Below are 57671 nucleotides of genomic sequence, written 5' to 3'. Positions count from 1 at the left end.
ATGACTTCGGAGGCATTCCCAGCCGCCATCGTGGCATTCACAGCACCGATGATCGCCAGCTCATCGGCCCCGGCATTGCTGTGCAGGCGCAGGCTGTCGTCTCCAGTGCCTCCCACGTAAGTCAGCGCACCGATGTTACCACCCGAGGTCGGTTGGACATAAAGTTGATTGTTACCAGCCCCTGCGGTCACCTTCAGCAGGCCGACCACCTTCACATCAGTGGAGGTGAACTCGATGGCATCATTGCCCTTGCCTGCGGTGAAGGTGGCGCCGCCATTGATCACCGCCTGACCCGACGTCGTGACGTAGAAAGCATTGTTGCCATCTCCCAGCGTCACATTTGTGACGCCCAAGAAAACATCACTTCCCCCAAGCATCACGACATCATCTCCGCTGCCGCCCGTGTAGGTAAAGGCACCCGTCCTCAGGGTGCCGAGATCAGACGTGGAAATACTATTCGCGCCCCCCCCAGCGGCAAAATTCAGTCCCCCATGGAGGAACAAAGAGCCCTTCATCGATAGCGCGGATAGACCATTGCCCGCAGTCAGCTTGGTCAACCCGGCGACCGTCACAGAGTCTCCCAGCCCCCCACCCAGAAAGATCAGCGAATTACCGCTGCCGACGCTGATGGTCAGGGAGCCCTGGATCAAGACATCCATCCCTTGGACCCCCACAAAAGCCCCCTCAGACGCCGAATTCAGGCCCGTGATCTTCACATTGCCAGACACCTTGGAGCCTGTGCCCAGCTCGCCCTCCAGAACTCCCGTGCCCATATCAATGTTGACGTTTTTGCCAGCATTCAGACTTTTCAGCAAAAAGCCATCCATGCCCGTGCCGCCTTTGATGTTCAGGTCACCGCTGAGCGTCAGGTCTTCTGAGAAAACGATGTCTGTCCCAGCCCCGCCATCAAAAGTAGCGCTCTCACCGATCAACACTTGGTTCAGCGTCAGCTTGTCATCGCCATCGCCGCCCAAGAGGGAAAAGCTTCCCGAGACCGCCGCCATCACGAACGAGATCTCATCATTCCCGCCCCCCAGGTTTCCTTTGACCGAGGTGGGCGCTTGGATCGTCGTTGCGAAGCCCTGGCTGACGCCATTCACTTTGATCTCCGTATCCGCAGCCCCCACGTTGTCAGAGACCGCCCAGCCATAATCTCCCGTCAGGCTAAACAAGAGCTCATTCGCCCCGCCATCCCCCGTGATCGTCAGCACGCCATTCGCCAGCGTGAGATTCACCACTCCCGCAGGAGCGATCTTGGATTCCAGAACTTCGAGCACCGAGGAATGAGAGGGATGAACAACAGCTTGTTTCATAGCGCCTCCGTCCTACCACAAACTGCACTCCAGGAAAAGCCCGCAGTTGTTTTGTGAAAGGGGTCGCCCCGCTGCGTGGCTTTTATCTCCCGAGAAACTGATCCCGCCCGAGGGCCAGGGCTTCGATCTTCCGGTCGGCGATGCTGCGCTTCAGCATCCAGAAGCCGCAGTCGGGGTGGATGAACTGCACGCGGCCGCTGCCGAGGACTTTTTCGGCGCTTTCGATCCGGCGGGCGATCTCGTCGGCGGACTCGATGTGGTTGACCTTGATGTCCACGACGCCGAGGCCGACGCCGATCCTGGGGTCGAGGTCGCGCAGGGCATCGAGATCTGAGCCGGGGCGGTGGGCGAGCTCGAGCACGAGGTGATCGGCACGCAGGCTGTTCAGGAAGGTGATGAGCGCGGCCCATTCGCCGCGCTGGATGCTCTGGCCGCCGTAGTTGCCGAAGCAGAAGTGGACGGCTTTTTTCACCTTCACGGCATCGAGCACGTGGTTGATGGCGCGGGCGGCGAGGGGGGCATCGGCGGGATTGCCGGGGATGTTGGCTTCATCCACCTGCACGCAGTCGCAGCGCAGGTCCGCAGCCTGCGCCGCGAGGGCATCGGCCACGGCCAGGGTGAGGGCCTCGAAGTCGTGGTAGTGCTCGTCCAGCAGGGTGCGGGCGAGCATGTAGGGACTGGTGAGGGTGAACTTGAAGGCGCCGCCGGAGACGCGTGCGGCACGGGTGCAGTCTTCGGGGAGATTCAGCACGCCCTCGGTGATGGCGCTGCGGACGATGGCGGCGGGTTTGGCGCGGAAGCCCATCTCCTGCTTGGCGCGGAACTTCGCGGAGTCCTCCCGCCCGACGCGGGCATCGCAGCCGCCGAGCTTGTGGACGAAGTATTCGATCATGCCGTTCGTGTCCGGGTGGTTCACATCGAAGCGATACAGTTCGCCATCGGTCGGCAGGTCGATCCCGGCCTGACGCTGGGTGTCAAAGACGACGCGGGTGGCATCAATCACGGCCTGCTCGCTGGGCAGCGCCGCCAGCCAGTCAGGCACAGGGTAGGAACCGACGGTGGTGGTGAGGATGGAGGGCTGGGACATGGGCGCAGCCTAAACAGACGATGTCCTGACTGGCGAGCCGCGGCTCTGATTGTCCAAAGCCGGGCCGGTTTGCTCCAAGGCGCACCTTTGACAATCCACCTGCGCCCGCCAACCTGAGGGCCATGTCTGACGCCCCACTGCTCCGCACTCCGCTGTATGAAAATCACCTCGCCCTCGGGGCGAAGATGGTGCCCTTCGCGGGCTGGGAGATGCCGGTGCAATACACGGGCATCGTGCCGGAGCATCAGGCCGTGCGGAAGGCCGCGGGCGTCTTTGACATCTCCCACATGGGGCAATTCATCGTCAGTGGTGAAGGCGCGCTGGCTTTCCTGAATCGCGCGCTGACGAATGATGTCGCGAAGCTGGAACTCGGCCAGGGGCAGTACTCGCTGATGCTGAATGAGGCAGGCGGAGTGATCGACGACCTCATCCTCTACCGCACGAGCTCGCGTGAGTTTTTCCTCGTGGTGAATGCCTCGAAGATCGACGAAGACTGGGCGCATCTGCGCAGCCTGCTCACGCCTGAAGAGGAAGTGCAGATGGCGAACCTGAGCGAATGCACAGCGGGCATCGCCATCCAGGGGCCGAAGAGTCGCGCGGTGTTTGAGAAGGTCTTCGGCGAAGCGGCTCCTTTCCCACCGCACAACAGCATCTTTGTCTCCGCCGATGAAGAGGGCTTCATGTGGCTCTGCGGCACGGGTTACACAGGCGAGGAGGGCTTTGAGTTCTTCCTGCCTGCCAAGAACGGCCCGGCTTTCTTCGACAAGCTCGTCGCTGCGGCTCGTGAGGAAGGTGGCGCTGTCTGTGGACTCGGCTCACGCGATACGCTGCGCCTCGAAATGGGCTACCCGCTGAATGGCAACGACCTCGCGCCAGACAAGACGCCGCTCCAGGCAGGCCTCGGTTTCTTCGTGGCGATGGAGAAGCCCGAGTTCATCGGCAAAGCCGCGCTCGCCGCTCAAAAAGCCGCCGGTTTGCCGAGCAAGCTCGCCGCTTTCAAAATGATCGGTACCGCTCCACTACCGCGCCCGCATTATCCCATCGCCGTTGGCGGGGAGATCGTCAGTGAAGTCGCCAGCGGCACCCAATCCCCCAGCCTCAGCACGGGCATCGGCATGGCCTATCTGCCGACAGCTGCCGCAAAGATCGGCACGCAAATCGAGATCGAGATCCGCGGCCGGAAGTTCCCCGCCGAGGTGGTGAAGAAGCCATTTTATCGAAAGGAAGCATGATCTCTGTGACTGGTTTCGCACCTTGCGAAAGCGGTCTTCAGACGCGATGTATCAGACCCCATGCAAGAAGCCAAAAACACCGCCCGCTCACTGGTCCGTCTGGGTTACGACGGCAAGGTGTACAAGACTTTCCGTGGGCACATGGCGAAGGAGCGCTTTGATCACGAACTGCGCGTGCTGAAGTATCTGGAGAAGCAGGGCTGCAACTTCGTGCCGCGCGTCATCGAAGCAGATGAGGCCACGCTGCATCTCGTGACGACGAACTGCGGCAAGCGTGTGGAGCATCTCGGCGAAGACAAGCTGCGCCAGATCTACGCGGAGCTGGAGCAGTATGGCGTGCGCCATGAAGACCCCTACACGCGCAATGTGACCTACGATGCGAGGCTGGGCCGCTTCTGCCTGATCGACTTCGAGTTCGCCACGATCCTAGATCAGCCCGACCTCGGGCCACCGCCACCTGATCCAGATCCGTTGAACATGGGGCCGCGCGGGTGGTAAACGCCTGTGGCAGGAAAAGATAAGAGGTCCAATTTTCAGGTGATTACCTTCCCCGTTGCCATTCTTTCTTGGCCTCGTTCAGGAGTGAGCTAGGAAAATCAAGTTGGCGTATAACTAGGTCACATGGTATTCGGGCGGACTCATTTCTTATGACTTCCCCCCTGAATGCATCCCCCCAGAAATGCCTGGTTTTGTCGGTGCTGATCCTGGGCGTAATCTGTTCCCAGGTATTCGCTGCTTCCGATCAGGTAAGCTGGCGGAGTGTGAACACCGGGGCTGATTGGGCTCCCCCTCTGCAGCCCAAGTTTTTCATCAATGCCGTGGTCATGAGGGATGCGGACTCATTTTATGTGGGTGGGCGCTTCAGCAGTATTGGTGACATCACGACGCCCAATGTCGCGCTCTGGGATGGGGAAAGATGGCAGACACTGGGGGCAGGATTGGCCAGCACACCCGGGATTGTGGACACACTCGCGGTTCACCAAGGGGAGCTTTATGCCACAGGGAGCTTCACGCTTGATGGCAAATATGAGACAGCCGCAAAGTCGAATGGGAGCGTTTGGAGCGCGGTTCGGATTCACGAAGGTCCAATGGCAAAGCTTGTTCAGCTCTACTCCTATGAAAATGTGCTTTATGGCATGGCGAGCCAGACCGGCCTTAACACACAGATGATGATGCTAGAAGGTGGCGATGAATGGTCGCCGGTTGGAAGCGTCACCGGGAGCAGTCACTCCAGAATCCTGGCCATGTCAGAGGACCGGATTCTCATCAACAGGCTGGGCTGGGCGCTGAGCGTCTATCGCAAACAGCCGCTCGGATACTGGCAGGAGTCCCTCGCTCATGAAGCTACTTACATCCAGTCAGCGGCCATTCCAGATGCCTCGCCCTCTCTTTGGTCACCCACAGCTTTCGGGAGTGGCTCATACATGTGTGTGCAGGTTGCGGACCGATGGTACAGACTTGCCGGGCAGACTTCGGACATCCACCAAGTTGGCCAGGAGATTTACAGTTTCGGCTCGCTGCGGCTCGGAACCTACGAGTTCGAGAATCGTATTTTCCGCTGGTCGGGGCGGAGATTTTATCCGTTGTCATGGACTCCAGACGCTGCTGTGAAGCACATGACCGGAAGTGATAAGATGCTAGTGATGGCGGGTAATTTTGGCTCGGTGGATGGAGTGGCCTCACCCGGCATCATCGTGGGCACCTGGCAGCCGGAGACTCCGCCAGAGGCAGAGATCACCCGCCAGCCGACCTCGCACAGCGTCAAGACCGGACACCCCATCTGCCTGGCTGTCACAGCTTCCGGGAAAAGCCTGACTTATCAATGGTATGAGCTGGTGGGCGAGAATCAAAAACAGCTCATTCCAGGCGCCACGGGGCCTGAGTGCGAGGTGCCCGGATCAGCAGACGCCGCATCACGGTCATTCCAGGTGCGCATCACACATGAGGGAGGCATGCTCGATAGTGACGTGGCCGTGGTCCAGGTCACCTCGGAGGAAGGGGCACCTGAGGAGACGGTGCCGCCGCAGTCAGGCATTGTGCTTTCAGGACAGGACTGGGTTTTTGCGCCCAAGGTATCGGCCAGTCCTCTGGCGACCTTTGGCTGGTCGAGAAACGGCGTCGCACTCAGTTCCAAACAAGCGGCCCTAACCTTGAAGGCCGTGGCGTTCGATGGTGGCGGGGTGTTTCGCGCGAATGTATCCAATCCCGAAGGTTCCGTGGACCTCTCACCCGCCTATCTGGCCGTGGTGGTGGCACCGCCTGCCCTGGTGCGGGTGCTGGCTGGAAATGACGCGCTTCTACGCACAGTGGCCAAGGTTCCTCAAGACTGCTCCCTGAGCTACCAATGGCTGGTGGACGGGGAAGAGATACCGGGTGCCACCCAGTTTGAGTTGAAGCTCGAGTCCGTGATCATCCCTGACAATGGCGACTACACCTGCCGACTGACTTTGCAGAGTCCCGCTGGAAAACATACCCGCACCACGAATGTGACCCGTCTGCTGGTCACCCAGTCCCCGGTCGTGGAGGCAGTGTCGAATCAGGACCACTATGTTTTGTCGCCTGTGTCGCTTCAACTGGCCGCCTTCAGCCTGGAAACCGTTCGCTACACGGCCACGGGGCTGCCGCCAGGTCTGAAACTGGACCCCGCCAGCGGAAAAATCAGCGGCCTGCCCACGACACCACGACTCCTCAAAGGTGTGCCCATCCCTTACAAGGTGAAGGTCACGGCAAGCAACGCTGCCGGAGCGGCGGTGACCGAGTTTGACTGGCTTGTCCGTCCGCTGGATGCCATCAACGTGGGCACCTTTTATTCCGTCTTAGGTCCTCAGGCGACTATGAATTCCTACGAAGGAAAGCCGCCCTTGGAGCATGAGCTCGGCACCTCCGTCAGCCTCACCGCCACGGCCCTGGGCCGCTGCACAGGCTGGATCATACTCGCTGGTCAAAAGCTGACCTTTAGCGGCAGCATTGGTGGGAATTCCGAGCCTTACAGTGTACTTCACCACTGCAAATTCACGGTCCGCCGCAAGGCACCTCTGAGTGATGTGATTGTCCGTACGATGGTGGCCGGGGAAGGTTCGGGCTGGATGTGTCACGTATTTCTGGATGGCAAGGAATCCTGGGAGCAGATGATCCGCCCAACCGGCCTGCCGCCAGCCACGCCCGCAGGCCGGTATAATGTGCGTCTAAGCAAGCTGGACCCTGGCTCGCCATCACCTCCGCTGCGGATGGGAGACGGCTACGCCTCGTTGCAAGTGGCGCGCTCAGGCAGTATCACCTGGACCGGCAAACTCCCGGATGGCACCAGCTTCACTGGGGCCGGTTGGCATGGTGATGCTGGCGACGGCCTGAGCCGTGTCATGGTGCAGGTCTATACTCACAGGAACCGAGGCAGTTTTCTCACTGGCGGAGATTGCTTTATTGAAGGTGATCGCCTCTCCGGCACCACGATGTTTTACAAGGCTGAGACTCCGGGTGTGCGTGCCCTTCCCGCAGAAACACGGGCACCTATGCGCATGGAAGGCGGTCTCTTGCTCGCTAACGCCTACATGGGTTCTTTGGATTACGATTTCACTCCGGGTCCTATCCCGGTGATCATCCGAGGCTCGGAGCATTTCTATTTCAGTGTGGATCTCACACAAGACCCGCTGATGGGGCTGGTTTCGGAGCGCTTCAGATTCAAGTCAGGAGCGGCGAAGGCCCTCGATGATAATCTTCAAGCCATTCGCGTGACACTCAATCGCACCTCCGGTCTGGCCACCGGGGATTTTGTGTTGCGGGGAGAGACGGTGAAGACGGACCGAAAAGCTGCCTTTTCGGCGCTCATGGTCCCACTCAGCAATACCCCGCGTCGATGCACGGCCTACGGTTACCTCCTCCTCCCAGAGCTGCCGGATGCCGTCGGCGAAACCTTGCAGAACACGCCGCTTCATTCGGGGAACGTGCGGATGGATTAGTTAGGCTGCTCGAGGCCTGGTAAAAAGCACCCCTGCAGAACATGGATGCTACAACTGCTGACAATTTTCATCTCAAGCAAGTCCCCGGCCTGTGAATCCTGCCATTCCGTGTGGGCCACGTATTTCCCAACGAAGGCAATGACCTGATCAAGCGGAATCACTACTGACCCACACTCGAGTTTGTGGAAAGCAGTCTGACTTCCCGTTCCGGCAGCATGTAGAAACATGAGCTGCTCATTCATGATCTGGGCAATTTGAAGCGAACATCATTGCCTCGCGGCCCGTATTGCCGTTAGGTTTTTGTTTTTCCTTTGATGCGCCTGCTTCCAACCACATGCGCAGCGATCTTTCTGGGATTGCTGTCTTCGTTGCCGGCCCAGAACGAGTCGCGGCTCGTCTGGCAGCCGGTGCAGGAGTATTTCATTCATGCCCAGCCCGGGCGGCAGCCCATGCCGGTGGCTGGCAAGCGGCGGCTGAATTCCTTCACGGCCTACACGCATCTGGGCACGGACTTTGGCTTCATGGGGCCGGCGGAACATGACATCGAGTGGGAAAAGGATGAAGTCTGCGTGCATCTCGGGCAGGAGCCGGAGGCGTGGTCGGGCATGTGGCACAGTCTGGCGGGTCTGGCGCGTGAGTCACAGAAGTCGCTGAATTTCAACGCGGCATGGCCGACGCTCGTGAGTGCTGCACATCAGCCGAGGATCGCGAGCATGCGTGTGGATGCCCGTGGCAACGGACGTCTCAAGCTGGAGATCAAATCCGACCGGCAGGAGCTGCTATGGTCGTCCTTGATTGAGTTGGAGGCATCCACGCCACGCCCTGTGACTTTGGCGATCTCGCCCCTGGCCTGCACGAAGGCGAAACTCATCACCTGGATCGCGGAGCCTGGATCGGAAATCTGCGTCGATGCCCTGCATCTCGGCGTGGAGACAGCCGCAGTGCCCTTCGAGGAATATGTGGTCGCCGCCTCGTATGCCAAGCTGGCGCGTTGCTACGATGAGAGCTCCGGTTTCGTCAAAGATCGTGCGCATCTTGAGGACGGCGCCTTCGAGTCGCTCGCATCCACGGGGCTTTTTGCTCTCGCCACAGCGGCGGTTTCACAGCCGCCTTTGCAGATCGTGACGCCAGAGCAGGCACAGAAGACGCTGCGGCAGATTCATGCGGCGGTGAAGGCGCTGGACCGGCCCTCGGGCGTGCTGCCACACTTTGTGCGCCGCGGTGCCACAGGTTACATGATCCATCCCGGCACCGAGTACAGTACGGTGGACACGGCTTTGTATTACCACAGCCTACTGCTCGGCTCCGAGATGCTCGCGGATGCGGATCTGAAGGCGGAGATCATTTCCGCGGTGGATCAAATCGACTTCGCGAAGCTGCGGCTGCCAGACGGTGAGATCACCCATGGTCTGAAGGAAGATGGCCGCACCCTGCTGCCACATGGCTGGCGTGACTGGGGCGGTGAAACGGCGCTCGTGATGATGCTGCAAAACATCGTCGATGAAAACGCGCCGCGCCGGAAGATGGAGCGTCCCGGCCAAGCCTGGCAGGGCTCGGGCTTCATCACGGAGATGCAAAGCCTCTTTTACCCTGACTTCGACAGTGATGAGCCCGATGCCGTGGATGGCGTGCGCTGGAAAACAGCCCGTCAGCGAATGCTGCAAACGCAGAAGGACTACATCGCGCGCACCTGGCCTCACACACTCGCCGCCAAACTCGGCATCTATGGTCTGTCCGCAGGTGAGGGTTTGTATGGCGACTCCTATTACGTTGGCGGCACTGACTTGCCCGATCAGGCGGTGATTCACCCGCACTATGTCCTCATGTCTGCCGCGCTCGCGGACTCGACGGAGACTTACTCACTGCTGCGCCGGATGGAGAAGGCGGGCCTTTTCACTCCCTGGGGCATGGTGGAGACAGCATCCGTCACGGGGAAAAGTTATCTCGCGATGAATGGCTCCCTCAATGCCGGATTCGAGACCCTGGGTGCCTATCATTTGTTGGCCAAACACCGCCATCTGCCGAATGCCATCTATGGTGCGAGCCGCCAGTCCCAGGAACTTCGCCGTGCGGCGCAGCTTTTCTACCCAAGGGTTCAAGGCAGCGTGCCCGTAAATTCGAGCGCCGCTTCGGAATGAGGATGAACGCGCAAAATCGGCGCGAATCTTGCCTCAAAGTCTTTCTGTTCACGGGATTGGAACCCTGTTACCTCTTCATTCCCACTTTCAGTCCAGCTCCCACTCAAACATGAAACTCAAGCTCAACCTCGACGATTTCCGCGTGCCTGATGGCAGACCGTTCCGCATCGCCAAAGCGAAGACGAAGGTGAAGAAGCTCTACACGGATGATGCGCACTACGAGGAGTTGATCGAGCAGTTCCGCGTGGAGATCGATGACCTCCAGCAGAAGATGTATGCGCAGGACCGGCAGGGACTTCTTTTGATCTTTCAGGCCATGGATGCGGCTGGCAAGGACAGCACCATCAAGCATGTGATGAGTGGTGTGAACACGCAGGGGGTCGAAAGCCATGCTTTCAAACGGCCCACCGATGATGAACTCGACCACGACTTCCTCTGGCGCACCACGCGAGTGATGCCGCCACGCGGAAGGATCGGCATTTTCAACCGCAGCTACTATGAGGAGGTGCTGGTCTGCCGGGTGCATCCCGAGATCGTCACGAAGATCCAACGCCTGCCTGCGAAGACGACGAAGAATATCGACAAGCTCTTCAAGGATCGTCTCAAGGACATCCGCAACTTCGAGGAGTACTCCGACCGCAACGGCATCCGCATCGTGAAGTTCTTCCTGCATGTCTCGAAGGAAGAGCAGAAGAAGCGCTTTCTGGCGCGCATCGATACGCCGAGCAAAAACTGGAAGTTCGAAGAGGGCGATGTGAAGGAGCGCGGCTACTGGAAAGAGTATCAGGAAGCCTATGAAGACGCCATCCGCGCCACCGGAACCGACGACTGCCCTTGGTATGTCGTTCCAGCCGATGACAAAAAGAACATGCGACTCATCGTCAGTGCCGCCGTGCTCGCCGAGATGCAGACCATGAAACTGAAGTATCCCGAGCTGCCTAGTGAGCAGATCACTGAGCTTCAGGCCGCAAAGAAGCTGCTGCTGGCAGAGTAGCCGGTGTTTTCTTCCCTTGCCACCTTCGGGGCGCGCCATAGACTCCGCGCCCACCCCCATGGAGGACGACATCCCCAAAGACATCCCAGAAGACATCGTGAAGGAAGCCTCAGGCGGCATCCCGACACGTAAAACGCTGATCGAGCGATTGGACAATTGGTCCGACTGGTCGAGCTGGGATGAGTTTTACCGCACCTACTCAGGTTTCGTCTTCCATGTGGCCCGCAAGTCAGGGCTTAGCGACGATGAAGCCAACGATGTCGTGCAAGAGACCTTCATCGGCGTAGCGAAGAACCTCCAAAAGAAGAAGTTCGACACCAGCCTGGGCTCCTTCAAATCCTTCCTCCTGAATCAGGCGCGCTGGCGCATCCTGGATCAGTTCCGCCGCCGCAAGAAGCAGCAGAGCCGCGAAGCCAACCTCTATGCCGACGAGACGGACGAGCGTCGTACCGCTCCCATCGACCGCTGCGCCGACCCAAATGGTATGGCGCTGGAAAAACTCTGGGACAAGGAGTGGCAGGACAAGGTGATGGACATCGCCCTGCGCCGTGTGCGTGCGCTTGTCTCGCCACGTCAGTTCCAGATCTTCTCCTGTTATGTCCTCAAAGGCTGGAGCCCGGAACGGGTGAAAAAAGAGCTCGGCGTCAATGCTGCGCAGGTCTATCTGGCGAAGCATCGCGTGGGGCGCATCCTTAAGCGTGAAGCCGCCAGACTTTCGGAAGAAGATCAATGAACAAGAGCTGACGGGCGATGACCAGGGCAGACTAACCATAACACAATAGTTACGACACATTTCATGTTGCGCTGTCATCCGTAGCCGCCACCTTCTACCCCGTTTCCCGCCCTCAATACAAACCAGATATGCGCCGCCGATCCAATCCCCTTTCCGAACGTAACATCAAACGCATCGACACTCGCCCTGACGCTGCCAAGCAGACTCACGGCTTCCAAGTTTGCATCTCCCGCGATGGCGGTCTGCACACGAAGCATTTCTCAGACAGCCTGTTCGGCGGCATCAAAGGTTCCATCAAAGCTGCTCGTGCTTATCGCGACACGATGCTCGCAGACATGCCTCCCCTGGAGGCCAGCCGCATCGCCCACACGACGAACAAAAAGAACAAGAGCGGTCACGTCGGCATTTCCTACCGCAAATACAAGACCTCGAAAGGCAAGCTCACCCGCTTGATCGCTGTCTCCGTTCGTGCCGAGAAGGGCAGGACTGTTTCGAAGGTTTACCGCTACACGAAGGAAACTCATGACGCCATCCTCAAGGAGGCCATCGCCTTCCGTGAGAAAATGCTCATGGATCGTCTGAAGCGCGAAGGTGGCGTGGCTGGCATTCTGAAGGCCGCAGCCAAATTGCCGCCCGTGGAAAAAGCTGCCCCTTCGAAGAAAAAGAAGGCTGTCGCATCCCGAAAAGCAGCCCCAGTGAAGAGGGCCTCCGCCGCCAAAAAACTTCCCCCAGCAAAGAAGAAGGCAGCTCCAGCCAAAAAGACGGTGAAAAAAGCCGCCAAAAAAGGCCGCAAGTAATTCTCTTTAACAGACTGTCATCCATCCCGCCCGACGAAAGTCAGGCGGGATTTTTTTATGGTTGGTGCCGACTGTCCGCCGGGACTGCATGAATCCATGACGCCATCAATTACCCAGAAAGCCATCGATCGCCCGCTTAAATCTGTTGGGCTGCTCTTCGGTTTGCGGTGTGTAGCGCCCGCCAGCTGGTGAACGGCCAAAGTTGCGGCTGCCGGAACTGCCGGAATTTATGGGGGCTGGCATAGTCCAGGCGAGATTGTCAGGCTCAGTGGAAAGCTGGAGCGCGGCCAGTGTGGGTACATCAAGCAATCCTGTGGGGCGCAGGCCGCTCTTGGCTTGGAAGAGCTGGATCGCGTTGTGGGTGCCTTTCCCTTCTTTGCCATCGACGGTGGAGGTGTAGAGGCTCTTCTCCTTGAGCAAGGTCTGCGCACGGAAAAGCAGGTAGCGTTTGCCTGTGGCGGAGTAGTTCGTGAACGGCACGGTGGGAAACATCTGCTCCACCGTCCAGAAGCCCGTCGGCGGATCGGCAACGATGGGCTGAAGATGAATCTGGCTGGCGATGTCCAGTGGTGGCACATAGCCAGGAGGCAAAGGCACACCGGTCGTGGGACCAGGTGGCGGCACGACTGCTGCTGTGGCACTCGGCACTGCAGCAAGCATGGCCGGAGGTGCAGCCGTGGGTATCGGCACGATGGCCGCAGCAGAGCCGAACGCTGGCGGGATCGTTGAAGCCGGGGATGCGGCAGTGACCACCGTGCCTGCGGATGCAGCGGGCATGGCTGGCGAAGGCGAAGGAGCCGCAGGAGATGGTTTGATCGTCGGCGCTGGTGGCGTGCTCGCAACCACTGGAGCAGGTGCGGGCATGGCCGGGGTCGGGGTGGACACCACTGGTTTCGGCGCAGGGGTTGGTTCGGCCGGCTTCGGTGTTTCCGCAGACTTGGTTTGAGCCACTTCGGGCTCTTTCTTCGGTGTTGGCTCGGGTGCCTTGGGTTCTTTGGCTGGGGCTGGCTTTGCCTTCTCCTCTGTCGATGAGGGCTTCTGAACGATGACTGGAGGCACCTCCGCAGGCTTGTCTTTTAAAAAGAAAGCGGCACCACCACCCAGCACCACCACGGCAGCGGCGGCTGCGGCCCAGGGCATCGAACTCTTTTCCGCTTTGGCCGCGGGGGAGGAGCGCTGAGTGTTGGCAAAAGTCATCGAGCGTGAGGTTCCCGTGCTGGCTTTCAGGCCGAGCATCTCCGCGAGCATACCTGCGCAGGTCGGGCGCTGATGCGGGTCTTTGTTCAGACATGCGGCGATGGCATCCTCCCACAGTTTCGGGAGTTCTTCCTTGGCCTGCACCTCCAGTTCCTTGCGGCGCTCGGCCACCGTGGGCGGGATCTTCGAGTTGATCTGCATGGGCAGATCACCGCGATAAAAGGGCGGCTTGCCGGTGAAGAGTTCGTAAAGCGTCGCACCGAGCGAATACACGTCATCCGTCGGCAGTGGGCGTTCGCCCATCGCTTGCTGCGGACTCATGTAGGGCAGCGTGCCGCTGGCACCCGAGTTTGCCACCGAGAGCCGGCTCATCGTGTCCGAAAGGCTGCGCGCGATGCCGAAGTCGGCAATCTTTGCCACCGCATCCTTCGTGGTGATCATGATGTTTGCGGGCTTCAGGTCGCGATGCACGACCTTCCGCTGGAAGTGCGCATAATCGAGGGCATCACACACGCCGACCAGCCACTTGGAAACTTCCTCCGTGGTGAAAACGCCGCCCTCGGTGCCGAGACGCACTTCGGACAAAGTCTTGCCATCGACAAACTCCATCGAGATCGCCGCTGCGTCTTCATCATCCACGAAGTCATAGATGCGCACGATATGCGGGTGGGAGAGTTCCAGGCCCCGCCGCGTCTCGGTCTTGAGTTCCTTCACTGCCGCTGGATCGAGACCGATCAGGCTCGGCAGGAATTTCAGCGCCACCGGACGTTCCAGCTTCAAATCATCCGCCAGCCACACCACCCCCATGCCACCGCGACCGAGCACGCGGTCGAGCTTGTAGCGGTTAAAGATCGTCATACCCGAGCCAGGCATCTTCACCACGATGGTGCGGTCCATGTAGTCTTCAGCACCGGAGCCCGTAGTCATGGTATTGAAGGCAGCTGCTGCCGATGGCAGGTCAGGTATGGTTGGTAGAGATGATGGAGAGTTTGGTTCCATTCGTGGGCCGGGAGATGAGGTAGCCATTCTAAGTGACCACTGTGACACTGTCCACCCGGCAAAACGCTCGACGTGGGGGCAAAAGACTCATGAAAGCCGCCGCCCTGCCAGTGTGTAGTTGAAGCATGACTTTCTCTCAAGGCCTCAAACGGCTCCTCACCCTCTTCCTCCTCGCCAGCCCCGCTTTGGCCAAGGACGAAGGCCCCAAGCCTATCCCCTGGTCCTTCGCCCCGCTTCGCCGCCTCGACCCACCTGCGGTGAAAGATACCTCCTGGCCTCGCACCCGGATCGACCACTACATCCTCGCCAAGCTCGAGGCCGCCGGGCTCAAACCCGCCCCTCAGGCCGATGCCCGCACCCTCAGCCGCCGACTCGCCTTTGACCTCACCGGGCTTCCACCGCAGAGCCAATCTCAAAACTCCGACCCCAAATCTCAAATCGCCACCTTCCTCGCCTCCCCCAACTACGGCGAGCGCTGGGCACGCCACTGGCTCGATCTCGCCCGCTACACCGACATCACCCCCGACTGGCTCGACTCCACGAAGTTCGCCTATCTCTACCGCGACTGGGTCGTCCAGGCCTTCAATGACGACATGCCGTACGACCGCTTCGTCGTCCGCCAGCTCGCCACTGATTCCCTCCCCGAGGCCAGCCCGCGTGACTTCGTCGCCATGGGCTTCATCGGCCTCAGCCCCACCTATTTTAAAGAACTCCAGCTCCCGCCCGACATCATCCGCACCACCGTCGCCGATGAATGGGAAGAGCATGTCGATGCCATCGGCCGCACCTTCCTCGGCCTCACGCTCGCCTGCGCCCGCTGCCACGACCACAAATCTGACCCCATCACCGCGCAGGACTACTACGCCCTCGCCGGCGTCTTTGCCTCCGTGAAGCAGACCGAGCTGCCCACCATGGACACGCAGTTCTGGAAGCCCGTGGAAAAAGCCCGCGCCGAAGTCGCCGCCCTGGAAAAGCAGATCGCCGAGCTGAAAAAGAAGAAGCCCAAGGACCTCGCCGAACAAACCAAAGCCCTCCAGGCCAAGATCGACGCCCTCAAGACCTCCACGCCGCACTACGCCATGCCCATGGCCAATGCCGTCGTCGATGCCGCGCTCTACGTCGTCGAAGCCGACACCAAAAAAGGCACCAAGCTCGACTACAAAATGGGCATGGCCCGCGATCTCGAACTCATGAAGCGCGGCAACCCCAACGACATCGGCGATGCCGTCCCCCGCCGCTTCCTCTCCGCCTTTCCGTCAAAGAGTGGCCGACCGCGCCAGTTCAGCACCGGCAGCGGTCGTTTGGAGCTCGCCCAGGCCATCGTCGAGGACGCCGCCCCGCTCACCGCCCGCGTCATCGTCAACCGCGTCTGGAAGCACCACTTCGGACGTGGCCTTGTGGATACTCCGAGCGAGTTCGGCAACCTCGGCGAAGCCCCCACCCATCCCGAGTTGCTCGATGACCTCGCGGGCCGCTTCATCGAAAACGGCTGGTCCTTAAAGTGGCTCCACCGCGAGATCCTGAACTCCGCCACCTGGCAGCAAAGCAGCCTCGCCGCCGAGAGCGAACGCCGCGACCCCGACAACAAACTCTACGCCCGCATGATCCGCCGTCGCCTCGACTGGGAATCCTGGCGCGATGCCGTCCTCACCGCCACCGGCGAGCTCGACCTCCGATCCGGCGGCCCCGCCGCCTCCATCAGCGATGCCAAAAACCTCCGCCGCTCCCTCTACGGAGCCTCCGACCGCCAGGACATGGACCCCATGCTCCGCATCCACGACGTCCCCGATCCTGGCGCCCACAACCCCTGGCGCACCGAGACCATCACCCCGCTCCAGGGCCTCTTCGCGTTAAACTCCCCCTTCATGCAAACCCGCGCCGACACCCTCGGGAAGTGGATTCAGTCCCAAGGTGAAAACCGCGTCCCCCTCACCTACGCCCGCCTCTTCCAGCGTCTCCCCACCGAGCACGAACTTCAAGCCGCCCACCGCTTCCTCACCGGCCGCGAATCCGACCCCGCCACCTGGTCCCAATACGCTCAAGTCCTCCTCGCCGCGAACGAGGTCATGTTTGTGGATTGAACCCGAGTCACCGAGGCATTCCTGCCCGAGGAACTTCGACATTCGAGTTGAGGACGAGGCCGGCATACCGGGCAGGGTCCATCCACATCGTGCAGGGCTTGCCCTGCGAACTCAGCCTTGCCCAAACTGCCAGACCGTGGCTTATCTCCCGCCCCCTCGTTCCCCTGCCCCTCGCCAGGAGGACTTACGCACCTTGGCCCCCGCCCCTCTCCGCTTGTGAATATCCGCCGCCTCTCTGTCGATGTCCTCGAATCCTGGCAAAAAAGCCCCCGGTTCGCCATCGACCTCCTTGATGACAAAGTCCGCCAGGCCGCCCTCTCCGGGCCGAACGCAGCCTTCCTCCACGACATCGTCCTCACCACCCTGCGACACTTGAATCTGCTCGATCATTGGATCGAGCAGTTGACCAACGGCAAGCACCTCGACCACCGCACCCGCTGGATCCTCCGCGTCGGCCTCATCCAGCTCCTCCTCCTTGGAGTCCCCTCACACGCTGCTGTCAATGAAACCGTCGCCGCTGCCGGACGTGCTGCCGCCTTGGTCAATGCCGTCCTCCGCCGCGCCGGACGCGAGCATGACAAGCTCCTCGCCCAGCGCCCAACCTTGCCGCTCGCGGTCGCCTATTCCCATCCCGAGTTCCTCATCCGCCGCTGGATCAAGATCATGGGCAAAGACAAGGCCGAAGCCCTCTGCCAGTGGAACCAGAGCCTCGCCCCCACCTTCGTACGCATCAATCGCCTCCACGACGGAGCCGACGAGCGCCTCGCCAAGCTGCCCGGCCTCACCCCGCATAACGAAGAAGACTTCTTCCAGTGTGAAAACACCCCTCGCGAAGCCTTGAAACAAGGCCTCTGCTACGCCCAGGACCCGAGCACCGCCATGGCTCCGCGAATGCTGGCCCCACTGCCCGGCGAAACCGTGCTCGATGCCTGCGCCGCCCCCGGTGGCAAGACCGCCATCCTCGCCCAGCTCATGTGTGGCGAGGGCAAGCTCTTCGCCTGCGACAGTTCCGCCACCCGCCTCTCCCGCCTCCGGGAAAACCTCACCCGCCTGCACGCACACATCGCCCAGGTTCATCAGCACGACTTCCTCTCCGACAGTCCACCACCTTTCGGTTCCCTGCTCTTCGACCGCATCCTGCTCGATGTCCCCTGCTCAAACACCGGCGTCATGCGCCGCCGCATCGACGTCCGCTGGCGGCTCAGCGAGGATGAGTTTGCCCCTCTCGCCCAAACTCAGCGCGCCATCGTCGAGTCCGCCCTTCGTTACCTCAAGCCCGGTGGCACCCTCGTTTACAGCACCTGCAGCATCGACCCCGAGGAAAATCAGCAACTCGTCAAAGCCGTGCTCGCCGCTCATCCCGAGCTCGAACTCGCCGAAAGCCGCCTCCTCTTCCCCCCGAAAGACCTCACCGATGGAGCCTATGCCGCGCGGCTCGTCCGCAAGGCCTGACCTAAAAACCGAACCGTTCATGATCTGGGGAAGCTTTGATGCCTGCCTCGTGACATGATCCGCAACACCGGGTGCCTCCGCTGGGGTGGTTTTTTCCTTTGCAAGGCTCCCGGCTTCCCCCTATAACCTCGCCCTCCGCGCCGGGCATGGCTGGTGCGGACCGTCTTCTTTTTCACAATCCCTCCAAAACATCCTTCGTCATGGGCCAGATCTACAACAACATCGTCGAAACCGTGGGCCGCACTCCGCTGGTGAAACTGAACAAAGTCACCGCCGGGCTGAATGCCACCATCGCCCTCAAGTGCGAGTTCTTTAACCCCCTCGGCAGCGTCAAAGACCGTATCGGCCTGGCCATGATCGAGGACGCCGAAGCTCGTGGCATCCTGACCAAGGACACCCTCATCGTCGAACCCACCAGCGGGAACACCGGCATCGCGCTCGCCTTTGTGGCCGCCGCCAAGGGCTACAAACTCGTCCTCACCATGCCTGAGACCATGTCCACCGAGCGCCGCACATTGCTCGCCCTGCTGGGCGCGGACCTCGTGCTCACTCCTGGAGCCCAGGGCATGAAAGGTGCCATCGCCAAGGCGGAAGAGATTTTGAAGAGCACCCCGAACGCGTGGATGCCGCAGCAATTTGAAAACCCGGCCAACCCAGCCATCCACATGAAAACCACCGCCGAGGAAATCTGGGCGGACACCGATGGCAAAGTGGACATCCTCGTCGCCGCAGTCGGCACAGGCGGCACCATCACCGGCTGCTGCGAAGTGCTGAAGCCCCGCAAGCCCAGCTTCCAGGCCATCGCCGTCGAACCCGAAGCCTCCCCGGTTATCAATCAGACCCTTGCTGGCGAACCTGTGCAGCCCGGCCCGCACAAGATCCAAGGCACAGGTGCTGGCTTCGTGCCAAAGAATCTCCACCTCAAAGACGCCGCTGGAAACGCCCAGATCGTCGAGTGCGTGAAGGTCAGCAACGACGAAGCCTTTGCCATGGCCCGCCGCCTCGCCGCTGAAGAAGGCCTTCTCGTCGGCATCAGCACCGGTGCCAACGTCTGCGCCGCCATCCGCGTCGCTCAGCGTCCGGAGAACGCCGGCAAACTCATCGTCACCATCGCCTGCTCCACCGGCGAGCGCTACCTCTCCACCGCCCTGGCCGATGAAGCCCGCGCCAAAGTGGGTGCTTGATTCCAACTTTCGTTATTCCTTTCCCCAAACGCCCCCACATGTCCCACGGAGCCCCCATCACCGCCCCCCAATCCCTACCCGCCTGGGAACAGTTTCTCGAAAACAACTTCAAGAAGCTCCTCATCCTCTTCATCGCCGTCGTCATCTTCCTCGGCATCTATGGAGCTGCACGTTACTTCGGCCATCGTGCAGAGGTGAAAGCCGGTGAGGCCTTTGCCGCGGCGAAGACCGTGGAGGACCTGGATCTCGTCATCCAGTCCCACAAAGGCAGCGCCGCTGCCGGAAGCGCCCTTCTCCAAAAGGCCGACCTCCTCTGGGAACAAAACAAGAAGAGCAGCGCAATCGACGCTCTGCGTGAGTTCGTGAAGAGCCATGGAGACCATCCCCTGATTGCTCAGGCACTGCTCGGCCTCGGCTCCAAGCTCGAAGCCCTCGGCCAGCGTGGCGATGCCAAGCCCGTCTTCGAGCGCCTCGTCAATGAGTTCGGCAAAACCGATCTCGCCGCCCTTGCTGAACTCCGTCTCGGCGATCTCGCCTGGGCAGAAGGCAAGGAAGAAGAAGCCAAGAAGATCTACGAAGGCCTCCCCGCCAAGTTCGCCGGAGTCAGCGCCGACAACGCCTTCATCCCACAAAGCGAATCCCGCCTTGAGTGGATCGCCGCCAAGCTGCCCACCATGGAAGTCGATGGCCCGCCGAAGCCCAAGGTCGAAGCCCCCGCCCCTGGAGCCCCCACGATTCCAGGGATACCCCAGTTGAAACTCAACGGCGCCAGCGGAGCCCTGTCTCCCACCGTCACCCCTGGCGGCACCTCGCCCGTGATCAACCTCACCCCTGGCGGCACCAGCGCCCCAGTCACCGTCACCCCCGGTGCCACCATGCCAGCTCCAGCCGCCCCTGCTCCGGCACCTGCCACCGCTCCCAAGATCGAAGTGAAGCCCGCCCCTGCCCCCGCAGCGCCAGCAGTTCCGAGCATCGAGATCAAACCCGCCCCCGCTCCAGCTACTCCTGCACCAGCAGCCGCACCAGCCACTCCGGCACCGGCACCCGCTGCTCCCGCAAAGCCTGCGGGTCAGTAGTAATCAGCAGGCCGCAGCAAACGGAGACCGAACTTCCGAGTTCGGTCTCAACGTGAAGCCACCTTTGGGGAACGAGCTTGGAAGTTCGTTTTACCTCAGGGCTCGCAGCCGCATGGAAATCGCCAGACACCAGGCCGAATCCAAACCACGCTGCTCGTCTCCGCGCCTCACGCTTCCCGGCACTTCACATCCTTCAATTGCAGATCCAGCGCCGTCCCGGACATCTGGATCTCCACGAGTGACAGCGTCAGCGAGCTTAGCATCAGCACCAGACTCACCCCAAAGGTCACCTGCCCGCCCGCCTGCCGGCCAAAGAACAGCAGCGTCATGCTCACCACGCAAAACATCAGGCTTAGCACCCCGAGGGTTTGCATGTTCTTGATGATCTGGATGCGCTTCCGCAGATTCCTGATCTGCGCCAGCAGCAGCGGCTCCTGCGTCGTCTGCCAGCTCGCATGCAGCCCCCGCACCACACTCGCCAGTCCCAGGAACCGGTTTGTGTAAGCCAGCATCAGCAGGGAAATCGCCGGGAAAAGAAGTGAGGGCGTGGTGAGCGGGAGGTCAGGCAGGGTCAGGCGAGGGATGGTGGCAGAAGGTTCGCCGTTCCCAGTTTGGAAACAACCACCAACCACAGTCACCCATCCAAACCTTTGCAGCCCCTTCAGCTCACGCTGCCAGCGTTTCGTAAAAGTGCTCGAAGACGGCTTCCACCTTGAGACAGGAGACATTCAGAGGCGGAGCGGCAGGAAAGAGACCTTTCTCTGGGAATACCGGTGGGCGAGGGTGCACACAGAGACCCTTCTGAACGAAGTTTCGAAATTGCCTTCAGAAACCAGAAACTAGAAACTTCACCTCACTTCCCCGCCGCCTTCTCGATGAGCTGGAGGAACTCCCCGCGATAACCAAGAGCATCACTGCCTTTGCCGTCACGAGCGAGCTGGCGGACGACATCCCAGGTGAGCTGGCCGGCGTAGCTGGACTCGCGGAGCAGCATTCCGAAACCGGCGACGGCGGCGGTGAATTTGAACTCGGGGCTGGCCTTCTCGATAGCGCGGGCGTCGTCATTGAGCGGGACTTCGAGCAACTTGCTGGTGGTGCCTTCGGGCTCTTTGTAGCGGAGCTTCACGGTGAGGGCTTCTTTGGACAAGGTCGCAAACGAAGCTGGAGGTGGTGAAGCAAGCTGCTGGGCTTCGGGCTGATACTTCAACTTGTCCACGATGGGCTGAGGTGCGGCTCCGGGCGGGAGATTGGTGGGGACGAGTTCATACAAGGCGGTGATGCTGTGACCGGCACCGATCTCTCCGGCGTCCTTGGTGTCGTCATTGAAATCTTCTTTGGCGAGCAGGCGGTTTTCATAACCAATGAGGCGATACTCGCGGATGAGGACGGGATTGAACTCGACCTGGATCTTCACGTCTTTGGCGATGGTGACGAGCGTGCCCTGCATCTGCTCGACGAGCACTTTCCGAGCCTCGCTGACGCTGTCGATGTAGGCGTAATTGCCGTTGCCCTTATCGGCCAGGGTTTCCATGGTGCGGTCCTTGAGATTGCCAGTGCCAAAGCCGAGCACGCTGAGGAAGACGCCGCTGCGGGCCTTCTCGGTGATGAAGCCTTCCAGCTCTTTCGGGTCGCTGATGCCGACATTGAAGTCGCCATCTGTGCAGAGGATGACGCGGTTCACGCCACCCTGGATGAAGCCGCTGACGGCCTGCTCGTAGGCGAGCTTGATGCCCGCACTGCCAGCCGTGCTGCCACCGGCCTTGAGTCGCTCGATGGAGGCGATGATGTCCGCTTTCTGCATTCCATTCGTGGAGGGCAAAACGACCTCGGTGCCACCCGCGTAGGTGACGAGTGAGACGCGGTCGCTCTCGCCGAGGCGCTCGGCCAACATGCGCAGACTGCGCTGCACGAGGGCGAGCTTGTCCTCGCTGTTCATGGAGCCCGAGACATCGACGAGGAAGACGAGATTGCTCGGCTTGCTGCCAGCGGCCACATCGCGGCCTTTCAGATGAATGCGTGCCAGTCGATGCTGCGGCTGCCACGGGCAGGCGGCCATCTCCGCCTTCACGGCGAAGGGCTGCTTTGCGTCCGCCTCCGGCGCAGTCTCGCTGCTGGGGAAGTAGTTGATGAGTTCTTCCACGCGCACCGCATCACGCGGCGGCTTGGTGTTTTGATTCAGGAAGCGGCGGACGTTGGCATACGAGGCAGTATCCACATCAATCGAGAAGGTGGAAAGCGGCTCCCGAGCGACGCTGACGAGAGCGTTTTCGGTGATGGCGGTGTAGGACTCGGTGTTCGGCTGTTTCGTGCTTATGCGAGGTTCATTCAGATCGACGAATCCCGTCAAGCCGCCATTGATCACAGTGCCACCGGAGTAGGTTGTCGTGTCGCCGAGCGTGGTGGTGCCAGCTCCGGTTTTCACGAGGCCGCCAGAACCGATGACCGAGCCATTGCCAGGAAACCTCACATCCGCAGAGGCCAGCATGGGCATGGGGGAGGCTGGGGCAGGAGCCTGGTTCGCAAAGCCGACTGGAGCAGACATGGCTGACATCGGACTTTTTCTGGTAAATGCATCAGTGGCTCCAGGGCTTAGCGTTGCAATTTTTCCAGGCGACACAGGAGTCTTGAGATCAACGGGCGCTTGTGTCGCACTCATGTTGGCGACTTGGCTGGTGGCCGTGGTCAGCTTCTTCACGGGTGCTGGCGGTGCTCCGATGGATTTCGGAATGGCAGCAACGGATCTCTTTTCTTCCAGCACCGTCACTCGGACCTGACCAGCGTCTTTCACAGACAGGCCTGCGATTGTGTTTCCCTTATCAGCGGCATCGTTCAAGTAAACTGCCGCCGCACCACCCATCACGACCACCGCTGCGGCAGCGGCCATGGGAATCGCGGGGCGCTGCCACCAGCGGAGGGGCTTGGGCTCGAAACGTGGTTTGCCGGAAAGGAGTGGCGTAGCTTTGGACGTGGTAAACTGAGCCCGCTGTTCGGTCGTGAGCGCCATGGATTCATCCCGCAGCTCGCGGGTGAGGAAGGAACAAAAATTCTTCGTGGTCTCGGCGGTCTCCTGCACGGCGGGATCAGCGCTGAGTTCGGCTTCGAGCCGGGCCTGTTCTTCGGCGCTGAGTTCGTTCAGCGCCCAGGCGGTGAGGTTTTCGGGTTTCATAAGCGAAAAAGAGGAGAGTTAGAGGGCTAGGGCGGGCTCGGTGGAGCACTGCGGATTGGCTTCGTGTTCCTGCCACTTGGTGCGCAGGCTCTGGACGCCGTGGTGGATGAGGTAGCCGACGTTGCCGATGCTGGTTTTCATGACTTGGCTGATCTCTTTGTAGTCGAGGCCGGAGATGAATTTCAAGGCGACGGCTTCGCGCTGTCGGGTGGGGAGTTTTTCAATCAGGCTGCGGAGGGTGGCGGCGGTCTCGCGGGACTCCAGATCATCGCCGGGGCGGGGTGAGGTGGAGGCTTCGTGGTCGAAGGAGTCGGTTTCCATGACGATGAGGCGTGAGTGTTTGCGCTGATGGTCGAGGGCGCGGTTTTTGCAGACGGTGAAGAGCCAGGGCGCGAGCCGGTCGGGATCGATGCTGGCGATGTTTTGACTGAGCTTGAGGAAGACGTCCTGCACCACATCGCGCGCTTCTTCGAGATCGCTGGTGTAGCTGTGAGCGTAGCGGATCAGCGGTCGCTCAAAGCGCTCCAGGGCGGCGAGGAAGAAGGTGTGCTCGGCGTCGTGCATGGGGGCGGGTTCGGAAGGCATGACGGTGAGACACGCGGGTTCTTGGGGCGCGTGCGATCTTTTTTAACGATGTGGAAAACTCACTCCTCCTCGGGATCGGCACCGCGCTGGAGTTGGCGGATGAGTTCCTTCACCTTGTGGGCCTGACGGATGTCGCTGAAGCGGACTTCGATCCCGGCAGTGCCGGCGGAGGAGACATCGAGTGTACCCAGCCGCAGCACGATGCCTTTGAATCCCTTTTCCCAGACATCGAGGCTGCGGATGTCGCAGATACGCACTTCTTTGGAACTGCGCCCCATGATGCCCCAGACGTATTCCACGCGCTCATCGGTCACGATGTAATCATGGGAACTGCGTGCGATGCTAACCCCGATGAAAATGGCAATGCCGCTGAGCCCGGAGATGAGCGCGTAGGCTTCATCCATGCTGAAAAGCATCCCAGCGGCAAAGAGGCAGAGCAAGGTGAGAAAGAGACCCTTCCAATAACTGAACCAGGAGGGGTGGCCGAAGTGCCAGATGCGCTCGCCGCTTTCGGTATAGCGGGGTCTTTCCTCCTCTTCTTCTTCCTCGATTTCCTCCTCGGGATCTTCTTCGTCCTCCGGCGGAGTCTCGTCGATCTCGTGAGGATCATCGGCGCGGAATTCCTGATACGCAGGGCGGTCCACTCGCGGTGGCGAGCTGGCACGTGGAGGCCTCATGCCGCTGATGACCTCGCCCACGGTGTGATCGCGACCCGTTTGCACATCGGTGCAAAGGTCCCCGCGAGCCAGCGAACTGCGCTCGACGAGGGTGTAAAGGTCCTCCTTGGACAACAGGCCCGGAAACGCAGGGTGGTTGTGGAGGAGGTAGCGCATTGGGAAATGACGAAGCTCGAATGACGAATGACTAAGTCTCGATCGGCGGCGGCAGGAGATCCTGGCGCTTCATCAATTCGGGGACGCGGAGGAGCAGGAGTTCGCCCTTCGGTGTGCGGCATACTTCGCCGAGGAAGGGCGTGAGGCGGTCCGTCTCGCCGATGGCGGTATGCACGAGCCCGGCGATGAGACGCTCGTCATGATGGCCGCCAGGGAAGATATTGGTCACTCGAAACATCACGACGCCGTCATCCCAATCGAGTTCGAAGTTCCCGATGTTCAGCTCTTTGTTCGTACGCATGAGCAGCTCAGACACCGCGAGGCGATGCGTGGTGGGCACGGTGAGCGTGGTGCGGGCCACGACGCTGGCGATGCCCGCCTCCCCATGGATCTGCACGTGCAATGGAACCTTGGCATGATGCGCCTCGAAGTTGGCCTCGATCACCTCCATGCCCGCCACAGGCTGATAGGCCCAGCCTTGGGCTTTGAAGGCGGACAGTGTGGCAGTGTAGAGCGCGGTGGGCATGACATGCTGATAGCGTCTCGGGTGGGGGAGCTTCAAGCTCCATTGTCATCACTCTCTTCTGAGAGTGGTCGGGGCGGCGAGATTCGAACTCACGACTTCTTGCTCCCAAAGCAAGCGCTCTACCAGGCTGAGCTACGCCCCGAAACCGTCTTCCAAAGTTGAAAGCGGGCTGGATAGTGGGGCGCAATGAGCATCGTGCAAGGAGAAAGGCATCTTTGTGATGATTCTCTGCGGAGATTTGACGTTTTCCCCCGCCTCGCTACCGGCTCGGATGCTCAGATCGACAGACAGCCGCATCCTCGTCACCGGCGGAGCCGGATTCATCGGCAGCGCCCTCGTGTGGGAACTCAACCGTCGTGGTTGCGAGAACATCGTGGTCAGCGACCGCCTCTGCACGGATGAAAAGTGGCGCAACCTCGTGCCGCTCAAGTTTCATGACTACATCGACGGTGGTGATCTGGAGCAGCGCGTGCGCACCAACCCAGAGTCGCTGGGCAAATTTGATGTCATCCTGCATCTCGGTGCCTGCTCCGCGACGACCGAGAAGGACGCTGACTACCTGATGCGGAACAATTACGAGTTCACGAAAGTGCTCGCCGAGTGGTCGCTGAGCAAAGACAGCCGCTTCGTCTATGCCTCCTCCGCCGCCACTTATGGTGATGGCTCGCTGGGCATGGATGACACGATGACGGACCTGCACCGTCTGCGTCCGCTGAACATGTATGGCTACTCGAAACACCTCTTTGACCTGCATGCGCAGCGCACCGGCATGGCGCAGCGCATCGTGGGTATGAAATATTTCAACGTCTATGGCCCGAATGAAGACCACAAGGCGGACATGCGCAGCGTGGTCCACAAGGCCTACGGTCAGATCCTGCAAACCGGGAAGGTTCAGCTCTTCAAGTCTGACCGTCCCAACTACAAGGACGGCGAGCAGATGCGAGACTTCCTTTACGTGAAGGACGCCATCAAAATGACCCTCCATCTCGCCTCCGATCCGCAGGTCGGTGGTTTGTACAATCTCGGCTCCGGCGAGGCCAACACCTGGGTGCAACTCGTCACCGCCATCTTTGCCGCACTTGGCAAGGAGCCGAACATCGAGTTCGTGCCGATGCCCGAGCATCTGAAGGCGAAGTATCAATACTACACCTGTGCGGACATCGCCCGCCTGCGTCAGTCAGGCTATGCGGAGCCACTTTTCAGTCTGAATGACGCCGTTCGCGACTATGTGCAGGGCTATCTCACCGGTGACAAACGCCTCGGCGATGAAGCCCTGTGATTTCTGCGGTGCACCTGAGGCAACTCTCGTAGCGGATCAGCACATCTGTGATGACTGCTACATCGCGCGTGGTTCCTGCTGCGCGGGTGAGTTTGAAGAAGAGTCGAAGCCCTGCGCTGCGCCTGAAACGACGGAGTAATCAGTGCGAAAGGACGATGCAGTTCGCCAACAAAGCCCGCAGGTAGGAGGCGATGCCTTCAAATGCGGTCTTGTAGGGTGAGTCTGTCAGGCAGACGAGGTCGGCGACCGCATCATCAAGCATCGCCTGGGCGAATTTCACCGCGCGTTCGATGGCTCCTTCGTAATCGGCGATTCCGGCGAGAATGGAGGTGTCCATCGGTTCGCCTTGGAGGAGCATTTTGTTCAGCTTCTGCTTCTGTGCGTCCGTGGCATCCATGAGGAGATACAGGATGGGCAGGGTGAGCTTGCCTTTGATGAGGTCGGTGCGGAGGGTCTTGCCCACCTTCTTCTCATCGCCGACTAGGTCGAGGCAGTCGTCGTAGATTTGATATACGGTGCCGAGCTTCATGCCGAAGCCATGGAGCGCATCCTGCACGTTTTGCGGCACGCCATTGAGACGGGCACCGAGTCCGGCAGCGGCGGCAAAGAGAGCCGCAGTTTTCATCTCGATCATCTTCAGGTAGTCGGGCACCGAGAGATTGAGGTCGAAGCGACGCTGTGTCTGGAGGATCTCCCCGCTGCAAACATCACGCGAAGCCCTGGCGATCTGGCGGCAGACCTCCACATCCTCGAAATCAGTGGCCAGCTCCAGCGCGTAGGCAAAGAGCGCGTCGCCAAGCAACACGCTGAGCGAGTGTCCCCACTTCGCCGCAGCCGTGGGCATGCCACGCCGGGTGGCGGCACCGTCCATGATGTCGTCATGCACGAGGGAGGCGATGTGGACGAGTTCCAGGATCACCGAAAGGCGGGTGTGGTGGGCATTTTTTCCGCCAGTGGCTCCGCCTGCCATGAGGGCGAGCGCGGGGCGGATGCGCTTTCCGGCCGTCTGGCAGACATAGGCCACATAACCCTCGACGGCTGGATCAAAAGCCTTGGCCTGATCACGGATGGCAGCCTCGACCACCTGGAGATCCTCACGAATCAACTCGAAAGGAAACACTGGAGCGTTGGCGGTGGGGGGCGGCGTGGCGGTCATCGTCTCGTGGCGGAAGTGGGGTGGTGAATGATCACCCCGGCTGGCCTTTCCAGTCGCGCAGTGTGATTTCTCCGTCAAATACGAGCTTCAAGGAATGCTTGGGCAAACTTTCACCTGACGCGTCAGCCTTTGAAAGTTCCGCAGACCTCACAGTCCTTCCGGCGGGGCAGTTTGACCCGTCGAAAAGCCATGCGACCGAGGTCCATGCAGAGCATTTCTCCGGCCAGCGGTTCACCGAGACCGGTGATGAGCTTGATCGTCTCCATCGCCCCGATGCAGGCGGCGGTGCCCGACACCGCCCCAAAGACGGGGAACTGCCGCTTCCAAGTCTCCGGCACCTCCGGGACGTAGCAGGCCAGACAGCCCGTGCGCCCAGGAATGAAGGTGGTCACGCTGGCCTCCAGGGTGTGCATTGCGCACTCGATCATGGGTTTGCCAGCACGGCGGGCGGCGGCATTCAGCGCTAGACGCTCCTGAAAGAGAGGCGCGGCATCCACCACGAGATCGGCCTGGGCCACGAGGGCATCGGCATTCTCATCCGAGGCATTTTCGGCCACTCCGATGATTTCACAGTCGGGATTCAACTCCCTCAGCCGCCGCACAATGGACTCCATGCGCACCTCGCCGACATGGGCGCGGGTTTGCAGAAGCTGTCGGTTCAGGTCCGCCAGCTTCAAACGCCCCCCGTGAGCGAGCACGAGCCTGCCGACCCCGGCGGCGGCAAGCTCCAGCGCCACCAACCCACCCAGCCCGCCGACACGCGAGATGAGCACGGACGCGGCTTTGAGTTTGCGCTGCCCTTCTTCGCCAATTCCGGGCACCCACATCTGCCATTCATAGAGGGAGCGGTCGGTGTCGGTGAGTTCAGGAAGCATGGGCGGGCGATCAACGCTGCGACATGGATGGATGTTGCGCTGCCGTCAAACCGGTTGCCTCTCCAGGGAAACGACGCTTTGTTCCCCCATCCATGAAACGCTCCATTTTTCACCTCCTCACGGTGCTCACGATTGTCTCCGGTCTCGTTTCCATCCACACCGCACAGGCCCAGGCGGCCAAAGCTGGTGTGCAGGAATTCGATCCCCAGGCCTTCCCCGGCCAAGTCGTGGATGACGTCGTCGTCCCCGTGCCGAGCGAGGTCTTCAGCGTGTTGGACAAACTGGGTGAACCCAACTGGCAGCAGGAACTCCGAGAGATCGACTTTCCGAAGACGGGCGACCGCACCAAGCTGGCACTTCAGTTTGGCATGACCGTGGCTGAGGGCTTCGTGGCCGTGCAGGCCGAGGATAAAGAAACCGTCAAAGACATTGGCCGCGATGTCATCGACCTCGCCACCGCCCTTGGATTGATCAAATCCGTTCGCCCTCATGCTCAGGCCATCCTGGACGCCGCCGACAAAGGCGACTGGGCCTCCATCCGCAAGGAATTCGACCAGACCCAGAAGACTGTGCGCGACACGATGGAGCAGATGAAGGACGCCGACCTTTCCCAATGCGTCAGCATGGGCGGCTGGCTGCGCGGCACCGCCAGCGTGACCTCAGTGGTGTCGAAGAATTTCAACCCTGACCGCGCCGAGTTGCTCAATCAGCCGATGCTCGTCGAGCACTTCATCTCCACCATTGGGAAAATGGGTGGCAGCGTGAAAGAGCACGGCAATGTCTCCGACATCTCCAAGGGTCTCAAAGACATCCTCGGCAAGATGGAAGGAGCCGTCGATGGCTTCACGAAGGATGCCGTGCGCGACATCGGCAAGACCTGCGACACACTGCTCGCCGACATCACTTCTGCGAAGTAACTCGCAACGCCCGGCCACCCCTGCCCATCAAACGCCATGCGTCTCCATACCCGTTCCCGCGCCTTCGCTCTCGCCCTTGTGGCTAGCTTCGCTCTGCCTGCCTTTGCCACGGTGGATGATGCCCACAGCTTTGCCATGGAGGCAGCGGTGCCTTTCGTCGAGCAGGGCTTCATCGTCCGCGAAGACTACTGGAATGGCGAGGTCAAGAGTGGCCAGAAGCTCATGATCAAGCACCAGATGTTCAAGGGCAACGAGTACGCTTTCTGGCTCGGCAGCGCGAACGAAGACGTGACCTTTGAACTGAAGGTCTATGATGACAAAAACAAGGAGATCACCATCGACGCGAAGTCAGACAAGATGTTTGCCAGCGCACGGGTGAACCCTCCGAAGACCGGCACCTACACCATCGTCTTTTCCGTGACTTCGAAGAAGGAAAAAGGCCTCTACTGGGCACTGGCATACGGGTATCATTGATCTGGCGAAACACGCTGATCTTTGATCGCAGCGCCCATGTGGCATCGTTTCTAACGCCACCACCATGCTGCGCCACACGCTCCTCCTTCTTTTCTGCCTCTCGCAGGCGACTGCCCAGCAGCCAGCGACTCCACCGCCGGCGATGACTGAGTATGAGGGCCGTGTCATCGCCCAGACCATGCACTGGCAGGGCGCGAACTGGCTCATCCGCAACAAGCGCGAGCGTGAAGAGGGCACCACCAAGATGCGTGAGGAACTGCGCCTGAAGCCCGGCATGGCCGTCTGTGACATGGGCAGCGGCAATGGCTACCACACCATCCCCTTTGCCGAAGCTGTGGGCCCGACTGGCAAGGTCTATGCCGTCGATGTGCAGCCCGAGATGATCGTCATGCTCAACGAGCGCGTGAACGAAAAAGGCATCACCAACATCGTGCCCATCATCGGCGAATACCACGATCCGAAGCTTCCGCCGAACTCCTGCGACCTCATCGTGCTCGTCGATGTGTATCATGAGTTCTCTCATCCTGTGCCGATGCTGGATGGCATGAAAAAGGCGCTCAAGCCCGGCGGCCAGATCTGCCTCGTCGAGTTCCGCGCAGAGGACGACACCGTACCCATCAAGCCCGAACATAAAATGACCAAAGTGCAGGTCACCAAAGAGATGAACGCCAACGGCCTGAAGCTGGCTCGTGAGTTCGACGGACTCCCCTGGCAGCACATGATGTTCTTTGAGCTCGCTGCCAAAGGTCTGTGATCAGGAAATCTGACCGTGCGTCGTGGATTTCATCCGTCCGTTGGATACGATGTAAAACATCAATGGTTCGGCACATGGCGGACACTGTGAAACAAAATCTTCACATCACGATTTCGTTTCCGAGTAGATGACGACGGCGGGGGTGAATTGCGCAAAGGGCGGAAATGTCGGCAGCGATGCACGACATGCAGATTCAACAAACCAACTATTACCGCACTTATGAAACATCACCCACGCTGGCTCGAAATCGCCATGAGCTCCGCCCTCATGGTCGCCCCGGCTCTTCAGGCCGGAACCAACACCTGGTTCACCCCGCTGACCCAGTCCGCCCCCGTCGTCACCCCGAATGCCGTGGAGGAACTCACTTCCCCATGGGTCGCTCCGGCCGGCATTACCCAAACAAACTGGGTGAGCCTGCGTGAAGTGGAAGATCAGGTTCTTAGCGCAGGTCAGTCCATCGTCCGTGTTCCCGGCGCAGGCACTAGCGCTTCCATGATTGACATGCTTGCCTGGCATCCCTCAGGCACTCATATCTTCCTCCCTCACGAAACGCCCATTGGCGCTGGTGTGACCCGCTATGACATCGCCGCCAACAAGGCCGAAATCCTCTTCGCCGGTGACCGCCAGGGCGCTGGCACTGTCGCCAGCTGGGCCAATGACTACGGTGCCTTTGACCCCTGCCGCTGGACTCCGAACAAGACCCTCTTCCTCGCCGAAGAATGGTCCGGCCTTGGCCGCGTGGTTGAAGTCCTCAATCCGATGGCTCCTGCCAATCAGATCCAGACCCGTGTGCTGAACAGCATCGCCAACGTCTCCCACGAGGGCATCAACTTCAGCGCCAAGTACAAGAATACCATCTACTTCATCGACGAGTGGAATTCCGGTTCCATCTATAAGTTCGAGATGAGAACTGTGGGTGACTACACCGTGGGCCAGACCTTCGTGCTGAGTGTGGATGCTTTCGCTACCTCCGGTGGCAACGCCGCCCTCAACTACAATCAAGGTGCCAACGCCACCGCCACTCGCTTTGGTGCCGCCACCTGGGTTCCCCTCACGAACCTGGTTGGTGTGCCGCTTCCTGGCGTGCCAGACCCCTTCCTTGATGGCCTTGCTGGCAGCCCCACCCTTGGTGGCCGCGCCGCTGCGGATTTCGTGGGCGGCACTCCCTATGGCCGTCCAGAGGACATGATTGTCAGCCGTCTGGCCAATGGTAATGAAGTGCTCTACGTCACCACCACTTCCGAACAGGCCGTCATCTCCATCGAGATCACCAACCCTGGCAAGGCCGGTCGCTTCCCTGGCACTGCCATCGTCCGCACCTACGTGTCCAACAGCGGCACGCCAAAGAACGACGGATTCGCCCCCACCACGGCTGTGCTGAACGCCCCGGACAATCTCGCCTTGGACGCAGCTGGCAACATCTACGTCATCGAAGACGCCCCTAACAACGATAACGCCGGTGGTGACATCTGGTTCGTTCGCGACATGAACAACGACGGCGTGGGTGATTCCCTCGACCACTTCCTCAGCATCCGTGCTGATGGCTGTGAAGCCACCGGGATGATCTTCAATCCAGCGATCCCCACCGAGTTTGTCGTCGCCGTTCAGCACCCGGATAGCACCAACCTCACCAACGTGCCAAACGGTCTCGGTGACGCTGTCTGGTCCTTCAATCTCAGCGGCATCCCAAACACCGGCTTCGTCCAAGCCCTGAACAAGGGTGCCTTCCGCTTCATCACCAACCAGTGATCCTCGCGTTTGCCACAAGATGAGCCATCCAGCTCACTCGTGATCCCTGAAGGGGCGGTTCCAAACGGGGCCGCCCCTTCCTCTCTGTCATCCAGATTCCACAACCAGTTCCGCGCCCACTCTCAACCTCTTCCCATGATGCGTCATCTCTCCGTCTCCACATTGCTTCTTCTAGCCTCATCGTTGATTCTGCCATTGACCGCAGACGCCCAAGAAGCAACGCCCGTCTATCAGGAGATTCTCGATGCCCTGCGCCACTTGGACGATGTCCTGCCCCCGGTTCCGGACACGCATCCCGTCAACACCATTTTCAATCGCGAGGCCGTCGTGCCGTCCCAGTGTTACACCCGCACCGAGGCCCGCTCCAATCCCTGCTACGTCTGCCATCAGGACCCGATCGAAGGCCGGGAAAATGTCATGAGTGATGCCGACCTCCAGGAGGCCTACAGCTTCAGCGATGAAGGCATGATCAATCATTGGAAGAACCTCTTTGAAGACCGCTCCAAGCGCGCCGAGGTCATCAGTGACGAGGAAATCCTGCGCTACGTTTCTGAAAACAACTACTCCGAGCTCGCCAGCCGTCTGAAGGAGAAGGAGTTCAAAGGCTGGATTCCCGATTTGAAGGACCTCCAACTCGGTGCCGAAGCCTTCGATGAGCACGGCTTTGCCAAAGACGGCAGCCATTGGGTGGCCTTCAGCTACAAGCCCTTCCCCAGCACCTTCTGGCCGACGAATGGCTCCACGGATGATGTCATGATCCGCCTGCCAGCGGCCTACCGCACGCGCAAGGACGGCAGCTATTCCAAAGACGTGTACCGGGCGAACCTCGCCATCCTCGAAGCCGCTATCAAAGGAACGAAACGTATTGGCACCCTGCCGGTCGATGAAAAAGAAATCGGACTGGATCTAGATGGCGACGGCCAGCTCCAGACCATCACCGACATTCAGAAAGTCACCTCCTGGGTCGGAGCAGCGCAGCCTCAGTTTCTCGAAACCCACCTTTATCCCGAGGGCACCGAGTTTCTCCACACCGTGCGCTATATCGGCGTCTCGCCTGATGGCACGATTGGCGTCTCCACGCGCATGAAGGAAGTGCGCTACATGCGCAAAGCCAAGGCCTACGGCAAAGCGATGTACGGACGCAAATACGACCTCGAAGCCATGGAGAAAGAAAGGGGCAACCTGCCGGCCTATGTGAGCATCGGCCAGTACGGTCTGGACAATGGCAATGGCTGGGCAATCCAAGGCTTCATCGAGGACCGCCGGGGCCGTCTGCGCGGCCTCACTCATGAGGAAAACTTCTCCTGCATGGGCTGCCACAACTCTGTCGGCTCCACCATCGACAAAACCTTCAGCTTCGCGCGCAAGATGGATGGCGCGACAGGCTGGGGCTACATCCGCCTGAAGGACATGCCTGATGCTCCGAGCAAGGGGGAGACCAAGGGGGAGATCGAGACCTATTTCTCCCGCGTCGAGGGAGGCAGTGAATTCCGCAACAACGACGAGATGAAGGCCCGCTGGTTCAAGGCCGATGGCACTCCTGACGCCGAAAAGCTGGCCAAGGCACGCGATGTCTATGATCTCATCACGCCTTCGCCAGCGCGCGCGCTCGCCCTCAACAAAGCCTACCGCACCATCGTCGAGGACCAGGACTACCTCTTTGGCAAGGACACCGTCCTGACACCTCCGGTGAATGTCTATGACAAGATCGACAACAAGACAGTTCCCACCCTGCCGAAGGATCGAATCTTCAAATACAACATCATCCTCGACTGGCCCCAGGCCGCCCCGGTTCGCGATGCCGAGACCAGTAAAAAGTAGATCGCGGGCATCCTGTCCCATTCGCATGATTAATCGCCACGAGGCCGTTGCCAGCCTGCGAACGCGGCCTAGCCTCGCGGCGCTTTGATTTCTCTCGACGACTCTTCCGCCAACTGGAACCGCCGGTTCTGGGCACTGCTAGCCGGTGTCTTCCTCTTTCGCGTGCTCTTCACGCTCTTCTTCTGCGCTCACGCCGACCTCGCTGGCGATGAAGCCTACTACTGGGACTGGGGCCGCCAGCCGGACTGGGGCTACTACAGCAAGCCACCGATGATCGGCTGGCTCATGGGCATTGTGGGTTGGATGACCGGAGCCTGTGACATCGGCATCCGTCTCTGCGCGCTGACGCTCGGCACCCTGACCATGGCCGTGGTCTTCCTGCTCATGCGGCGGCTCTACGATGCACGCACGGGCTTCATCGCCGCACTCGTGGTGCTGCTGACTCCGGCGAACACGGGGTTAAATCTCTTCCTCACCATCGATGCACCTCTGCTGCTCTGCTGGTCGCTGGCGCTGCTGCTGTTCTGGCTGGCGGTGGAAAAACCCACCTGCTGGACACGCTGGCTGGCGCTCGCCGTGGTGATCGGCATCGGCACGCTGAGCAAACAAATGATGCTCGTCTTCCCCGTGCTCATGGTGGCCTTCGCCATCGTCTCCAAAGACGACCGCGCCCTGCTGCGCAATCCTCGCATGTGGATCGCCATCGTCATCGGTGCCGCCTTCCTGACGCCGGTGATCTGGTGGCAGCAGCAGCACCACTGGATCACGCTGGAGCACACCGCCCATCACTTTAACACCGAGGAACTCGGCCTCGGCAAATGGCTCACCCGCACGCTGGAGTGGCCGGGCATTCAGGCGCTGGTGTATTCGCCTGTGACCCTGGTGGCCATGGTGCTCGTTCTTTGGTTCGGCATGACTCGCTGGAAAACGATGGGGCGGCGTGAGCGCTACCTGCTGCTCTGTTCGGCACCAGCGCTGATCGTCTTCACCCTGCTGGCCCTGCGGCAGCGCATCAATCCGAACTGGCCCGCCGTCTTCTGGCTGCCTGCGTTGCTGCTCGTCGCGGCATGGTTCAGCGGACACCTGCCGCTGGTCGGGATGCAGGCTTGGCGGAAGTGGTCACTGCGCGTGGCAGGTCTCGTGGTCCTGCTGGCGCACGTCATCATCCCCGTGGTCTTTTTGACCAGCTTGAAGGGGCACAAGAAACTCGCCGAACTGCGTGGCTGGCGCGAGACCGGCGAGCAGGCGGGCAAGTTCCTCGACAAGGTGCCGCGCCCTGACCACACCTTTGTCATGGCGCTCGGGCATCGCTACAATGCCGCGCAGATGGCCTTTAACATGCCACAGAACCCGCGCGTGTATCGCTGGGAGCCCTCGGGGCATCCGATGTCGCAGTATGAAATCTGGCCCGGTGTGGAAACCCGCCTCGGCGATGACGGGCTCATCTTCAGCTCCGGCATCGTGAATCCGAAAGTGGCCGAATGCTTCGAGAGCATCGAGAAACTGGGCCTCGTGGAAGTGCCGCTCGGCGACAAGACCCGCGTGTTTCAAGTCTCCCTCGGCAGGAATCTCAAGAGCTGGACGCCCGTCCCCGCACCTCCGCCAGCCAAGCCATGATTTCCTGGGATCTCACGCTCCTGCACCTCATCAACCGCGACTGGGCACATCCCGTGCTCGACTGGCTGATGCCCGCTGTGTCAGCCGTGGAAGCTTGGTATCCGCTCATGGCGCTGGCCGTGCTGCTCGTGCTCTGGCGTGGCCGCGCACGCGGCGTGCTGCTCTGCCTTTGCGTCGGCTTGTCGCTTGGCATCGCGGACGGTGTTATCTCCAATACGCTGAAGGAAGCCATCGGGCGCGTGCGTCCCCGCAGCGCCATCACAGGCGTGACCGTGCGGGATCTCGGCGATGCCAAACCCGCTACCATGCGCCTCTTCGTGCCGCCCACGCAGCGCCCCAGCCAGCCTCGCGGCCTGAAGACAGGCAACTCCTTCCCCAGCAGCCACACCATGAACATGTTCGCGCTCGCCACCGTGATCGCGATGTTTCACCGTCGCTGGGGCATCGCTATTTATGTGCTCGCTGCGCTCGTGGCCTACTCAAGAGTTTATTGCGGAGCCCACTGGCCGAGCGACATCGCCCCGTCCATGGCCATGGGCATACTCGTCGGCTGGGGTGTGACACGGCTCATATTCCGTGCCGCCAGACGCCTCGGGAAATCCGCTCCACCTCCTGCATTCAGTGCGTAGCAGCTAAGGCTTCCCGAGTACTTGCCCGATCACTTCATACGCCTCGTAGCGTTCCTGGTCGGGGAAGTCGTGATCACTGTCTGGGTGGCGGATGGTCAGGTTCCCTTCGACGCCATAAAGTTTGAAGACCGGGGCCGCAGCGGTGGCGATGCGGTCCACGCTGTCCCACTTGAAGTTCGCGTCTTTCATCGGCGCATTCACGAAAACACGACGTGGTGCCAGTGCGGGGATCAGCTCGTAATAATCAAACGGCACGTCCTGCGGGTGTCCGAGGTAGTCGCCCATCTTCAGCATGTAGCGCTCCTGCACCCAGCCCTTGATGTTGCCGCCGTAGTAGTCCAGCACGGAGTCAAAGCCACAACTGGAGACGATGACCTTCAGGCGTGTGTCGAAGACGGCGGTGAAGATGCTGTTATGCCCGCCGAGTGAGTGACCGATGGCGGCAAAACCTGCGTCCTTCTTCACTTCAGGCATGGACTCCAGCAGATCCAGCCCGCGAATGTTGTCCCAGATGGCCTTCATCGTCCCGCTGGTGAAGCCGAGCGCCTTCAGGTCCGGCTGATACTTCGCCAGCAGCGGGTAGCTCGGTGCCAGGGTGATGTAGCCGCGTTCGGCCAGTTCAGAGGCGTACTGCCGGTGCGGCTTTCCACCGAGTCCGACGACGACTTTATGGCCGATGTTGTTCTCCGTGGGATGCAGGCAGAGCACGGCGGGCACGGCTTTTCCCGCCAGCGCCGTTTTCGGAATACAAAGGTAGGCCGGGACGCGGCCGCCCGGCGTGGATTGATAGCTGATCAACCGCCGGACATAGATCCCGCAGTCGGCCTCCTCCTCCAGCTTGAGGTCGAGCGGACAACGCTGCTCTGCGCCGGGCATCGGCCCGGAGACGTTCTGGAAACCGGCCAGGGCCTCGGCGCGTCGCAGCTCCCAGTCGGAGACTTTTTCTGCACGGCGCAGCTTCCCCGAAGCATCGCGATACTCCAGGAGGTCGGTACGGCTCAGGCCACGGAGCGGGGGGATGTCTGCCGCTGTGAGCAGCAGTGGAAAGAGCAGGGCGGCAGGGAGGAGCGTGCGCATGAAGGTCATACGGCTGCGCCAAGGATACTCTTGTCACCCACTCCCATGCTGCTGTCTCGTGATGCATGGGATGCCTTGCAATGCCGCCGTCGCCGCGCCACACAACCACGTGTCAGACACCCCAACCACCGACCGCAACGCCTACGACTTCCGTCGCGGGGCCTTGTGGATGCTTGGCTCGCTCGCTGGTTTCACCGGCATGGCGCTGCTGGTGATGCATCTGGGCAGCACGCGGGCGGTGAGCCCTTGGTGGGCGCTGCTGTTCCGCGCGCTGGTGGGGATAGTCGTCGTGGCTGTGATCTATGGGCCGGGGAACAACGTGAGCTTTCGGCGTGCGGCGACGGGGCGGCTGCTCGTCTCGCGCGGGGTGCTCGGTGCGCTGGGGACGGCTGCCTATTACCTGACCCTGCCCAAGCTCGGCGCAGGCAAGGCCACGCTGATCGGGAATACCTGGACGATCTGGGCCGCCATCCTCGCCGTGCCCATGCTCGGGGAAAAGATGACCTCACGAAAAGTCGTCGGGCTGCTGCTGGCCATCGGCGGCATCGCCCTGATCACGGAACTGGAGCGGGGCGACCTGAGCCAGTTTGGTCGATATGAAGTCATCGCTGTGGCAGGAGCGCTCATCGCCGCCTGTGTGGTCGTGGTGATTCGTCAACTCACGCGCACGGAGACCAGCGGCACCATCTTTGCGAGCCAGTGCCTTTACTCCGCGCTGCTGGCGCTGCCCTTCTGCCTCATGGAGCGGATGCCGGGGCTCATGGACTTTGCCCTGCTCACCCTCGCCGCGCTGCTCGCCGCTGTGGGTCAGCTAGGCATGACGGAAGGCTTCCGCTTCCTGCCCGTCAGTGTGGGCGGTGCTTTTCAGATGCTACTGCCCCTGCTCATCACCGCCATGGGCTGCCTGCTCTTCGCGGAAACCTTCACGCTGATGCAGAGCCTCGGGGCCGCTTTCATTCTCGCAGGCTGCTACGGGGTCGTCTCCCAGCCAAAGCTGCCTGCCAAAGCGGGCGGGTAGGCACCCCATCAATTCGGGCCGTAACCTTCGAGATAAAGAGTGTCGAGTTTAGACTTCCCCTTTCGCTTAACCGGGAGAGGCTTTGGCGTGGCAGAGGGCTTGCGGTCGGGCGCTGCAACAACTGTTGTGGCAACGGATGGCACAGCTTTGACGACAGGTGCCTCGGGCTGAACCACGATGGGACGCAGGGCGAGGAGGCTGGCATTGGATCTCACTTCCACCGGCGTTCCGTGCGGTGTCGCCTCAAAGAAGAGCGGTGCCATTTTCGCCAGCAGGCGGATGCAACCATGAGAGGCGGGATAACCAGGCAGGTAGCCCTGATGCATGCCGATGGCTCCATTGAACCGCATGAAGTACCGCATGTCGGCCCCGACGAATCTCGTGCCGGGAGGTGCTTTGTCTGTGCGGGTGCTGACGTCCTCCACGACGACGTTGCCATATTGATCGACAAACGCGCCGTAGAGGCTGGAGCGGTGATCGACATCTTTTTCGGTCACTCGGAAGTTCCCAGGATGCGTGTCGTAGCCCTCGCGCCCGGAGGAGATGGGGGAGAGACCGACAAGCTGCCCGCCTTTGAAAAGACCGACGCGCTGTTCGTCGAGGCTGATGACGATTTTGGTGGGGCCGCTGCCTGGTTCCGATGCCCAGTAGGTGCCATCGTCAGCCCGCTGGGGTGGCCCATTCTGGCTGGCGCATTGGCAGAGACCGAGGGAGGCGATGAGGCTGAAAAGGAGGTGGGAGAAGCGCAAAGGGAAGTCGGCAGGCATGATGGATTCAGCGGCATCAGAGCGTGCTCCGCAGCAGGAGTCGAGCACGGTTTTCTTTCCATTTTCCAGGCCTTGGAAACTGGACGGATCACGACTATGGATGAGCCATTCATTATGAGCCCCCCTTCCCTCCCGCCGCTGACTCCTGAGACCACCCTGGCCGAGGTGCTGCGCGCCTACCCAGGAGCGCAAAGGGCGCTCTTTGCCCGCTACCACATCGGCGGGTGCAGCGCCTGTGCCTTCCAGCCGACGGAGTCGATCTCCCAGGTCTGCGCGCGGAATGATCTGAGCGTGCCGGAGGTCATCGAGCACATCCAGAGCAGCCATGGCGAGGATGTGAAGCTCCAGATCAGCCCGCGCGAACTGGCCGACCTCATGCGCACGAGCAGCACCGTCCGCGTGCTGGATGCACGCACGCGAGAGGAGCACGAAGCCGTGAAGATCCCCGGCTCCACACTGATGACTCAGGAAGTCGTGCAGGCAGCCTTCAATAGCTGGCCCAAAGACACGCCAGTGATCCTCTATGATCACACCGGCAGCCGAAGCATGGATGTGGCTGCCTACTTTATTGGTCATGGCTTCACCAGCACCCAGTGCCTCGCTGGTGGCATCGACGCCTACAGCCAGGAGATCGATCCCAAGCTGCCGAGGTATCGGGTGGAAATCGAACAGGCTGCGGTTTAAAAGACCAGCAGAGGAGCGTGTCGATCCTGCTCGCGGAGGCGGAAGGCGGGTGGCGGCAGGGTGGCATTGAGCCGGAGGCGCTCCTCCTCGGAATATCCAGACATGGCGCAGTTCCACACGGCGTGGCCGATGATGGGGCAGGGCCAGGGGCAGCGCTGGGGCACAAAGCCACGGCAGCCGAGGGCGTTGTTCACCTTGATGAAAAGGTCATCCACGCAGTAGGGCTTGTTCAGGATACTGCGGCTGCCGACTTCATCCGCGGGAGTGGCGAGGTGCATGTCCGCATCTCCTGAAATAAGGATGACCGGTGCCATGACCCGGTTCCGGCGAAGCTCCTGGACGACCTGAGGACCACTGAACCCAGGCATGCAGACATCGAGAAGGATGCAGTCCGGCACCGTGCTGATGAGGGATGCCAGAAACTCCTCGCCAGACTGGAAATGCTGACTCCTAAAGCCCAGGGCTTCCAGCAGCCGCGCCAGAGACAAGCCCACCAAGGCGTCGTCATCGACGATGGCAATGAGGGGTGAAGGCGCGCTGAAATGCATGGATGAATATGAATCAGCAGAAACCCTGCGCAAGGCAATGCTAACCAAAAAAGTGATGCACTACGATCTACTCACTGATGCAAACCATCCTGCCTAAGCCGGGCCGCCATGTTCACAAGATCCGCCAGGGATTCGGCCTGCATCTTTGCCATCACACGGCCACGGTGGATCTTGATGGTTTTTTCACTGGCACCGAGCTGCGCTGCGACCTGCTTGTTCAGCAGACCAGTCACGACGAGGGCATAAACCTCACGTTCCCGTGGAGAGAGTGTGCGGTAGCGCAAAAGGAGGAGATGGCTCTCCGACTGCTCCAAGTGTCGTGCCTGGCTTTTGATCAGGGCCTGATCGACCACACTGAGCAGCAGTGTGTCTTCCACAGGTTTGGAGAGAAAGTCCACGGCCCCGGATTTCACCGCCTCCACACATTGATCGATGCGCCCATGTGCCGTGAGGAAAATGATCCCCAGGGGGCTTTGGCGCATCAGGATCTGACGTTGCACTTCCAGCCCGTCAAACTCTGGCATGTGCATGTCCAGGATGGCGCAACCGGGAGTATCCAGCGCTGCGGAACGCAGAAAGTCAGCAGGCGACTGGTAGGGGCACACCCGGTAACCGGCTGCCTGTAAAAGTCGTGTGAGAGCCCGCAGGATGGCGGCATCATCATCGACGACATAGACAATGGGAAGATCGGTTTTCATGAGCCTGATTCAGAGAGGCACGGTAACTCAATACCCCAGGTGATTTCTTCGGGCGAATCTTTGCTCACGAACAGATCACCCGCACAAAGCTGCACCTGCGACTGAAGTTGCGCTGATGGGCTTTCGTCTTCCGAAAGAGCCTGGGCGGCGAACTGGAAACCAATCTTGACCCGAGCCTGGGATTGCTGCGTCCAGACCCGGATGTGCCGTAGATCAGAGGGTGATTTTTTCAGTATCCAGAAGATGTCGAGCGCCAGCATGATCATGGCACGGGTGAGCAGCGCGGGAGAAATGAGCAGCGGAGGAAGGTCGTTGCCCAAGTCCGTGCTCAGACGGATCTGCCGACGGACGCTCTCACCAGCCAGCAGGCCGATGGCACTGGTGACGGTCTGATTCACATCCAGACCGGGGATGTCATCACCACCCAGCCCGAGATAGGTGCCGAAGCCTTGTAGCAGGGTCTTCAGACGATCCACCTCGCTGACGATATCTTTCAGGCTGTCCTCAATGACAGGCTGTTCGCGAGGTTCCTCTTTACGGAGGAGACGGAGGGCGGCCAGGGCGTTGAACAAAATCGCTGACACGGGTTGCCGGAGATCATGAAGAAGTGCGGAGGAAAAACCAAGTGAGACTCCGACGAGTGCATCCAGGCACTGGGGCGATTTTGATCTTACATCGGTGAATGCCTGCAAAGGCTCAAGTGGGTTAGGGGGCTCATCCAGCAGCATGGGCCTGCTTAACAAGAACACAGAGGTGCGTCAATGGATGCTTCATGAATGGGCAATGGACCTTCCGTGGGCTATCCAAAAGCAACGATAGGACTTTGGTCCTATAGAAGTCTGTGAGTGTAAGAAATATGGTAATTCAATACATCTAGCTTCACGCAAAAGGTCAATATGCCCGTCCCACTCTTCATCATGTTCCTCAGTCTCGTCGGCTACGCTGTCGTCGCCAGGTTCATGGTGAGTCGGCCACTGTCGCGCCAGAAGAGGTTCGGGCTACTGCTTTTCCCGCTTGTGCCGGGACTTTGGGGGATCGTTCAGGTGGGGGCACTGATACAGACGCAGTCGAACTCAGCATCCGCCACCCCTTTGATCAAAGGTGCCTGCCTGATCGCTGCGATCACGATGGTGTTTTGTGCCGCCTTGATCGCTGTCTTTACCTCGCTGCTGCAGCGCAGCCGGAAGCGTGAAGAGGTCATGGAGACGATGGCGGCGGAACTGCGCTTCGAAGAGGCGCAGCTTCACCTCCTGGTGAGTTCAGTCACAGGAGTCCTCTGGCAGCGCTGCCCTAAAACCTGGCACTACGTCAAGCTGAGCCCTCAGGCGGAAGGCTTTTTGGGCTATCAGGACTGGGAGTGGATGTCTGACCGGTCCTTCTTCCGCGACCGCATCCACTCGAAGGATCTGGGACATGTGCAGTCGGCCTGGAGCAGTTCCCTGGCCGAGGTGAAGCGATACCAAGTGGAGTTTCGGTTCCAAAAGAAGGACGGCACTTACGCCATGCTCCTTGAGGACGGCGTCACTCTTCCAGATGCCACAGGCCAACTCACCAGTTGCGGCGTGCTGAAGGATATATCCCAGCGTCACGCCCAGTCGGAGATGCAAAAACGACTGCATAAGCAGCAGGTCGATGCGGCTCGTGAAGCCGGCAAATCAGAGATCGCGAAGAGTGTGCTGCACAACATCGGCAACGTACTCACCAGCCTGAACGTCAGCGCCAAGCTGCATGTGGAAAAACTGGCGGGCTCACGCGGGGCGAACCTGGGCAAAGCGGCACGACTGCTGAGAGAAAACGAGGCCGATCTCGCCACATTCATCAAAGAGCATCCTCAGGGGAGACGCCTGCCCGGCTACCTGATCACCCTGAGCGATCATCTCGCCGAGGAAAGCCGACAGCTCTACCTCGATGCCATGAGCATGGTGCAGCACATCGAGCACATGCGGGATGTCATTTCTCTCCAGCAGGTGCATGGGCGTGCATCCCAAGTCGAGGAGGCCGTGGATCTGGCCTGCCTCTTCGAGCAGGCTCTGGCTCTTGAGGGGGATGTCCTGCGCGACCACGACATCAAAATCGAGCGCAACTTTGCCGACATGCCGCCCCTGATGCTGCCTAAAAACCTGCTTCTACAGGTGCTGGTCAATCTCGTCAGCAACGCACGTCATGCCGTCTCTGCAACCGGCGTGAAGGAAAGGCGCATCACCCTCAATATCATGCAGCCTCAGACCAGCACTGTGATGATCGCCGTGCAGGACAGCGGCTGTGGTATCAACCAGCACAACCTCCAGCGCATCTTCACCCATGGCTTCACCACGCGAAAAGACGGAAACGGTTTCGGCCTGCACCACGCAGCCCTGCTGGTGGATGAGATGGGCGGTGCACTCAAAGCCCAGAGCGAGGGCGAAGGACAAGGGGCCTGCTTCGCTCTGGAGATCCCCGCACGCTTTGCACCGCCATCTCTGGCGGCCGCCAGCCGGCCCGCCAGCACAGGCCCGCTGCCCAGCCTGATCCATACTACTTCCGCCAAACCTGCCTGAAGACTCCATCCCAACCTGATCATGTATTCCAATTCCCGCGTGCTTATCGTCGATGACAACCCGTCCATCCGGGATGACTACCGGCGCATCCTCTGCCCTTCGACTTCCGGAGTCGAGGAGCTGGAGCAGATGGAAGCGATGTTGTTCGACGAAATGAGAGATCATCAATCGAAGCTCCGCCCAAATTTTCAGACGGCCTTCGCCAGCCAGGGAGAGGAGGCTGAGAGCCTCGCCAGAGCAGCCATCGAGCAGGGCATGCCCTTTGCCGTGGCGATTGTCGATGTCCGCATGCCGCCCGGCATCGATGGGGTGGAGACAGTGAAGCGTCTGTGGCGAGTGCAGAGTGATATGCAGATCGTCCTATGCACGGCCTACTCCGACTACTCCTGGCAGGCGATCGTGGAGCAGCTTGGGGCCAGCCATCGTCTCGTCATCCTGAAAAAACCCTTCGACCCGATCGAAGTCCTCCAGCTCTGCCAGGCCATGTGCATCAAGTGGGTGGCTGAAAGGGAAATGGCCTGCCGCCAGATCGATCTGCAAAGCCGTCTGATGCGGACTTCCCTTCGTGCCGAAAAGATGGCGGGGGAGCTCTACCAGGAGAGAAATTTCCGGACCGACCTCAATCAGAAGAAATCCGACGCAGAGATCATCGATGTGATGTCCGGCCTCGCCTCAAGCATCGCCCATGACTTCAACAACGCCCTCACCGTCATCCAGGGGCATCTGAGTTCCGCGCTGTTGAACCCCTCTGGTCTGGCTGCAAGCCTGCCAATGGAGCAGATGCTGGAGGCCGCCGAGCGCGCATCCCTGCTCAGCCGTCAGATGATGGCCCTGACCTCCGAGGTGGAGATCTCCGCAGACATGCATGTTTTCAATGCACTGCCGGTGATCACCAAGCAGGTCGAGATGATGGGCCGCGTCTTGAAGGAAAAAGTGCGCATCGATCTCTACTACAGTGGCACCGACCACTTCATCTGCGCATCAGAGAGTCATCTGACGCGACTCTTAAATCTCATGGTGATCCGGGCGCAGGAGCAGGCAGCTCGCGGAGGCAGCCTCAGCATCACTCTCGTCAGCCAGGTGCCTTTGGAGGCTTCGAATGGCGTCCGGCAGTTGATGGCTCATTTGTCATTCGACATGGTTCCGAAAGCGGAAGTCTCCCAGATGCTGAAAGATCTCTCCGAAAGCATGCGGCCGGCCGTGAAGCTTTCAGAAAGCCTGGGGGGCAGGCTGCACATCAATATCGGCGCGAATCTCAACTGCATCATGTCCCTCTCACTGCTGGAAGCAGATCCGAACCAGCCTGACGAGGCCATGCAGCGCGTCATTGCCGCACGAAACATGGTTTCCAGCCTCGAGAGACAGTTCACCTTCCTGGTTGTGGATGATGAACGCTCGGTCTGTGACATTCTGGGGTATATCCTCGGCAGCCAGGGCCACCGGATCCTGAAAGCGCAAAGTGCCATGGAGGCTTGGACATTATGGCAGTCAAACCGGGACGGGATCGATCTGGTCATCACAGACATCTATCTGCCGGATGGTCTGACGGGCTTCGATCTGGCAGGATATCTCCGGGCATCAGCCCCAGAGCTGCCCATCATCTACATGAGCGGCTATCAGCCAGCCATGATCACCGCAGGAGAAGAGTTGACGGTGGGGGTCAATTATCTGACCAAGCCATTCGATGTATTGGATTTGCTGAATGTCGTGACGCGAACCTTGGAAACCGAGCCAAGAGTGTCCCGCACACCAGCAGATCCTGCTCCCTTGATGACAATGACAACGCCTCTCCATAACGCCGCTGCCTCCCATCGCTAAAACCTCCCATCACTCCATCCTCTGATGAAAAACTCCCGCATTCTACAGATCAGCCTGATCATCAGCCTCCTCGGCCTCCCCATCACGGGCCGCGGAGCTGAGTCGCTCTCCCTCATCCCGGACTCCGCCGAGGCTCTCGGCATCGCTGGTGGACGTTTTGCCAACCTGCAAGATGCCACCACAGCCAGGGTGGCACCGGCATCCATGATCGATATCGAACAGGCCACCATTCAGCTCAACACAGGCATTTGGCGGTCAGACATCGGCCTGGAGTCAGCCGCCGGTGTCTCCCTGCATAATGACGATCCCTGGGTGTATCCGGCCAGCTTGTACGCTGTCATTCCCTTAAAGAGCAAAAATGTGGCATTCGGACTCGGTCTCACCACACCCTACGGTCTCGGATCCCAGTACTCCAAGACCAGCTCTCTGCGCTACTTCGTGCCCTATGAGTCGAGCCTGCGCACTTATAGCATCACGCCATCCGTCGCGTTTCGGCTTTCTGACAGCGTCAGCGCCGGGCTGGGGCTCGATTTCATGTATGGAGATCTGCAGATCAATCAGCTCTTCCCCATCATCCCCGGCTTTGATGGTGAACTCCGCTTTGATGCCCAGGGCTGGGGTGCCAGCGGCTTTGGCAGCATCCTCTGGAAGCTCACCCCGCGTCAGCGGCTTTCACTGGTCGGCCGCCTCCCCTTACGGCTGGAGATGGACGGCGATCTTCAGGTGCGCGCCTTCGGAACCACCGTCACCGACTTCGAGACGAACATGACCTTCCCTGGCTCCATCGCCCTGGGTTACGGCATCGACCTTACCGATCGATTCACACTGGGCTTTGACTTCAAATGGAGTGCCAACAACTCGCACGATGACATCCCCCTTGATGTTAAAAATGTTGCCCTCCCACAGACAACCATTCCGCTGAACTGGAAGAACTCGATCGACCTCGGCATGGGGGCGACCTATAAGCTGAGTCCGGCCTGGCTGGTGCGTGCCGGTTATCTGTTTTCCGAAAACTCCATGCCTGACAGCACCTACACGCCATCCATTCCAGCGTATGATCGCCACATCTTCAGTCTCGGCCTGGGCTGGCGTGGAAAGAGCAACCGCGTCGATGCCACCTACGGATTCATCTACAACCCGGACAGGACAGTCACAGGCGCAAGCAATGCTGCCTTCAATGGTTCCTACCGTCATCAGTGGCATGTGCTTAGCCTGAGTTTTACACATCTCTTCTAAAGCGCGCCAGCTTTCAGCAAAGTAGTTTGTGTCGAAGCCAAATCACTGAGTTTATTTCGACCCAAGTATGAACGCTGCTTGTATAGCGATGGAAGATTTGGTCAATTCGCTAATATAAGATATGGCCCTTGAAATAGTCCCCCAGACCGCCTCCAGCGGCCCGCTCGCAGGAGATCGCCTGGGCATCATCTACTGCCGAAACAGTCAGGGAGCGGAGGTGCGTGGCACGCTGTTGCGCCTCACACGTCATGTCGCTGTTTTTGAAGTGTACAACCCCTACAGCATCCTCCAGCTCTCGGAGGTGCTCAGTGATTTCCAAATCAGCGTCAATGAACGAACGCTGTACTCTGGACGCGCCGTCATCAGCAATCTCGTCAATGCTGGTATCATGCTCATCCTCGAGGCCGCGCTGGAAGAGGACGGCTGGCGGGACGTGGATGTCTTCAACCCGTTGCGGGATGGCCTCGATCTCAGGGCAGAACTCGCTGAATTCCTCCGGGACAGCACGCGCATCTTCCGGGTGGAGCCTGAGTTCAAAGTCGTGGTCTCGGACATCCAATCCATCCTCACCGACCTGCGGCGCTGGATGGAGCAGGTGGAGTTCGGCGTCCGCTCCCTGCCCACGGCAGATCGCAACCATCTCGAACTCCAGATCATCCGAAACCTGGAAGAGCCTGTGGTACCCGTGATGCTGCCGCTGATGCGCCGCTTCGAGCAGATCGCCGGTGCCATCCCGCCAGATCTCCAGCCCGTGCATCGCAGCTACATCAAACGCCAGCTCCACCCGCTCGTGCTTTGTGCGCCCTTCGTTTACCGTACCTTTGCCAAGCCACTCGGCTATGCAGGAGACTATGAAATGGTCAGCATGATGTTGCGCGACCCCTACGAGGGCAGCACCACTTACGCGAAGCTGCTGAACAAACTCTACCTCGAGATCCCGCCGGTCATCGCCCACCGCAACCGCATCACCTACCTCGTCGAGCAACTTTGTGCAGAGACAGGCCGGGCGCACGCGGAAGGGCGGCGTGCCCAGGTCTTCAATCTCGGCTGTGGTCCCGCGCAGGAGGCGCAGCGCTTTATCAAAGATCACGACATCTGTGATGAGGCAGATCTCACCCTCCTCGACTTCAATGACGAGACCATCGAAAACACCAGCCGCGCGACGGAGGAAAACGTCCACCTTCATCAGCGCCGGACCGGTCTGAGCTTCGTCAAAAAATCAGTTCAGCAAGTGATGAAGGAGTCCGTGAGAAGCTCTGACAGCGGGCGCATGACGTATGACCTCGTCTATTGCGCCGGGCTCTTTGATTATCTCTCAGATCGCATCTGCCGACGGCTGCTGGAGATCTTTTATGACATGCTCGCCCCTGGGGGGCTGCTCATCGCCACGAACGTGCATCCGAGCAATGATTGGCGAAACTGGATGGAGTATCTCGCCGAATGGCACTTGGTTTATCGGGACGAGGCGCAGTTCCTCCACATCGCACCTTCCTCCGCACCGGCTGAGAACATCCGAGTGATCCCTGATTCCACAGGAGTGAATATTTTCCTGGAAGTCCGCAAACCCGTGCATCCCGCATGATGGCACCCGCGAAGACCAGCCTATACGGTGCGGACTCGCAGTTGAGACGAGAGTTTCAGTTCTACGAGCGGGACATCCGCATCCAGAACTACAGGCTGTGCTCGGGACTCGCCTCCTTCTTCATGGTCGCAGGTGCGTCGCTGGACCTCATCGTCTATAAGCTGCCGGGCATGTGGCAGTTTTTGCCCTTCCGCATCATGTCCGCAGTCACATTGCTGTTCATCAGCTTCCTGCTCGGCACGAAATGGGGACGTGAATGGCACCGCACCCTGGGCATCTGCATGTCCGTGCCACTCATGGGCTCGATCGGCTGGATGATCTATGTCATGGAGGGCTACGCATCTCCTTACTATGCCGGGCTGAATCTGGTCATGCTCGGCGCTGCCATCCTGATGCGCTGGCCGCTTTTTGAGAGTGTGCTCGTCGTGCTCCTCACCGTAGGCATCTACTTCGCCGCCTGCTTTTTTCACGGTCCCATTTCAAATCTGAGCCTGTTTTTTAACAACTGCTACTTCCTCTTCGTCACAGGTGTCTTCACCGTCGCTGGCACCTGGTTTTATAATAACATCCGCTTCTCCGAATTCCTCCTCCGCCAGTCGCTCGATACCAAGCATCAGCAGCTCCAGGACGCCAACAGTCAGCTCGAACAGAGCAACCAAAAACTCCGCGAGCTGGATGAGGCCAAGAGCCGCTTCTTTGCCAACATCAGCCACGAACTGCGCACGCCGCTGACGCTCCTCATCGCCCCCGTCGAGACCCTTTTGAGCAAAGGGGAAGGCATCTCACCCACCGAGCGCCATGAAATGCTGGGCACCATGCAGGCCAATGCCATGCGCCTGCTCAAGCTCATCAACACCCTGCTGGATCTAGTTCGACTGGAAACTCAAGCTGTCGAATTGCAGAAAGTCCCGGTCGTCCTCGCCGACTTCATCCATGGTCTCGGGAAAGCCTGCCTCGCGCTCGCCCAGGACAAGCGCATCACCATCGAGACTTCCTGTGCAGCGGACATTCAACCCATCATGGCTGATGTCGAAAAGCTCGAGCGAGTGTGCCTGAATCTGCTTTTCAATGCCCTCAAATTCACCCCTGCCGGCGGGCGGATCAGCTTCAGCGCCCTCCGTGAAGATGGTCACATTTGCATCCAGGTTCGGGACACTGGCGTTGGCATCGCAGCAGAGCACCTGCCTCACCTTTTCAGCCGCTTCTGGCAGGCGGATGCCTCCTCTCAGCGCCGTTTTCAGGGCATGGGGATCGGTCTCGCCTTGGTCAAAGAGATCATCGAATTGCATGGCGGCTCCGTCAGCGTCGAAAGCAAGGTCGGCAAAGGCAGCACCTTCACCGCCCGCCTGCCTTATGAGCCAGCCAATGGCACCGCATCGATTCCCAAGTCCCGATTGAAAGCTGATGGAGAGCCCAGCACAGGAGAGTGGATCATCGATCTCTATCGCCGTGCCGAATTCTCAACCTCGCTGGCCGACACACCTCGCCGTTCTGCCACGTCGAGCGTGCCTCCAAAGATAATCCGCAAAGATGGCAAAAAAGCTCCCACACTCCTCATCGCCGAAGACGAGCCGGACATGATGACTTATCTCTGCACCCAGCTCTCCGCAGATTTCGAAATCATCCAGGCCACCGATGGAAGCGATGCCGTCTCCAAAGCCAGCCAATATCTGCCGGACATCGTACTCTCTGATCTCATGATGCCCTACAAAGACGGCATGCAGGTCTGCCGGGAGTTAAGAGAGCGCACCAGTACGCGCACGATCCCTGTCGTCCTGCTTACCGCGCGCCCGGATGAGCGCACGAAGATCGAGGCTCTCACCGCAGGTGCCACTGACTTCATCGGCAAGCCTTTCTCTCTCACCGAGGTGCGCGTCCGCCTCATGAACCTCGCCGACTCCAACCGCTATCAGCGCGAACTCGCCGATCAGAAACGGCGCCTCGAAGCCACACTGGAACAACTCAAGGAAGCCGAGTCCATCCTCGTGCAGCATGAAAAGCTCTCCTCCCTCGGGCGCATGAGTGCAGGTCTCATCCATGAAATCAACAACCCTCTCAACTTCGCCACCCAGGGGCTTTACTGGCTGAAGCAGATGTCCGGTCGGCTGCCAGATGAATTAAAAGCAGAGTTTGCCGAGACTTTGGACGACATCGACACAGGTGTGAAGCGTGTCGTGACGATCATCACCGATCTTCGCAGCTTTACCCGGCCCAACCAGGAAGGTTATTCTGATTTTGAACTTCAACCCCTGGTTAAAACGGCTCTTCGCTTCTTTTCCCACCACGAGAAGGACGGAGTCTGTTTCGTTGTCGATGTTCCTGAAGGATTGCCGATCCATGGCAACCATGGGCATATCACCCAGGTGCTGGTGAATCTTTTGCAAAACGGCATTGATGCCACCGCTGAGAAGACATACCCGGCCGGAGAAAAGCCGGTCATCCATATCCAAGCCATGATGAGGCAGGACCGCGTCTTGTTATCAGTCAAAGACAACGGCTCAGGAATGAGCCGTGAAACTCAGGAGAATGTCTTTGATCCCTTTTTCACCACCAAGGAGGTAGGAAAGGGACTTGGTCTCGGACTCTCCATCTGCCACCGTATCCTCGCCGACCACCAAGGCATCATCACCATTTATTCCACAGAGGGAGTCGGCACGGAATTTATTCTGGATTTACCAGAAGCATCTTCTTATCGTACCTCCTCGTAGAAGACCACCCTTGTTTACCCCCATTCTTATGCACGACTACAAGCGCTACTGCATCCTCTACGTCGATGATGAAGAGATGTCTCTAAAGTATTTCCAGAAGAGTTTTGGAAATGATTTCACCGTCCTCACCGCCTCCAGCGCCGCTGAGGGAATGCGCATTATTCAGGAGCGTGGCGAAGAAATTGGCGTTTTGCTGACGGATCAGCGCATGCCGGGTGAGAAAGGCCTGCAGCTCATCGAGCGTGCCCGCCAGCTACGCCCGAGAATGGTGCGCATGATGATCACCGCCTATGCCGATTTTGGCGTCACCGTAGATGCCGTGAACAATGGAAACATCTTCCGCTACATCTCCAAGCCCATCCAGGTGGAGGACATGCGCAACACGTTGAAACGAGCCCTCGAGTACTTTCTGCTTCAGCGGGAGCGAGATGAACTGCTTCTGGAGAAACTCTCCGTCGTTCAGAACATGATCGTTGCAGACCGGATCATCAGCCTTGGAGTACTGGCAGCCGGTCTCAGTCAGCAATTGCGCAATCCTCTGGATGCCGTGCGCACCTTCCTTCACCAGACACCGGCCAAGCTGCGCTATGAGGAGCTGGACATGAACCGCCTCAGAGATCCCGCATTCTGGCGTGACTTCCACGCTCAAGTGCTGGCACATGCGCAGCATGTCAGTGAACTCGTCAATCATCTCGACGGTATCGCGGCCGTAGCCGTGCCCCCCGTCGAAAAAGTATCAGACCCGGTGGCGATCATCCAAAAAGTGCTGAAGGCTGCCAAACCCAAACTCGATGAAAAGCAAATCAGCCTGTTGGTCGATCTGCCTTCCGATCTGCCCTCATTACACGTCGAGCCAGCACGCTTTGCTCGCATGTTCGAACTCCTCATTGAAGATCACTTGGTCAATCTTCCCACGGGTTCGACCATCCACTTTCAAGCTCGCACCCAGGCCGTGGCAGGCAGCCCCGTGAGGATCCTGTTCACACTCACCGATGACGGACCTGGCATCCCGACTGACTCCCTCCGTTCGGTATTCGATCCGTTCACTTCCCGCGACGCCGCAGGACAGCAGTTCGGTCTCAATCTTTTGGGCGTCTTCTTCCTCGCTCATCACTACGGCGGCTCTGTCCGGGCCACGGACAACGACGGCAAAGGTGTCACCTATGCCCTCGAACTTCCAGTCACCTGCACACAGTCAGCGAATGTCACGGTAAGCAGTCAGGAGTTTGTCACCAAAGTGCTCGTGAATGATGCCCTTTGGGAAAAGCTGCTCTCTGGCGTTTAGCGCACAGCTAAGCTGTAGCGGTTTCGCGACGCCAAGCGTCAGAATTTCCAATTTAATCGCCCCCTGAGTGTAACGCTCAGGGGGATTTCGTTTATTGACAAGATGCGGATCACAAACTGTGAACCGACAACGGTCTATGATTTGCTGATACCTTTGCACAGGGAAGGCATTTCCACTAAGCGACCATCAATTGGATCCATGAAAATGAGTAGATTTCACATTCGAGGCCGACAAAGCATCTCCATCGCGCTCCATCTGGCTGGTTGACATAATGACAATAGTTATAATAATTACAAATCATGAACAAAGGACCGTCATCTTCTTTGGCCGAATACCAGAAACCCTTCTTTTACAGCCAGCACTTGGCTGGACTGGCTGAATCCAAACCAGAGCTTCCATGTTTGCACCGTGGACAACTCACCACAGCTGAAAAAGTCTGGGATGATGTGCTTCGTGCTGCCACCTGGATGCAGCGAAATGGAGTCGAACGCGGCTCTGTCGTTCTCTTCTGCCTGTCGGCTGACCACGCAGACACCCAAACCCTGTTCATGGCAGCCTCCCACACTGGTGCCACAGTCACTCTCGTGCCTGCCCACGCATCCGAAGCACGCTTGGTGGAGATTGCCCATCAAGTCAGCCCCGCTTGCATCTTCCTGGATGGCGGCACTGCTTCTCTTCATGCACAGATCGATAGCACCCTGACCGTCTGGATGACGCCGGGCCTCTCCAAAGGGAACTGGGACGAGGTCGAACTCGACGAGGTTTTCACCACTCAACCTGCATGGGGGCTTCCCTTCCCAGGCCAGACGGATGATACCGCACTGCTGCTGTTCGATGATCAGGAAAACTCACCGGCTGATATCTGGACGCACCGCCGTCTCGGTGAATTGGCTGCAGACTCCTCTAAAACCCGACTGATGGGTGTCGGCGTACTCAGCCTCGCTTCGTAAGCTTACCACCACGGCGCCGGATGTGGCTATCTTCGCGCAGCACGATGCGACTCCTTCCTTGACCTGGGGCTGTTTTTTGGGTCCAAGTGACAGGACAATGAGGCTTTAAAGTCCCCCTTTTGATCACGTGCCAGAATGTCCCGCATCCATGACATGCCCGAAGATGATCGCCCGCGCGAGCGGCTGCTGCGGCTGGGTGCCGGTGCGCTCTCAGATGCGGAGTTGCTCGCCATCTTCATCAATACCGGCGTCAAAGGCGAGAACGCCCTGCAAGTAGCCCAGCGTCTCCTTCGTGAACAAGGATCACTGCGGAACCTCTCCCGCATCGAGGCAGGTGAACTTGCCCACATGCGAGCCCTCGGCCCGGCAAAAGCCGCCCACCTCGCCGCAGCTTTCGAGCTCGGACGTCGTGCCGAGCAGGCCGCCGCACGCGAAGTGCCACTGGAGAAACCAGAGCAGACTTACCGCTTCATCGGTGCCGAGATGCAGGCCCTCAGCTACGAGTCCGTGCGCATCCTGCTGCTGAACACGCGCCTCTGCCTCATCCGCCATGAAGAACTCTTCCGCGGCACCATCAACGAATCCAGCGCCCATCCGCGCGAAATCGTGACCAAAGCGCTCGCTCACCGCGCCCCCGCTTTCATCCTCATTCACAACCACCCCTCTGGCGACCCTTCCCCCAGTGACGCCGACAAGCGTCTCACCCGTCGTCTCAAAGAAGCCGCCGATCTCCTCGGCCTCACCTTCTGCGACCACATGATCATCGGCAGCCCCGCCGAAGGGCGTGCTTTGCCCTACTTCAGCTTTCGTGAGTGCGGGATTTTGTGAAGCCGCGCCGTTGGCCGCTGTTTACGGTGGTTTGAAAAACAACTGTCAACCATCGTCAACCACGGTAAACAACCGTCAACTTCCTCAGCCTCCATGCTCCTGATCATCGACAACTACGACTCCTTCACCTACAACCTCGTGCAGTACTTTGGCGAGATGGGCGCGCAGATGGAGATCCATCGGAATGACCAGATCACCCTGGAGGAGATCGCGAAGAAGAAGCCTGACCACATCTGCATCTCGCCCGGCCCCTGCACGCCGAAGGAAGCGGGCATCAGTTGTGCCGTGATCGAGAAGTTTGGGCCGAGCATTCCCACCCTCGGAGTCTGCCTCGGCCACCAAAGCATCGGCCATGTCTTCGGTGGTGATGTCGTGCGTGCCGACCGGCTCATGCACGGCAAAGTCTCCAAAATCCGGCATCAAGGACAGTCCGTTTTCAAAGGCATGCCCGAGCCCTTCACCGCCACGCGCTACCACTCCCTGCTCGTGAAGCGCGCCACCCTGCCCGCCTGCTTGGAGATCACCGCCTTGTGCGATGACGACGAATCCGAGATCATGGGCCTGCGCCACAAGGAACTCCCCATCCACGGCGTCCAGTTCCACCCCGAATCCATCCTCACTCAGGATGGCAAACGCCTGCTAAAAAACTTCCTGGAGATGTAGGGGGGGGAAGTCAAACCGTTGACCATCGTCAACAACAGCAAACCACTGTAAACTCCACCCAGTGATGACCTACTTCCTCACCTTCCTCGCTGGATTCATCGTCGGCGTAGCGACGTGGCTGATCTGGGTCGGGCTTCGCTTTGCCGCAGATCTGAAAGCAGCACGAGAAGCCGTGGCGCATTACCACGACGGCAGTGATCACCCCAAAGACATCGCCGCGAATAAAGCCGTGGAGGAATGCAAAAACCGGCTGCGCTGGCAGAAACGAATCAATCCCGAATGGCTGCCGCCTCTCGTGGACGAAGTGCCAAAGCTCGTGCGCGAGATCGCCGCCATCTATCATCCTCAGCATCCGGATCCCCTTCTCGCGCCGGGACTCGGTCAATTTTCCCGCGCCGTGCATCTCGCGGCCTTGGACGTGGCGGACTTTCTCCAGACACGCAGCATCGGCCGACTCGTCGATGTAAGCGCCAGCACCGCTTTGAAAACCTGGGAGATGACCCACAAAATCGCCACGCATGAGACCATGCAATCCGTGGGCAAATGGTACAAGCGCCTGCTGCCCGTTTGGCAGGTGCTGAAGTATAAATCACCCGTCACCTGGGCCGGCATGGCCGTCTCCAACGTCGCAGCACGCACACTGCAACCCGCCTTGATCGACATCATCGCCAAGCGCACCATCGATCTCTACGGAGCTGATGTGCCGAGAAAACCCACCACTCAAACCGTGCCACGACTCGAAATCGGCGGACAAAACCCATGAGCAAGGCAACCAAGCGCCCAAAGCCCTGGCAGTAAGCAGGGTCTTTGGATGATGTGCTTTACAGGAGGGCATCCGCGTCCATTCATGGCCGCCCTTTCCCGACCTACCTGAATGACCACCAAGCTCGATCCCAAGTTCCTCGCCCTTCTTTCCGACACTGCCCAGAAACTCAGCACCCTCGAGATCCAGCCCCGCGTGCTCGCCGACGCCGTCCCCGCGCTGACTGACTCCGCCGCCGCGCTCGCCCAGCAGCTTCTCGACTACTCCGCCCAGCTCACCGCCGCGCAGGAGGCAAAGCTCGCCGCTGAACTCGCAGAAAAAGCCGCCACCATCGCCGCCCGCGAGCAGGCCGCCGCTGAAAAGGAGGCCGCCAGAGCTGCCGCCATCGCTGAAAAAGAGGCCGCCAAGGCCGCCGCCGAAGCTGCGAAAGCCCAGGCACTCGCCGAGAAAGAGGCCTTCCGCGCCGCTGCCGAGGCCGCCAAGGCCCAGGCGCTCGCCGAAAAAGAAGCCGCCCGCCTCGCCAAAGAACAGGCCGCCGCAGAACTCGCGGCCGCCAAGGCCCAAGCCGCCGCCGAGAAAGAGGCTGCCAAAGTCGCTGCCGCCGAGGCCAAAGCCCGGGAACTCGCCGAAAAAGAAGCAGCCAAAGCACGAACACTTGCTGAGAAGCTCGCCGCCATCGAGGCCAAGGTCCAGGCCGCCGCCGAAAAGGAAGCCGAGAAGGCCCGCCTCATCGCCGAGAAAGAAGCCGCCCGAGTCGCTGCCGCCGAGGCCAAAGCCCAGGCCTTCGCTGAAAAGGAAGCCGCCCGCATCGCCAAAGAGAAGGCGGATGCCGAGAAAGCCGCTGCCCGACTGGCCGCCATCGAGGCCAAAGTCCAGGCCGCCGCAGAAAAGGAAGCCGCCCGCGCCGCTGCCGAGGAGGCCAAAGCCAAAGCCGCCGCCGAGAAAGAAGCTGCCCGCATTCTCAAAGAGCAGGCCGATGCCGAGAAAGCCGCCGAGCGCGCCCGCATCCTCGCTGAAAAGGAAGCAGCCAAAGAAGCCGCCGCTGCCGCCCGCGCCCAGGCCCTGATCGAACTCGAAGCTGTCAAAACAGCAGCAGCCGCGCTCAAAGCCAAGCAGGACGCCGAGCGCGAGATCGCCCGCAAGGCCGAAGAAGAAGCCAAAGCCCGCAAGGAAGCCCTCCGCCTCCAGGCCCAGGCCGAGCACGAAGCCAAGCAGCGCGCCCGCATGGCCGCCTCCGTCGCCCGTCTCGCTGCCGAAAAAGCCGCCCTCGAAGCCGAAGAAAAACGCAAAGCCGCCGCTGTTGCTGTCGAGACGGTGTGATCGGAAGCTCTTCGTTTGCGACTCCCCACAGTGGACAAACGGCGCATTCTGGCGAAGTGCGGGCAACCGAATGACACCGCCTTTCGTGCCTGAAATCTTTGCCGCCTGTCTGCGTGAACCCGTCTTCACGCCGCCCACCAGTGCGCCAGCCGACCTGACCCGGGCCGTGCTCAAGCAGGTGAAGCCTCTCGGGCACGAGATCGGACTCTGGGCAGCTGCACATCAATTATTGAAAGCCCGTTTGGAGAAAGGCCGCTTCAGCCCCGAGCTGACCGCCTTTCTGCAAAGCCGCTGGCCGAACCAACTGGCTGATCTCCATTCCGGAGACTTTGCCCTCCTGCTGCGTGAAGGCACGCACGGCTGGCAGCTCATCCGTGGATCTCCCATTTGGCTAAATGATCCCGCCTTTGCGGCACTGCTGCATCTGCCAGCGCTTCGTCCCTCCTGGGCTGCTGACATGCGCGCCAGCCATCTGGAGCATCTCCGGCAGGTCATCCCGCACGCTTGGTTCCTCGATCCCACTCCCGTGCCCCCCGGAAGCGTGATTGCCGGACTGGGCATCCCCTCGT

48 protein-coding genes, 1 tRNA gene and 1 pseudogene (1 of these 50 running past the window's edge) are annotated in these 57671 nt (G+C 59.9%); 34 read left to right on the top strand and 16 right to left on the bottom strand.

Annotated elements, in window-relative coordinates; genetic code table 11:
• On the bottom strand, positions 1-1277 hold the 5' portion of the coding sequence (locus tag AC6FTP_RS05415) for a beta strand repeat-containing protein (protein WP_497205884.1). 469 nt of this gene lie to the left of the window's left edge; only the first 1277 of its 1746 coding nucleotides appear in the window; it begins with the start codon at positions 1275-1277; its stop codon lies off the left edge, out of view.
• Positions 1278-1395: 118 nt separating this feature from the next.
• A complete protein-coding gene (locus tag AC6FTP_RS05410) occupies positions 1396-2400 on the bottom strand; it encodes a uroporphyrinogen decarboxylase/cobalamine-independent methonine synthase family protein (RefSeq protein WP_497205883.1) in 1005 nt (334 codons plus the stop codon).
• A 122-nt stretch (positions 2401-2522) separates the two neighbouring features.
• Here AC6FTP_RS05410 and gcvT point away from each other — a divergent pair, with 122 nt between their 5' ends.
• The 7 genes from gcvT (at position 2523) to AC6FTP_RS05375 (ending at position 12250) form a co-directional block, all read left to right on the top strand.
• Positions 2523-3632 (top strand): glycine cleavage system aminomethyltransferase GcvT, encoded by a 1110-nt coding sequence (gene gcvT, locus AC6FTP_RS05405; RefSeq protein WP_497205882.1) that lies wholly within the window; start codon positions 2523-2525, stop codon positions 3630-3632.
• A gap of 60 nt (positions 3633-3692) precedes the next feature.
• On the top strand, positions 3693-4130 hold the full coding sequence (locus AC6FTP_RS05400; protein ID WP_497205881.1) for a BUD32 family EKC/KEOPS complex subunit: 438 nt from the start codon (positions 3693-3695) through the stop codon (positions 4128-4130).
• 590 nt (positions 4131-4720) lie between these two features.
• On the top strand, positions 4721-7588 hold the full coding sequence (locus AC6FTP_RS05395) for an Ig domain-containing protein (RefSeq protein ID WP_497205880.1): 2868 nt from the start codon (positions 4721-4723) through the stop codon (positions 7586-7588).
• Between the two features lie 314 nt (positions 7589-7902).
• Positions 7903-9726, top strand: a complete 1824-nt coding sequence (locus AC6FTP_RS05390; protein ID WP_497205879.1) for a hypothetical protein — start codon at positions 7903-7905, stop codon at positions 9724-9726.
• A gap of 109 nt (positions 9727-9835) precedes the next feature.
• Positions 9836-10720 carry a polyphosphate kinase 2 family protein gene (locus tag AC6FTP_RS05385; protein ID WP_497205878.1) on the top strand — a complete coding sequence of 295 codons (885 nt, stop codon included), beginning with the start codon at positions 9836-9838 and terminating at the stop codon, positions 10718-10720.
• Between the two features lie 58 nt (positions 10721-10778).
• Positions 10779-11453, top strand: a complete 675-nt coding sequence (locus AC6FTP_RS05380) for a sigma-70 family RNA polymerase sigma factor (protein ID WP_497202485.1) — start codon at positions 10779-10781, stop codon at positions 11451-11453.
• A gap of 128 nt (positions 11454-11581) precedes the next feature.
• The gene (locus AC6FTP_RS05375) at positions 11582-12250 is read left to right on the top strand and encodes a hypothetical protein (RefSeq protein WP_497205877.1); all 669 of its coding nucleotides are present in this window, start codon (positions 11582-11584) and stop codon (positions 12248-12250) included.
• 105 nt (positions 12251-12355) lie between these two features.
• On the opposite strand, the gene AC6FTP_RS05370 is transcribed toward AC6FTP_RS05375, so the two are convergent.
• Complete coding sequence (locus AC6FTP_RS05370) at positions 12356-14374, bottom strand: protein kinase domain-containing protein (protein ID WP_497205876.1); 2019 nt, start codon at positions 14372-14374, stop codon at positions 12356-12358.
• A gap of 197 nt (positions 14375-14571) precedes the next feature.
• On the opposite strand from AC6FTP_RS05370, the gene AC6FTP_RS05365 reads away from it, so the two are divergent.
• From AC6FTP_RS05365 to AC6FTP_RS05350, 4 genes are all read left to right on the top strand, one after another.
• Positions 14572-16527, top strand: coding sequence for a DUF1549 and DUF1553 domain-containing protein (locus AC6FTP_RS05365; RefSeq protein WP_497205875.1), 1956 nt, complete (start codon positions 14572-14574; stop codon positions 16525-16527).
• A gap of 216 nt (positions 16528-16743) precedes the next feature.
• Complete coding sequence (locus tag AC6FTP_RS05360) at positions 16744-17979, top strand: RsmB/NOP family class I SAM-dependent RNA methyltransferase (protein WP_497205874.1); 1236 nt, start codon at positions 16744-16746, stop codon at positions 17977-17979.
• Between the two features lie 200 nt (positions 17980-18179).
• Positions 18180-19163 carry a cysteine synthase A gene (gene cysK / locus AC6FTP_RS05355; protein ID WP_497205873.1) on the top strand — a complete coding sequence of 328 codons (984 nt, stop codon included), beginning with the start codon at positions 18180-18182 and terminating at the stop codon, positions 19161-19163.
• 38 nt (positions 19164-19201) lie between these two features.
• The gene (locus AC6FTP_RS05350; protein ID WP_497205872.1) at positions 19202-20239 is read left to right on the top strand and encodes a tetratricopeptide repeat protein; all 1038 of its coding nucleotides are present in this window, start codon (positions 19202-19204) and stop codon (positions 20237-20239) included.
• A gap of 167 nt (positions 20240-20406) precedes the next feature.
• On the opposite strand, the gene AC6FTP_RS05345 is transcribed toward AC6FTP_RS05350, so the two are convergent.
• From AC6FTP_RS05345 to AC6FTP_RS05320, 6 genes are all read right to left on the bottom strand, one after another.
• Entirely contained in the window at positions 20407-20967 is a 561-nt protein-coding gene (locus tag AC6FTP_RS05345) for a DUF2721 domain-containing protein (protein WP_497205871.1), read from the bottom strand.
• A 125-nt stretch (positions 20968-21092) separates the two neighbouring features.
• Complete coding sequence (locus AC6FTP_RS05340; protein ID WP_497205870.1) at positions 21093-23405, bottom strand: vWA domain-containing protein; 2313 nt, start codon at positions 23403-23405, stop codon at positions 21093-21095.
• A gap of 18 nt (positions 23406-23423) precedes the next feature.
• Positions 23424-23990: an RNA polymerase sigma factor gene (locus AC6FTP_RS05335; RefSeq protein WP_497205869.1), complete on the bottom strand. Its 567-nt coding sequence runs from the start codon at positions 23988-23990 to the stop codon at positions 23424-23426.
• A 59-nt stretch (positions 23991-24049) separates the two neighbouring features.
• Positions 24050-24823: a PH domain-containing protein gene (locus AC6FTP_RS05330; RefSeq protein WP_497205868.1), complete on the bottom strand. Its 774-nt coding sequence runs from the start codon at positions 24821-24823 to the stop codon at positions 24050-24052.
• 31 nt (positions 24824-24854) lie between these two features.
• Positions 24855-25349, bottom strand: a complete 495-nt coding sequence (locus AC6FTP_RS05325; RefSeq protein ID WP_497205867.1) for a type III secretion system chaperone family protein — start codon at positions 25347-25349, stop codon at positions 24855-24857.
• 65 nt (positions 25350-25414) lie between these two features.
• Positions 25415-25491 (bottom strand) — tRNA-Pro (locus AC6FTP_RS05320).
• Between the two features lie 129 nt (positions 25492-25620).
• Here AC6FTP_RS05320 and rfaD point away from each other — a divergent pair.
• Both rfaD and AC6FTP_RS05310 read left to right on the top strand, forming a co-directional pair.
• Complete coding sequence (rfaD, locus tag AC6FTP_RS05315) at positions 25621-26628, top strand: ADP-glyceromanno-heptose 6-epimerase (RefSeq protein ID WP_497205866.1); 1008 nt, start codon at positions 25621-25623, stop codon at positions 26626-26628.
• Positions 26615-26767, top strand: coding sequence for a hypothetical protein (locus AC6FTP_RS05310; RefSeq protein ID WP_497205865.1), 153 nt, complete (start codon positions 26615-26617; stop codon positions 26765-26767). The genes rfaD and AC6FTP_RS05310 overlap by 14 nt, the downstream gene beginning before the upstream one ends.
• On the opposite strand, the gene AC6FTP_RS05305 is transcribed toward AC6FTP_RS05310, so the two are convergent.
• Together AC6FTP_RS05305 and AC6FTP_RS05300 are read right to left on the bottom strand one after the other, a co-directional pair.
• Entirely contained in the window at positions 26768-27784 is a 1017-nt protein-coding gene (locus tag AC6FTP_RS05305; RefSeq protein ID WP_497205864.1) for a polyprenyl synthetase family protein, read from the bottom strand. It abuts the gene before it with no gap.
• 122 nt (positions 27785-27906) lie between these two features.
• The gene (locus AC6FTP_RS05300; protein WP_497205863.1) at positions 27907-28659 is read right to left on the bottom strand and encodes a HesA/MoeB/ThiF family protein; all 753 of its coding nucleotides are present in this window, start codon (positions 28657-28659) and stop codon (positions 27907-27909) included.
• Positions 28660-28751: 92 nt separating this feature from the next.
• Between AC6FTP_RS05300 and AC6FTP_RS05295 the strand changes: the two genes are divergently transcribed.
• The 7 genes from AC6FTP_RS05295 (at position 28752) to AC6FTP_RS05265 (ending at position 36620) form a co-directional block, all read left to right on the top strand.
• Entirely contained in the window at positions 28752-29576 is an 825-nt protein-coding gene (locus tag AC6FTP_RS05295) for a hypothetical protein (RefSeq protein WP_497205862.1), read from the top strand.
• 36 nt (positions 29577-29612) lie between these two features.
• Positions 29613-30050 (top strand): hypothetical protein, encoded by a 438-nt coding sequence (locus AC6FTP_RS05290; protein ID WP_497205861.1) that lies wholly within the window; start codon positions 29613-29615, stop codon positions 30048-30050.
• A gap of 64 nt (positions 30051-30114) precedes the next feature.
• On the top strand, positions 30115-30804 hold the full coding sequence (locus AC6FTP_RS05285; RefSeq protein WP_497205860.1) for a class I SAM-dependent methyltransferase: 690 nt from the start codon (positions 30115-30117) through the stop codon (positions 30802-30804).
• A gap of 219 nt (positions 30805-31023) precedes the next feature.
• Positions 31024-32553, top strand: a complete 1530-nt coding sequence (locus AC6FTP_RS05280; RefSeq protein ID WP_497205859.1) for an alkaline phosphatase PhoX — start codon at positions 31024-31026, stop codon at positions 32551-32553.
• A 135-nt stretch (positions 32554-32688) separates the two neighbouring features.
• Entirely contained in the window at positions 32689-34374 is a 1686-nt protein-coding gene (locus AC6FTP_RS05275; protein WP_497205858.1) for an Aq_1262 family (lipo)protein, read from the top strand.
• Between the two features lie 84 nt (positions 34375-34458).
• Positions 34459-35991, top strand: coding sequence for an ArnT family glycosyltransferase (locus tag AC6FTP_RS05270; RefSeq protein WP_497205857.1), 1533 nt, complete (start codon positions 34459-34461; stop codon positions 35989-35991).
• Entirely contained in the window at positions 35988-36620 is a 633-nt protein-coding gene (locus AC6FTP_RS05265; RefSeq protein ID WP_497205856.1) for a phosphatase PAP2 family protein, read from the top strand. Before AC6FTP_RS05270 ends, AC6FTP_RS05265 begins: the two co-directional genes overlap by 4 nt.
• A gap of 3 nt (positions 36621-36623) precedes the next feature.
• Here the strand turns inward: AC6FTP_RS05265 and AC6FTP_RS05260 are convergent, their stop codons facing one another.
• On the bottom strand, positions 36624-37697 hold the full coding sequence (locus AC6FTP_RS05260) for an alpha/beta hydrolase family protein (RefSeq protein WP_497205855.1): 1074 nt from the start codon (positions 37695-37697) through the stop codon (positions 36624-36626).
• A gap of 109 nt (positions 37698-37806) precedes the next feature.
• Here AC6FTP_RS05260 and AC6FTP_RS05255 point away from each other — a divergent pair, with 109 nt between their 5' ends.
• Complete coding sequence (locus AC6FTP_RS05255) at positions 37807-38715, top strand: DMT family transporter (RefSeq protein WP_497205854.1); 909 nt, start codon at positions 37807-37809, stop codon at positions 38713-38715.
• Positions 38716-38723: 8 nt separating this feature from the next.
• On the opposite strand, the gene AC6FTP_RS05250 is transcribed toward AC6FTP_RS05255, so the two are convergent.
• Positions 38724-39482, bottom strand: a complete 759-nt coding sequence (locus AC6FTP_RS05250) for a L,D-transpeptidase family protein (protein ID WP_497205853.1) — start codon at positions 39480-39482, stop codon at positions 38724-38726.
• A gap of 114 nt (positions 39483-39596) precedes the next feature.
• Here AC6FTP_RS05250 and AC6FTP_RS05245 point away from each other — a divergent pair, with 114 nt between their 5' ends.
• Positions 39597-40166: a rhodanese-like domain-containing protein gene (locus AC6FTP_RS05245; RefSeq protein WP_497205852.1), complete on the top strand. Its 570-nt coding sequence runs from the start codon at positions 39597-39599 to the stop codon at positions 40164-40166.
• Here AC6FTP_RS05245 and AC6FTP_RS05240 read toward each other — a convergent pair.
• The 3 genes from AC6FTP_RS05240 to AC6FTP_RS05230 form a co-directional block, all read right to left on the bottom strand.
• Positions 40163-40714 carry a response regulator transcription factor gene (locus AC6FTP_RS05240; protein ID WP_497205851.1) on the bottom strand — a complete coding sequence of 184 codons (552 nt, stop codon included), beginning with the start codon at positions 40712-40714 and terminating at the stop codon, positions 40163-40165. The two genes, AC6FTP_RS05245 and AC6FTP_RS05240, sit on opposite strands and share 4 nt — an antisense overlap.
• A 71-nt stretch (positions 40715-40785) precedes the next feature.
• Positions 40786-41412 (bottom strand): response regulator transcription factor, encoded by a 627-nt coding sequence (locus tag AC6FTP_RS05235; protein WP_497205850.1) that lies wholly within the window; start codon positions 41410-41412, stop codon positions 40786-40788.
• Positions 41409-41996 (bottom strand): sensor histidine kinase, encoded by a 588-nt coding sequence (locus tag AC6FTP_RS05230; protein ID WP_497205849.1) that lies wholly within the window; start codon positions 41994-41996, stop codon positions 41409-41411. The genes AC6FTP_RS05235 and AC6FTP_RS05230 overlap by 4 nt, the downstream gene beginning before the upstream one ends.
• A gap of 333 nt (positions 41997-42329) precedes the next feature.
• Between AC6FTP_RS05230 and AC6FTP_RS05225 the strand changes: the two genes are divergently transcribed.
• From AC6FTP_RS05225 to AC6FTP_RS05170, 12 genes and pseudogenes are all read left to right on the top strand, one after another.
• Positions 42330-43949, top strand: a complete 1620-nt coding sequence (locus AC6FTP_RS05225; protein WP_497205848.1) for an ATP-binding protein — start codon at positions 42330-42332, stop codon at positions 43947-43949.
• Positions 43950-43970: 21 nt separating this feature from the next.
• Positions 43971-45767, top strand: a complete 1797-nt coding sequence (locus AC6FTP_RS05220; RefSeq protein WP_497205847.1) for a response regulator — start codon at positions 43971-43973, stop codon at positions 45765-45767.
• 24 nt (positions 45768-45791) lie between these two features.
• Positions 45792-47003, top strand: coding sequence for an OmpP1/FadL family transporter (locus AC6FTP_RS05215; RefSeq protein ID WP_497205846.1), 1212 nt, complete (start codon positions 45792-45794; stop codon positions 47001-47003).
• 121 nt (positions 47004-47124) lie between these two features.
• Positions 47125-48585, top strand: coding sequence for a class I SAM-dependent methyltransferase (locus tag AC6FTP_RS05210; RefSeq protein ID WP_497205845.1), 1461 nt, complete (start codon positions 47125-47127; stop codon positions 48583-48585).
• Complete coding sequence (locus tag AC6FTP_RS05205) at positions 48582-51293, top strand: ATP-binding protein (protein WP_497205844.1); 2712 nt, start codon at positions 48582-48584, stop codon at positions 51291-51293. Before AC6FTP_RS05210 ends, AC6FTP_RS05205 begins: the two co-directional genes overlap by 4 nt.
• Before the next feature lie 10 nt (positions 51294-51303).
• The gene (locus AC6FTP_RS05200) at positions 51304-52578 is read left to right on the top strand and encodes a response regulator (protein ID WP_497205843.1); all 1275 of its coding nucleotides are present in this window, start codon (positions 51304-51306) and stop codon (positions 52576-52578) included.
• Positions 52579-52877: 299 nt separating this feature from the next.
• A complete protein-coding gene (locus AC6FTP_RS05195; RefSeq protein WP_497205842.1) occupies positions 52878-53528 on the top strand; it encodes an AMP-binding protein in 651 nt (216 codons plus the stop codon).
• A gap of 135 nt (positions 53529-53663) precedes the next feature.
• The gene (gene radC, locus AC6FTP_RS05190) at positions 53664-54356 is read left to right on the top strand and encodes a RadC family protein (protein WP_497205841.1); all 693 of its coding nucleotides are present in this window, start codon (positions 53664-53666) and stop codon (positions 54354-54356) included.
• 93 nt (positions 54357-54449) lie between these two features.
• On the top strand, positions 54450-55019 hold the full coding sequence (locus AC6FTP_RS05185) for an anthranilate synthase component II (RefSeq protein ID WP_497204291.1): 570 nt from the start codon (positions 54450-54452) through the stop codon (positions 55017-55019).
• A 64-nt stretch (positions 55020-55083) separates the two neighbouring features.
• The gene (locus AC6FTP_RS05180) at positions 55084-55782 is read left to right on the top strand and encodes a hypothetical protein (RefSeq protein ID WP_497205840.1); all 699 of its coding nucleotides are present in this window, start codon (positions 55084-55086) and stop codon (positions 55780-55782) included.
• Positions 55783-55893: 111 nt separating this feature from the next.
• Entirely contained in the window at positions 55894-57102 is a 1209-nt protein-coding gene (locus AC6FTP_RS05175; protein WP_497205839.1) for a hypothetical protein, read from the top strand.
• Positions 57103-57172: 70 nt separating this feature from the next.
• Positions 57173-57671 (top strand): annotated as a pseudogene (locus tag AC6FTP_RS05170) (hypothetical protein); the annotation flags it as partial.

Origin of the sequence: Prosthecobacter sp., assembly GCF_044378005.1 — a bacterium.
Classification (GTDB): Bacteria; Verrucomicrobiota; Verrucomicrobiia; order Verrucomicrobiales; family Verrucomicrobiaceae; genus Prosthecobacter.
The sequence above is the reverse complement of the archived record's forward strand: the minus strand, read 5'-3'. Positions and strand labels throughout refer to the sequence as shown.

Bases quoted from the DNA above. Each gene is read 5' to 3' on its own strand.
- AC6FTP_RS05410 (WP_497205883.1), bottom strand. From the start codon at position 2,400: ATGTCCCAGCCCTCCATCCTCACCACCACCGTCGGTTCCTACCCTGTG.
- gcvT (WP_497205882.1), top strand. From the start codon at position 2,523: ATGTCTGACGCCCCACTGCTCCGCACTCCGCTGTATGAAAATCACCTC.
- AC6FTP_RS05400 (WP_497205881.1), top strand. From the start codon at position 3,693: ATGCAAGAAGCCAAAAACACCGCCCGCTCACTGGTCCGTCTGGGTTAC.
- AC6FTP_RS05395 (WP_497205880.1), top strand. From the start codon at position 4,721: ATGGCAAAGCTTGTTCAGCTCTACTCCTATGAAAATGTGCTTTATGGC.
- AC6FTP_RS05390 (WP_497205879.1), top strand. From the start codon at position 7,903: ATGCGCCTGCTTCCAACCACATGCGCAGCGATCTTTCTGGGATTGCTG.
- AC6FTP_RS05385 (WP_497205878.1), top strand. From the start codon at position 9,836: ATGAAACTCAAGCTCAACCTCGACGATTTCCGCGTGCCTGATGGCAGA.
- AC6FTP_RS05380 (WP_497202485.1), top strand. From the start codon at position 10,779: ATGGAGGACGACATCCCCAAAGACATCCCAGAAGACATCGTGAAGGAA.
- AC6FTP_RS05375 (WP_497205877.1), top strand. From the start codon at position 11,582: ATGCGCCGCCGATCCAATCCCCTTTCCGAACGTAACATCAAACGCATC.
- AC6FTP_RS05370 (WP_497205876.1), bottom strand. From the start codon at position 14,374: ATGACTACGGGCTCCGGTGCTGAAGACTACATGGACCGCACCATCGTG.
- AC6FTP_RS05365 (WP_497205875.1), top strand. From the start codon at position 14,572: ATGACTTTCTCTCAAGGCCTCAAACGGCTCCTCACCCTCTTCCTCCTC.
- cysK (WP_497205873.1), top strand. From the start codon at position 18,180: ATGGGCCAGATCTACAACAACATCGTCGAAACCGTGGGCCGCACTCCG.
- AC6FTP_RS05350 (WP_497205872.1), top strand. From the start codon at position 19,202: ATGTCCCACGGAGCCCCCATCACCGCCCCCCAATCCCTACCCGCCTGG.
- AC6FTP_RS05345 (WP_497205871.1), bottom strand. From the start codon at position 20,967: ATGTCTCCTGTCTCAAGGTGGAAGCCGTCTTCGAGCACTTTTACGAAA.
- AC6FTP_RS05340 (WP_497205870.1), bottom strand. From the start codon at position 23,405: ATGAAACCCGAAAACCTCACCGCCTGGGCGCTGAACGAACTCAGCGCC.
- AC6FTP_RS05335 (WP_497205869.1), bottom strand. From the start codon at position 23,990: ATGCCTTCCGAACCCGCCCCCATGCACGACGCCGAGCACACCTTCTTC.
- AC6FTP_RS05330 (WP_497205868.1), bottom strand. From the start codon at position 24,823: ATGCGCTACCTCCTCCACAACCACCCTGCGTTTCCGGGCCTGTTGTCC.
- AC6FTP_RS05325 (WP_497205867.1), bottom strand. From the start codon at position 25,349: ATGCCCACCGCGCTCTACACTGCCACACTGTCCGCCTTCAAAGCCCAA.
- rfaD (WP_497205866.1), top strand. From the start codon at position 25,621: ATGCTCAGATCGACAGACAGCCGCATCCTCGTCACCGGCGGAGCCGGA.
- AC6FTP_RS05310 (WP_497205865.1), top strand. From the start codon at position 26,615: ATGAAGCCCTGTGATTTCTGCGGTGCACCTGAGGCAACTCTCGTAGCG.
- AC6FTP_RS05305 (WP_497205864.1), bottom strand. From the start codon at position 27,784: ATGACCGCCACGCCGCCCCCCACCGCCAACGCTCCAGTGTTTCCTTTC.
- AC6FTP_RS05300 (WP_497205863.1), bottom strand. From the start codon at position 28,659: ATGCTTCCTGAACTCACCGACACCGACCGCTCCCTCTATGAATGGCAG.
- AC6FTP_RS05295 (WP_497205862.1), top strand. From the start codon at position 28,752: ATGAAACGCTCCATTTTTCACCTCCTCACGGTGCTCACGATTGTCTCC.
- AC6FTP_RS05290 (WP_497205861.1), top strand. From the start codon at position 29,613: ATGCGTCTCCATACCCGTTCCCGCGCCTTCGCTCTCGCCCTTGTGGCT.
- AC6FTP_RS05285 (WP_497205860.1), top strand. From the start codon at position 30,115: ATGCTGCGCCACACGCTCCTCCTTCTTTTCTGCCTCTCGCAGGCGACT.
- AC6FTP_RS05280 (WP_497205859.1), top strand. From the start codon at position 31,024: ATGAAACATCACCCACGCTGGCTCGAAATCGCCATGAGCTCCGCCCTC.
- AC6FTP_RS05275 (WP_497205858.1), top strand. From the start codon at position 32,689: ATGATGCGTCATCTCTCCGTCTCCACATTGCTTCTTCTAGCCTCATCG.
- AC6FTP_RS05265 (WP_497205856.1), top strand. From the start codon at position 35,988: ATGATTTCCTGGGATCTCACGCTCCTGCACCTCATCAACCGCGACTGG.
- AC6FTP_RS05260 (WP_497205855.1), bottom strand. From the start codon at position 37,697: ATGCGCACGCTCCTCCCTGCCGCCCTGCTCTTTCCACTGCTGCTCACA.
- AC6FTP_RS05250 (WP_497205853.1), bottom strand. From the start codon at position 39,482: ATGCCTGCCGACTTCCCTTTGCGCTTCTCCCACCTCCTTTTCAGCCTC.
- AC6FTP_RS05245 (WP_497205852.1), top strand. From the start codon at position 39,597: ATGAGCCCCCCTTCCCTCCCGCCGCTGACTCCTGAGACCACCCTGGCC.
- AC6FTP_RS05240 (WP_497205851.1), bottom strand. From the start codon at position 40,714: ATGCATTTCAGCGCGCCTTCACCCCTCATTGCCATCGTCGATGACGAC.
- AC6FTP_RS05235 (WP_497205850.1), bottom strand. From the start codon at position 41,412: ATGAAAACCGATCTTCCCATTGTCTATGTCGTCGATGATGATGCCGCC.
- AC6FTP_RS05225 (WP_497205848.1), top strand. From the start codon at position 42,330: ATGTTCCTCAGTCTCGTCGGCTACGCTGTCGTCGCCAGGTTCATGGTG.
- AC6FTP_RS05220 (WP_497205847.1), top strand. From the start codon at position 43,971: ATGTATTCCAATTCCCGCGTGCTTATCGTCGATGACAACCCGTCCATC.
- AC6FTP_RS05215 (WP_497205846.1), top strand. From the start codon at position 45,792: ATGAAAAACTCCCGCATTCTACAGATCAGCCTGATCATCAGCCTCCTC.
- AC6FTP_RS05210 (WP_497205845.1), top strand. From the start codon at position 47,125: ATGGCCCTTGAAATAGTCCCCCAGACCGCCTCCAGCGGCCCGCTCGCA.
- AC6FTP_RS05205 (WP_497205844.1), top strand. From the start codon at position 48,582: ATGATGGCACCCGCGAAGACCAGCCTATACGGTGCGGACTCGCAGTTG.
- AC6FTP_RS05195 (WP_497205842.1), top strand. From the start codon at position 52,878: ATGAACAAAGGACCGTCATCTTCTTTGGCCGAATACCAGAAACCCTTC.
- radC (WP_497205841.1), top strand. From the start codon at position 53,664: ATGTCCCGCATCCATGACATGCCCGAAGATGATCGCCCGCGCGAGCGG.
- AC6FTP_RS05185 (WP_497204291.1), top strand. From the start codon at position 54,450: ATGCTCCTGATCATCGACAACTACGACTCCTTCACCTACAACCTCGTG.
- AC6FTP_RS05180 (WP_497205840.1), top strand. From the start codon at position 55,084: ATGACCTACTTCCTCACCTTCCTCGCTGGATTCATCGTCGGCGTAGCG.
- AC6FTP_RS05175 (WP_497205839.1), top strand. From the start codon at position 55,894: ATGACCACCAAGCTCGATCCCAAGTTCCTCGCCCTTCTTTCCGACACT.